The following is a 57,671-nucleotide window of genomic DNA, read 5'->3' as shown; positions in this document are numbered from 1 at the left end:
AAAAGATATTACTACTGCCGAAATCCGCTTTGCCCATATCTCACAGCCCCGTCGTGCCAAAGCAGGTAAAAATGTTACCCAGATGCACTATGCAAAACAGGGCATTATTACGCCAGAAATGGAATATATTGCCATTCGTGAAAATCAGCGCCAGTGTCACGGCGTTGACACCCGACAGCATAGTGGCCAGAACTTCGGTGCACAGAATTTACGTGAAATCACTCCAGAATTTGTACGTCAGGAGGTAGCAGTAGGCCGGGCCATTATTCCTGCCAATATTAATCATCCAGAAATTGAACCGATGATCATCGGTCGTAACTTTCTGGTCAAAATTAATGCCAATATCGGAAATTCGGCTCTGGGCTCATCAATTGATGAAGAAGTTTCTAAAATGACATGGGCAACCCGCTGGGGCGCCGATACCATTATGGATCTGTCGACTGGTAAAAACATACATGAAACCCGAGAATGGATTATCCGTAACTCACCGGTACCGATTGGAACTGTTCCAATTTATCAGGCGCTGGAAAAAGTAAATGGAGTAGCCGAAGACCTGACTTGGGAAATTTTTAAAGATACCTTGATTGAACAGGCTGAACAGGGTGTAGATTACTTTACTATTCATGCTGGCGTATTACTGCGATATGTTCCACTGACTGCTCAGCGTCTGACCGGTATTGTATCGCGTGGTGGCTCGATTATGGCACAGTGGTGCCTGGCCCATCATCAGGAAAATTTTCTGTATACCCATTTCGATGAAATCTGTGAAATCATGAAAGCCTATGATGTTTCTTTCAGTCTGGGAGATGGCTTGCGTCCGGGGTGTATTCAGGATGCCAATGATGAAGCGCAGTTTAATGAACTACGAACTCTAGGCGAGCTGACTCAACGTGCCTGGGAGCATGATGTGCAGGTCATGATTGAAGGCCCGGGTCATGTACCTATGCATATGATCAAGGAAAACATGGATTTGCAGCTTGAAGTATGTAAGGAGGCGCCATTTTATACATTAGGGCCGCTGACTACCGATATTGCTCCGGGATATGACCATATTACCTCGGCTATTGGAGCTGCCATGATTGGCTGGTACGGTACTGCCATGTTGTGTTATGTCACGCCAAAAGAACACTTGGGGCTTCCAAATAAAAAAGATGTAAAAGACGGGATTATCACTTACAAGATTGCAGCGCATGCAGCAGATCTGGCTAAAGGCCATCCCGGAGCCCAAGTGCGTGATAACGCTCTGTCCAAAGCCCGCTTTGAATTTCGCTGGGATGACCAGTTTAATCTGAGTCTGGACCCTGATACAGCCCGCAGTATGCATGACGAAACCCTACCCAAAGAGGCACATAAATCAGCTCATTTCTGCTCAATGTGTGGTCCAAAATTCTGCTCAATGAAAATTACCCAGAATGTCCGGGATTATGCCCAGAATCAGGCAAAGAACCAGGAACTCGAAATAGCACAGCAGGTAGAAGAAGGCTTTGAAACGATGAAGGCGGCTTACCATGAGGCAGGCCAGAAGCTTTATCATAAAGTCTAAATTTCTAAAAAAACATTTGAGTACGTCTTAATCTCAGTTAGGATGAAGTAAACATTTCTTCATCCTGATTGAACGTATGACCATCATTGAACAGGCCAGCTATTCTGCAACCGATGTTAAGATTGAAGCACGTGAAAGTGTGTACCAAGGTTTTATACAGGTCGAGAAAGTCGCCTTGCGTCATCGCCTGTTTGGCGAGAATACCTACACTCCCGTATTACAGCGCGAGCTGATTCATCGTCCAGAGGCGGCAGGTGTCCTGATTTATAATGATGAACAGCAGAAATTTGCTTTGATTGAGCAGTTCCGTATTGGTGCTGTCGATGACCATGAATCACCATGGCAGCTTGAAGTAATTGCGGGTGTTCTTGATGCAGGTGAATCTGCTGAACAGTGTCTGTACCGTGAGAGTCTTGAGGAATCGGGTTGCGAGATTCATACCCTGCAACATCTTTTTAGCTTTTACCCTTCTGCAGGGGCCTGCTCCGAGTTATTTCATCTATATACAGCCCAAGCAAAGCTCGATCTAAACGGAGGAATCTTTGGTATGCCCGATGAAGGCGAAAATATTCGTCTTCATATTTTGGACTATCAGGACATTGACCAGCTATTTCAGCAGAATCGGTTATGCAACGCCCCAGTCATCATGGCGTTGCAATGGCTTAGGCAGCATGTAGTCACAATAATAAAGAACTAAAGGATAACGATGATAGTCTCTCATTCAATGGAGCATCGAGATACTTGGGTGATCATACAAATCACCGATACGCATCTGATGGGGCAAGCTGAAAAAGAATTTGTACAGATGAACCCCGAACAGAGCTTTCATGCAGTCATACAGCAGATTCTTCTCCAGCACCCCCACATTGATGCGATTATTCATACAGGAGACTTGGCCCAGGAACCCGAGCAGACCACATACCAGCGTTATCTCAGCTATATGCAGGGTTTAGGAATACCCTTTTTTCAGGTTCCAGGCAATCATGATGATCTTGATTATTTTCCGTTTCAGCAGAGTTATCATGAACCGGGTATTGTCGAGCTTGGAAACTGGTGCTTGTTTTTATTAAATAGTGCAGTGGATGGCCGAGTAGATGGCTACATTAGCCAGACACAGCTTAAGGCACTTGAACAGCAGCTTCAGCAACATGCGCATCAGCATGTCTTAATTGCCTGCCATCATCACCCTTTCGAGATGCGATCCCGATGGATCGACCAGCATAAACTCAAGAATACCCCGGAATTGACAGAAATATTGGCTCAGCATAGTAATATACAGGCTGTAATTTGTGGTCATGTACATCAGGACTCCATCCATATCTGGAATAATATCCAGTTTTTATCGACCCCATCTACCTCTGTTCAGTTTAAGCCACTCAGTGACCAGTTTGCGCTAGATGAGCAGGCTCCAGGCTACCGGATACTCAAGCTGCACAGCAATGGCCAGTTAGATACGCAAGTACATCGCTTAAAAGATTTTCATCACAGAATTGAGACAGAAATTTCAGGCTATTAACTTTTCATTTCTTAAATTTTGGGCTAATTTAAGACCCTTAAATTTAGTATTAAGCCGATAGTCTGAGAGAGTGTGACTATCATCTTAATTAAAATATCTATATGATGACCGCCCCTGATGGGAAAATTCACCCTAGGGGGATGGATATAATACTTGCATATCACCATATTTTTTGCGTATAGATATACGTATATGATGAGGAATGCCCTATATGGCGAATGACAACCAGAATCAAGTCTTAGACGAACATACAGAAGCTGCAGATAGTGAAAAAACTGCTGCAAAACGTACCCGTAAGCCGAAAGCTAAAACTTCAGAGGCAGGTACGACAGCAAGCTTGTTTGGTATAGCGCCTTATCAGCCTAAAAAAAATGAAGAATACATGTCTGAAGGGCAGCTTGAGCATTTCCGCCAGATTCTAGAAGCGTGGAAAGCTGAATTGATGTCGGAAGTAGACCGTACTCTAAACACCATGCAAGATGAGAATACTGCCCTGCCTGATGTCAATGACCGCGCTACCCAAGAAGAAGAATTTGCAATCGAGTTACGGACCCGTGACCGCGAACGTAAACTGATCCGCAAGATTGAACAGTCTTTACAGACCATTAAAGATGAAGACTATGGTTTCTGTGAAACCTGCGGGATTGAGATCGGTTTACGCCGCTTAGAAGCGCGTCCGACTGCTACGTTATGTATTGATTGCAAAACACTGGCGGAAATCAAAGAGAAGCAGAATAACGGCTAATTCTGTGAGCAGTGATTCCTTTCTGATCCCTCCTTTACAAAGGGAAATATCAGTTCAAGAGCATTACGTGGGTCGGTTTGCGCCATCGCCAACCGGCCCTTTACATTTCGGTTCACTTATTACAGCAGTGGCCAGTTACTGTGATGCCAAAGCCCGACAGGGTAAATGGCTGGTCCGGATTGAAGATACAGATATCCCGAGAATCTTTCCTGATAGTGAACAGCATATTCTTTGTGCCGTTGAGGCCTTTGGTTTCGAAGTAGATTCACATATCATTTTCCAGAAAGACCGTCTTGATATTTATGAGTCGGTTTTGGCACAGTTGCGAAAGCAGGGCCTGGTTTATGCCTGCCAGTGTACCCGTAAAATATTAGGCTCCAATCATATCTATGCAGGTACCTGCCGCCATCTCAATCTTCCATTTGAGCAGCAGGCCATCCGTATTAAGGTAAGTGACGAAGAACTGTGCTTTACAGATCGACTGCAAGGGAAGCATTGTTCTAACTTGGCTTATGATTTGGGTGATTTTGTGCTCAAACGTCGTGATGGCATTATTAACTATCAACTGGCTGTAGTAGTGGATGACTACTTACAGGGCGTCACTCACGTGGTACGCGGTGCTGATTTGCTCGACAATACGGTCCGGCAAATATGGCTGGGTTCAGTGCTGAGTTATCCTGTACTGCATTATATGCACCTTCCGCTTGCAATGAATAGTCAAGGACAAAAGCTCTCCAAACAGAATCTGGCATTAGCACTTGATTTAAGCCAGCCCTCTGTCTTACTACAAAAAGCTTTAAATGCTCTAAATCAGCCTGCTGTTGATTTGGATACGCCATCTTTAATGCTCAAACAGGCAATTAGCCAGTGGAGTGTTGAGGCCATACCTCACAGCTTGATGCTAAATGGTCACTATCTGTAACATGAAAAGATTGCTTGAATCTGAAAAGTAAGCTGCAATGGAGCAGAACAGATCAGTGGAGCAGCAAGATGTTTTTTATTTTCGGTATCGGACCCAAAACAAAAACAGTTGAAAATGGACAGTTTGTGTGTCCAGTTTGCCGGACACGCAGCGCTTATGAACTGAAGCAGCAACGTCAGTATTTTTCCTTATTTTTTATACCTCTCCTGCCCCTGTCAAAGGCTAAAGGAGAACTTGTAAAATGCCTGCATTGTGGCCATGAAATGCCGGGCATGGTACTGGAGCATGCCCGGATTTAGAAAATTTAAAAGCTGGATTCTTCACGGTTTGGATTGAGGACCTGAGTAGAGGCATCAATTTTTAAAATCAGGCTGATCATTACAGCACACATCATGAGTGAGGTTCCTCCATAACTAATGAAAGGCAGCGTTAGTCCTTTGGTTGGCATAAGGCCCATGTTCATGCCGGCATTAACCAGAATCTGCAGCAGAAAAATAATACTGATACCATAAGCCAGATAGCCTGCACGCAGGTATTGATGTTGCAGTGCACGATGGCCAATTTTGATACAGCAGGCAAGCATGGTAAAAGAAAGGCCAATGACTACAAAAATACCAAAAAAGCCCAGTTCTTCACCCAAGACGGCCAGCATGAAGTCAGTATGCGCTTCTGGTAGATAAGACAGTTTTTGTACACTATGCCCAAGTCCGGTTCCAAACCACTCCCCCCGGCCAAATGCCATCAATGCATTAGACAACTGATAACCGGCACCGAGCGGATCTGCCCAAGGGTCGGCGAAAGAAATCAGTCGCTGGAATCGATAAGGCTCAAACAAGATCAGGAATACGATTGCTGCAACTACGGCGCCTAAAAAGATCAGGAAGGTTCGTGGCGGTGCACCGGCCAAGAAGAAAATACCCAGCATCATCATGACAATAACCACCGTGGCGCCGAGGTCTGGCTCTGCCACAATCAGGCCTACAGTAATAGCCATGATTGCACCTAAACGCACCAGACCTTTCCAGTGATTTCGCACTTCTTCAGCACGGCGTACCACATAGTCTGCGGTAAAAATTGCCATCATTACCTTTGCAATTTCGGTGGGTTGCAAAGTAAAACCGCCCAGCCTGATCCAGCGGGTAGAACCATTTACCTCAGTCCCGATGACCAGCACGGCGGCTAGTAATACAATGGTAATAAGCCATAATGGGAATGTATTTTTAAACCAGACATTCAGGGCAATTTTATAAGTCAGAAATGCTGCAATCGCTGCAACTACAATTGAAAGAGCGTGACGTATAATATAATGAAACGGATTTTCATGCAGATACTCGGCATAGGGCATCGAGGCGGATGCAACCATCACCGACCCGAGACATAGCAATGCCACAACACAGAAAATCAGAACATTACGCGCTGTAATTTCAGCCGGTATTCGTGGTGCACAACGCTCATACCACTGCTGGACCTTGTTAATGGTTGTCTGAGCAAACCCAGCCATAGACCTTTCCTTATCTTTTTTCTTTTAGACCAATGCTTTTACACAAGCAACAAACTGATGACCTCGATCATCATAACCTTTAAACATATCAAAGCTGGCACATGCAGGAGACAGCAGGACCACATCCTCTGCATCTGCCTTGGCATGGCATAGCTGTACCGCCTCTTGTAAAGTTGCAGCTTTCAGAATTTCAGTACTGCCTTCAATTGACTGTTCAATCTTCAGTGCATCTTCACCAATCAGTACCACTGTTTTGACATATTGCTGAACTGCTGCGCGAAGAGCCTTAAAATCCTGCCCTTTGCCCTGTCCGCCTAAAATGACCACAACCTTACCTTTACGAGGTGCTATGGCTGCGCCTAAGCCCTCAATTGCCGCTAGAGTTGCACCGATATTGGTTCCCTTAGAATCATTGTAATAGCGTACGTTATTCACCGTATCGACATATTCACAGCGATGAGCCAAGCCTTTAAAGCTTTTTAATGTTTCTAGCATAGAATCTAAAGGTAAACCGATAGCTTCACCTAAAGCCAGACAGGCTAGTGCATTTGCAATATTATGCGTACCCTGGATATACATTTCTGTGCTTTTCAGCAGGCGCTCGCGGCCACGAGCTAGCCAGAGTGTACCGTCTGTATCACGCAGTACACCATACTGGTTCATATCTGGTGCATTCAGCCCAAAACTTTGTACTGGCACAGCATCAGGAACTAAAGGGCGGCTCAAGGCATCATCACGGTTAAAGACGACTTTTTTAACGCCCTGAAAAATCCGGTGTTTGGCTGCATGATAACCCAGCATATCACCATGCCGGTCCAGATGATCTTCACTCATGTTAAGCACGACTGCCACCTCGGCATTTAACAGTGAAGTGGTTTCTAACTGAAAACTTGATAGTTCCAGAATAATCAGTTCTGGCTGATCTTTAAGTAAATCAAGCGCCGGACGACCCAAATTCCCGCCCACTGCAACTTTTTTCCCAGCCTCTTTTGCCATTAAACCAATCAGTGTGGTCACGGTACTTTTAGCATTCGATCCGGTAATCGCTACAATTGGCATCTCGGTGGCGCGGCGCAACAACTGGATGTCACCTACTACTGGAATTCCTTTTGCTATAGCTTGCTGAATTTCAGGAAGCTGTGGCGCGAGACCGGGGCTTAAAATGATTTCTTCAGCCTGTAGCAGTAACTCGGTATCTAGTTGTCCGAAACTGGTCTGGATACCTGCAGGAATCTGGTCATGCCCTGGTGGATGGGTCCGTGAGTCTGTCACAGCCACCTGATAACCACGCTCATGAAGAAAATTCACGGCAGATACGCCCGAGATGCCCAAACCGGCCACGACTTTTAATCCGCCACGCTGTATTAACATTTTTGCCCCGCATCTATGTGTATTTAGAAACTGACGAAATGGTAGCACTTTGAGATTTTGAAAGCTTTTTCTGTTTTGCTTTTAACCTCATTTTTTTTGTGTCAGCGCGTAAAAAAGCCGTCATCTTGGACGGCTTTTTATAGTTGCAGTTATTGTTATTCAAGGATTAGTGCCATTTTACAGGCTTTACCTCATCATTTTTTATCTGTTTCATATCTGGTTTGGCCTCACAACCACAGCTCCCACCACAGCCACTACTGGTCGACTTTGGTTTTAACCATTTTGCCAGTGTATACCACTGTTTCTGCTCACAGAAACGAGAAAGGCTGAGGAAGACCGAATTGGCAGTTTTTGGGAAGACCTTTTTGAAGACAACCACTGCGCTCCAGATCACTACCAGCGCGACTATAATCATTTCAACCATCTCAACCTCCTCTCTTCACTTAAGCAAAATAATGTGAAGCAATTTGATAGGTCAGGAATGACATAAAATATGCCAGACCAAACAGATATGTGGTCATAAAGGCCACTGTTTTCCATGAACCGGTTTCACGGCGTACTGTTGCCAGTGTTGCCAGGCAGTGGGGGGCATAAATAAACCATACCAGAAGAGACAGACCGGTGGCCAGTGACCAGCCACTACCATCTGCACTGATCAGCTGTGAAAGTCCCTGTGATACCGCATCTTCATCAGTTGCAGACAGGGCATAAACGGTTCCAAGAGCTGCAACCACTACTTCACGCGCAGCCATGGCCGGAATCAGGGCAATACAAATCTGCCAGTTAAAGCCAAGTGGGGCAAAGATTGGCTGCATCAAGTGGCCAAGCATCCCGGCAAAACTATAGTCAATATCTGGCATAGTCGCGCCTGCTGGTGGCTGCGGAAATGTACAGAGAAACCAGAGCAGAACCGACAGTGCAAAGATAATGCCGCCCACGCGTTTCAAGAAAATCTTGCCACGGTCCAGCAAGCCAATCCAGATATTTTTAATATCCGGAAAGCGGTAACTTGGTAACTCCATTAGCAAGGTATGCTGAGATTTATCTTTATAGAAGAACTTCATAATGGTCGCCACCAAGAGCGCACTAACAATACCAGCCATATATAAAGCAAACAGGACTAAGCCCTGCAAATTCATAAAGCCCCAGACTGTCTGCTCCGGAATAAAGGCAGCAATTAATAATGCATAAACTGGCAGTCGCGCCGAGCAGGTCATCAGTGGCGCCACCAGAATAGTGGTTAAACGGTCACGTGGATCACTAATACTGCGGGTTGCCATAATACCTGGAACTGCACAGGCAAAGCTGGACAGTAAAGGAATAAATGCCCGGCCACTCAGTCCTGCCTTGAACATCAGTTTATCTAGCAAAAATGCTGCTCTAGGTAAATATCCAGACTCTTCCAGTACTAAAATAAAGAAAAACAGAATCAGAATCTGTGGCAAGAACACCACAACCCCGCCTGCGCCGGCAATAATACCGTCAACCACCAAACTGTTGAGAAGTGGCTGGGAAATATAAGGACTGATAGTTTCACCCAGCCAGCCAAAGAAAGTTTCGATCCCGTCCATAAAGGGCGCAGCCCAGGCAAAAACCGCCTGAAAAATCACAAACATCATCAAGGCAAGACTCAGCAGCCCCAAAACTGGATGCAAGAATATCTTGTCAAAAAAGTCGGTACGTTTATCTTCCTCATCAATATAGTTCACCACATCTTTTAAAATATGGGTGATCTTTTGATGAGTACTGCCTGATAAGCCACTGAGTTCGGTATGTGGCACATCAAACTTGCGCTGATCCAGTGAATTGATCAGGCTTTCAACCCCGGCATTACGTACAGCCACAGTTTCAACCACATTTACACCCAGGCGTTCAGAGAGCTTTTGTGTGTTGATCTGCATGCCGCGACGACGTGCTTCATCCATCATGTTCAGAACCAGCAGAATCGGACGGCCAAGCTCGATCATTTCCATGACCAGCCCTAAATGCAGTTTCAGATTGGTTGCATCCACCACACACAGAAATACATCCTGCTGGCCTTCTTCGGTAATTTTGCCTTGCACTACATCGCGGGTAATGGCCTCATCCGGACTGGTAGCATTTAAACTGTAGGTCCCAGGTAGATCCAGTACACGCACCTGCTGGCCCGAAGGCAGCTCGAAAAACCCGGTTTTCCGTTCAACCGTTACCCCGGCATAATTGGCTACTTTCTGGCGGGTACCGGTCAAATGATTAAATAAAGAAGTTTTTCCGCAGTTAGGATTTCCCACAAGGGCAACACGTAAGGGCTCACTCATGCAGGTGTTCCTTCTTTACTGATTTCAATTTTCTCTGCTTCGGCTCTACGCAGGGCAAAACGGGTAAAACCAATCTGGATCAGGATTGGATCACCACCGAATAGCCCTTTAGTAATGACCTGAACCTGAGTTCCCGGAACAAAGCCCAAGGTTTCCAATCGGCTTGCTACAAGGTCAGACTGCTCTGAAGTGCCATCCAAAGTCCGGTTGACCTTGGTAATGATGGCAGTTTGCTTAACTTTTAGCTCTGATAAACGCACCGCATCTAATCCTAATATTTTTTGCCCGGCCAGTATAACAAACAAATGAGAATAATTAACAAATAGGGATCGATTTCAATTCTATTTTTCTGCACAAATCGACAATCACCCTGTTTTAAACTACAGTTTGACAAGTAATGAAGAGATGGATTGGAACAGATTAAATGCTCAATAAAAAACCACGTATCCCCTCTCCGGTGCAGATTCCGGAACATTTAAGTTTTTTACAGGGTTTTCGTGATTTTTTAATTGCACAGACCGTTAGTCCGCATACCCGGAATGCTTATCTATCCGATCTGATCCAGTGTAGTGAATATTGTCCCTCTACTCCGCTACCGCTCTGGAACAGTGAAGATATTGCTGATGTTCTGTTTGAACTCACTAAACAGGGCAAAAGTCCCCGTTCAATTGCACGGACACTGTCAGCCTTACGTTCATTTTTCAAATTTATGCGTGAACAGCAATTACGAAGCGATAATCCGGTTGCCACACACAAAACGCCTAAGCTTGGCCGTGCGCTTCCTCAAGATCTGTCTGAACTCGATGTTGAACACCTACTGCATGCTCCTGACATCCATACTGCACTAGGACTGCGGGACCGGGCTATGCTGGAAGTTCTATATGCCTGCGGACTGCGGGTCACCGAACTGTTAAATTTAAGGCTGGAGCTGATTAATCTGAAACAGGGCTATCTACGTATTACCGGTAAAGGCAACAAAGAACGTTTAGTTCCTTTGGGACAGGTTGCCATTGAATGGGTCGAGAAATATCTCAATGAAGCACGGCCACAACTCTATAAAAGTGCCACAGACTATCTGTTTTTAACTCAGCATGGCGGGATTATGAGCCGGCAAAATTTCTGGTATGCCATCAAGCGTTATGCTCTTCAGGCCGGTATACAGGCAGAGCTCTCCCCACATACATTAAGACATGCTTTTGCCACACATTTACTTAATCATGGTGCTGATCTTCGTGTAGTGCAGATGTTGCTGGGCCATAGTGATTTATCCACTACCCAGATTTATACTCATGTAGCTCAGATCCGTATGCAGCAATTGCATGCAGCTCATCATCCTAGGGCTTGAGAATAAGCTGGTAAAACAGCACATGAAGATTGAACTCACGCCCCATATTTTTGTTATGCTAAACATCTTCAAATAACACAATGTTTAAAATAAGGGTTGTCTATGTTATTTACCCGTTCGAAAATTTTTATGGCGTGTGCCATGAGTACTACTCTCCTGCTAGGCGCCTGTTCTAATGACAAGAATAACCAAGGCAATACCAATACCTTAACTGCAACTGCTCCTGCAACAGGTGAAGCATCCAACCTATCCGAGCGTAATGCCCAGCAACGTCTGATCAAGACACTGCAACAGCATTTCAAGAAGGCCAACATTAATGCCAAAGTGGTTGATGTCAAGGCAACAGAAGTGCCAAACCTGTACTGGGTTTCACTCGAGGGAATGCCGTCCGTTTATGCCACCAGTGATGGTAAATATCTGATTCAAGGTGATGTGATCCGTTTAGGGGACAAGGAATTGCATAGTGTGAGTGAAAACCTGCAATCAGTTGAGAATAAACGCTATCTACAGGAACTGAAAACTGAAGATCTGATCGTTTACCCCGCTAAAAATAAAACCCAGCACATAATTTACGTATTTACCGATGTTAGCTGTCCATACTGCCAGAAACTGCATGCGCATATGGATGAAATCACCGCCAAGGGCATCGAAGTACGTTATATTGCCTGGCCACGTGGAGATCAGCTTTTCCCTGCGATGGAAAGTATCTGGTGCAGTAAAGACCGCGCTGCTGCATTTGAGCAGGCTATTCAGGGAGTACAGCTTCCTGCTGCAACCTGTAAAACTCCAGTTCGTGCACAGTATGAATTGGGCCACCGTATGGGAGTTAATGGAACACCAGCGATTTATAACAGTGAGGGTGAATACTTAGGAGGTTACCTTGCACCAGACGAACTGTTAAAACGCTTAAATAATTAATTTTTATATAAAACCTAAATATTTTTTATAGGTGAAGATAATCAATCTTCACCCTAGAGTCTGGCGGTTTTTTTAGCTATGATCTAGGCCTATTCAAGTTTTTAATGATGTATGGAGTGTGACGTGAAACCAGTTCGTCTGGCGATACTCGGTCTTGGGACCGTGGGTGGTGGAGCCCTTAAACTATTAGAACAAAACGCTGCTGAAATTAAACGTCGCACCGGTCGAGAAATTCAAATTACCCACGTCGGTACCCGCCGTCCACGTCCTGACCTGGATTTACCGGCTACAGTCAAGCAAAGCGCTGATCTGCTTGAAATTGTACGTCAGCCTGATGTTGATGTAGTGGTAGAGCTTATGGGCGGCATTCATCCGGCCTATGAAGTCATCATGGAAGCCATTAAACATGGCAAACAGGTGGTTACCGCCAATAAGGCGCTACTGGCCGAACATGGTAATGAACTGTTCAAGGCAGCCGATGATCATGCAGTACAGATCGCTTATGAAGCTGCCGTTGCAGGCGGTATTCCGATTATTAAGGTAATTCGTGAAGGTTTGGCTGCTAACCGAATTGACTGGCTGGCTGGCATCATCAACGGTACAGGCAACTTTATCCTGACCGAGATGCGTGAAAAAGGCCGTGCTTTTACTGACGTACTGAAAGAAGCACAGGATCTGGGCTATGCAGAAGCTGACCCGACCTTTGATGTCGAAGGGATCGATGCTGCACACAAGCTGACGTTACTGGCCTCAATTGCATTTGGTATCCCACTGCAGTTTGATAAGGTGTATACCGAAGGTATCAGCAAGATTACTGCTCAAGATGTCAAATATGCTGAAGAACTAGGTTTCCGTATCAAACATCTGGGTATTGCCCGCCGTACCAGTGCCGGTATCGAGTTACGGGTACATCCAACCCTGATTCCTCAGGAACAGCTTATTGCAAATGTAAATGGTGTGAAAAACGCTGTACTGGTTCAGGCCAATGCTGTTGGCCCTACCCTGTACTATGGTGCCGGTGCCGGTGCCGGACCAACAGCCTCTGCAGTAGTAGCTGATGTAGTTGATATCGTGCGGGACATTTCCTATACCGAAGATGGTGCAGGTACTATTCCGCAGCTGGCTTTTGAGGCATTGACTGACCTGCCAATCCTGAGCCGCGAAGAAATGACTACCGGCTATTATATCCGTGTTGATGCTGAAGACCAGACTGGTGTTCTGGCCGATATCACCACCATATTAAGTCGTGACGGTATTAGTATCGATGCCATCATGCAGCAACCGCGCCTTAAAGATATTATTCCAATCGTCATCATGACTGATCCGATTGTAGAATCAAAAATGGATGAAGCTCTTGCAAAAATTCAGGCTTTATCTGCCGTTCGTGGCGAAATCGTGCGAATTCGTTTAGAATCGCTTGATAGTTAATCAGGTGGAGAGGGTTTAACCCTCTCACCAGCTCTACCTCATATTTGGAACATCATCATGTCTAATGCCAACCGTTATACCGGTCTTGTAGACCGTTATCGTGACCGTTTGCCCGTTTCAGCAACGACTCGTGCTATTTCTCTGGGCGAAGGTAATACGCCGCTGATCAAGCTTGAGAATATTCCACGTATTATTGGCAAAGATGTTGAAATTTATGTGAAGTATGAAGGTCTTAACCCGACTGGTTCATTTAAAGACCGTGGCATGACCATGGCAGTAACCAAAGCGATTGAGGAAGGCTCTAAAGCGATTATCTGTGCATCTACAGGCAATACTTCGGCAGCTGCGGCTGCTTATGCAGCACGTGCCGGTATCAAAGCTTTTGTTTTGATTCCTGAAGGCAAAATTGCGATGGGTAAAATGGCTCAGGCCATGATGTATGGTGCAATCACTATGCAAATCCGTGGTAATTTTGATGATGGTATGCGTCTGGTGAAAGAAGTTGCCGATCAGGCACCAGTAACTATTGTTAACTCAATTAATCCATTCCGCTTACAGGGCCAGAAAACCATTGCTTATGAAATTGTAGAAGCTCTTGGCCGTGCACCGGATTATCACTGCCTGCCTGTAGGCAATGCCGGAAATATTACTGCACACTGGATGGGCTATACTGAAGCTGTTGCCAATCAGCCTGCTGACCAGTTCGAGCAAGTGATTTATGATGCCGTAACAGATACCTTTACTGGACCTAAGCCTGAAGGCCTACCTGTTATGGTGGGTTATCAGGCTTCAGGTGCTGCTCCTTTCCTGCGTGGTGCTCCCGTAGCTGCGCCAGAGACTGTGGCTACAGCCATCCGCATTGGTAATCCACAAAGCTGGAACCATGCTAAAGCAGTTGTACGTGATTCTGAAGGCTGGTTTGATGAACTGCAAGATAGCGAAATTCTAGACGCACAGCGTATGTTATCGATGTATGAAGGTGTATTTGTAGAACCTGCTTCAGCCGCTTCAATTGGCGGTGCGATCCGTGATATTAAGGCGGGTAAAATTGCTGAAGGTTCAGTTATTGTCTGCACAGTAACAGGAAACGGTTTGAAAGATCCAGATACAGCAATCAAGCAATGTGCTGATGCGGTCATGCTGACGATTGACGCCACAATGAATGATGTTAAGACCTCTATTCTCTCCAATATGGAAAAATAATCTGGTCTGAATATAAAAAGCCCTGTTTCTACAGGGCTTTTTATATGCTTAAGAGCTAAATTCTATCATCAGCTCTTGAGGTTTGGGTTAAATATTCTTAGGAAGCTGATTAAGCCAGCTAAATAAACGGGTTGCATCATTATTACGAGACTGGGTATCTGACGCACCTAATAGCACCACAATAGCCGGACGCTGATTTACAGTTGCATGCATAACTACACAACGGCCTGCTTCATTAATAAATCCGGTTTTAGACAGGTTAATATTCCAGCCCCCGTTACGTACCAGTGCATTGGTATTATTCGATTTAAGCACACGGTAGCCTAGATTAAAATCATAGGTGGGTGTTGTTGAAAACTGGCGGATCAGGCCGTACTGAGAAGCAGCACTTACCAGAATACCCAAGTCACGGGCAGATGCGACATTACGTGCATCCAGACCCGTAGATTCATAAAACTTGGCACTATGCATGCCAAGCTCGCGTGCCTTGGCATTCATTGCTGCTACAAATGCCGGTTTTCCGCCTGGATAAGTCCGTGCCAGAGCCGCCGCTGCCGGGTTTTCAGACTTCATTAAAGCAAAAAGCAGAACTTCTGCACGGTTCATTTTGTCACCGGCACGCAGAGTAGAACTGGCTTTTTTAGGACCAATAAAATCAATAGGTTGCAAAGTAATTTCTTCTGACATATTTAGACGTGCATCAGAAGTCACTACGGCAGTCATCAATTTAGTGATTGATGCAATCGGTAATGCTGTGTTGGTGTTTTTACTGAACAACACCTCACCTGTTTGTGCATCCATGACCAGTGCTGCACGGGCATTCACTGAAGGTTGGTTCACATACGAGGTTGAGTTAATAATCTGAACCGTTTTAGGTTTCAGAGTGGCTGCTGGACTATTTTGCTGACGAATAGTGGTAGTAACGCTGGTAGAACCTTGTGGGGATGGTTCATCAGCATTCATAAACTGGCTGACATCTTCTGATGACCAGTTAAGTGATGCAGAGTTACTGCCTCCCGGAGAGGAGTTCACAATGAGTTCTGCAAAGCTCGTTGAACTCAGGCCAAGCAGGACAGACATGCTTAGCACATGCATTAAAGACTTTTTAGAATTTTTCACGGCGGTATACTCGTCTTGGAGAGGCAAAACGCGATTTGCTAATTACCTCAAATATGCCTTACATTTGTACAAAACCCGTAGCTTTTTATCGCTTAGGTAATTGTGCATATCTATTCGTTCAATTTTAGAGATAGGATTGCTAATTTTGTCGTTTCATTGCAAGCTAATTTTGCTTTATGTAACAAAAATCATGATTTTTTAGTTTAAGGAGAGCCAAGTTGATCACTATTTTAGTCGTCGATGACCATGAATTGGTACGTACTGGCATTTGTCGTATGTTAGAAGATCATGCAGATGTACAGGTGATCGGGCAAGCAGAGTCTGGAGAAGAAGCCATTGCCTTGGTCCGGCAGCTTCATCCTAATGTAGTTTTACTTGATGTGAACATGCCAGGTATTGGCGGAGTAGAAACGACCCGTCGTCTTTTACAGACTGCCCCTGAAACCAAGGTTCTGGCGGTCAGTGGTTTAGCTGAGGAACCTTACCCGTCTTTGTTACTTAAAGCTGGCGCCAAAGGTTATATCACTAAAGGCGCACCTATTACAGAAATGGTACGTGCTATTAATAAGGTCATGCAAGGAGGCAAGTATTTTAGTGCTGATATTGCCGAACAGTTGGCCAGTTCTTATCTTTCTGATACACAGCAGTCTCCTTTTGATGCCTTGTCTGAACGGGAAATGCAGGTTGCCATGATGGTAGTGAACTGTATCAGTGCTCAGGAAATTGCAGACAAGCTCTTTGTCAGTGTTAAAACAGTCAATACTTACCGTTATCGTATATTTGAAAAACTTGATATTGATAGTGACGTGAAACTAACCCATCTGGCGATCCGTTATGGCTTGATTAAACCTTAAGTATAGGCGTAAAGATGGCCCCTCTACGCCCCGCCTCACTGCTTCAGACCATCTACCGTCTGGGAGAGTGGTACAGTGCTTATCGTCTTGTTTTAGCACTTAGTCTTAATATTATTTTTGCACTAACCCTTGAGACTGTTGCTCAAGACTACCAGCATCCTGACCTGTACTTTTATAGTATTGTCGGTTATGCCCTGATCAGCTGTATCCAGCTGATTTTTTATAAAATTCTACCTTTCGAAATTTCGAAGCAGCTTATTTTACTGTTTATAGTAGATGTATGCTGTTTTAGCCTGCTAAATTTTGCACTGGGTGGACCCAATCTGCACTTAAGTCTACTTTTTGTGGTGACGGTCTTTGCCGCAACAATTTTACTCAGGCCCCAGCTTGCTTTAATTATCACACTGGTTGCTGTAATTAGTGTGATTTATCAGCAGGTAGTAGGAAGCTTTTTTAACAGCTCCCATCTCAACAGTATCAGTAATAGTGCTTTATTAGCTTTTTTATTTTTTGTGATGTATGGCATTGGACAGATTGCTGTACAGCGGTTTCGCCTTTTGGAAAACCTGAACTTTTATCAGTCCATTGAGCTTAACCAGCTACAGAATATTAACCGGGCTATTTTGGAGCAAATTGAGGTAGGCTATTTAGTTTTAGATGAGCAGCAGCAGGTGATTTTAAATAATCCGGCAGCCTGTTCATTACTAGGTATTCCACCGATTTTTACTGATGAAAAGTATTTTCTACGTAAACTCCAGCCAGACCTCTATACGCTTATCCGGTTTAGTGACTTAAAAGATGGTGAAAGGTTCCTGTTTGAATCGCAGCTTTCACCTTACAGTGTAGATATACAGGTTCAGAAACTTCTTGTGCCTCATCAAGCTTTAACCTTGTTGATATTGCAGGATGCCCAGAAAATCAAGCAGCAGGTACAACAATTAAAACTGATGGCACTGGGACAGCTTTCGGCCAGTATTGCCCATGAAATTCGTAATCCTTTGGCAGCTATTGTTCAGGCTAATGAATTATTAGCTGACAGCCAGCCAGAACAGTTGCAGATGCTCACGGGCATGATTGACCGGCAGTCACAACGTATTGACAAGATTATCCATGATACCTTGAATATGGCACGTAACAGTCCGACTGAGCCTGCTAAAATCAGGTTATCAGGTTTTCTTGCCCAAGTTTTAAATGAAGACCTGATCGATATAAAACAGGCTGTACAGCTACAGATTGAGCAGGATATCTGGATTTATTTTGATGAACTCCAGCTACGTCAAGTGCTTATTAATCTGATCCGTAATGCATTAAGGCATAATTCAGCAGAGCAATCTTTTATTATTATACGGGTACATGGCACAGAAGAACGCGGCTGGATTGATGTCATTGATTTTGGTCAAGGCGTAGCAGAGCGCGATATTTCACAATTATTTAAACCCTTTTTTAGTACCGAAATCAATGGAACTGGTTTAGGATTATATTTATCTCACAGTTTTTGTGAGGCTAATCATGCAAAACTTACTTATGTCAAGCAACAACAAGGCGCATGTTTTCGAATCGAATGCTCCATTATTTATTAGAATTAACCAGGTTTTTCGAACATCATGACAAATCAGCAGGCACTTATATTATTGGTCGATGATGAGGAGGACCTTTGTACTTTAATGCAAATGTCTTTGGCCAAAATCAATATCAGAACCCACATTGCACATGGACTGGAGCAGGCAAAAAAACTTTTTCAGCAACATGCTTATGATGCCTGCCTGACTGATCTGAATTTGCCAGATGGCAATGGGCTGGAATTAGTCCAGTATGTTTCACAACTTTATCCTTGTACACCGATCGCCGTTTTGACCGCCTATGGCAATATGGAAATTGCTATTTCAGCACTCAAGGCTGGAGCTTTTGATTTTGTCAGTAAACCTGTCAATCAGGCCCATCTAAAGCAACTGGTTCAAAAAGCACTCAATACACCTCAATCGGCTCAGCAACTGGTTCAGGATGCTTTGGAAAATCGGATGTTGATTGGCACTTCTTTGCCAATCCAGCAGCTCAAAATTGCCTTGAAAAAAATTGCCCGCTCACAGGCACCTGTTTTTATTACTGGTGAATCCGGTACAGGCAAGGAAGTAGTGGCTAATCTGGTACATCGCTTAAGTAACCGCAGTGATGGTCCATTTATTGCTATTAACTGTGGCGCTATTCCAGGTGATCTCATGGAAAGTGAGCTGTTTGGACACAAAAAAGGAAGTTTTACCGGCGCAAGTCAGGACAAACAGGGACTAATTTATTCTGCCCATGGTGGTAGCTTGTTTCTGGATGAAATTGCTGAACTGCCTCTGGCCATGCAGGTTAAATTACTCCGTGCCGTACAGGAAAAGAAAATCCGTCCGATTGGTAGTGATCAGGAAATTGATGTCGATTTTCGTGTAATTAGTGCCAGTCATCAGGACCTGGAAATACTGGTACAGCAAGGTAAGTTCCGGCAGGATCTCTTCTTTCGGATTCATGTCATGGATATTGTTCTGCCTCCCCTACGTGAACGTGAAGATGACATTCTTCTGCTGGCTAAACATTTTATTCAGGAAGTATGTAAGGAATGGGATATTCCCAATAAAATTCTGACCGAGCGCGGCCAGCAATTTCTGATGCAGCAATATTTTCCGGGGAATGTGCGTGAACTGCGTAATATTATCGAACGTGCAATCACATTAAGTGATAATGAATATATTGATTTACCCCAACTACAAAGTGCACCTCTGCGCAATGTCCAAAATTTTGTAGCGGGCCAAGTTAATCATGAACCGCTAACGGACCAAGTCATTCCATTGAGCCCTCACAGGAAAATTCCTGCTGAAGGCCTGGAGCAATATCTGGAAAATATTGAAAAAGAAGTTCTGCTCACTGCACTGAACCAGACACACTGGAACCGGACTTTGGCTGCTAAAAAACTTGGAATGAGTTTTCGCTCTTTACGTTATCGACTCAAAAAATTTGGGCTGGATACCGATGATGAGTAGTCAGGGATATTTTTTTAATAGTAATTCTGCCACATTGTCCAGATAAGTTTCTTCTTTAATACTTGGGCTCATCGGAAATAGCTGATCCGGTTGAATACCACGGCCTTCAATCATGTTGCCGTCTGGAGTGTAATAATGTGACACCGTCATCTGTAGTGCTGCACCATTAGGTAAGGGAAATAACTTCTGGACTACACCTTTACCATAGCTCTTTTCACCAATAACCCAAGCTCGTTTCTGAGCTTTTAAAGCTCCTGTAAACACCTCAGCCGCAGAAGCAGAACGGTTATTGATGAGAATACCCATTTTCAGGTTCTGGAACTCATTGCCCGGTAAAGCCTGAAACTGCTGACTGCCTTCTGAACGACTTTTGGTTGAAACAATAATGCCCTGATTCAGGAATAGATCTGCAGTCTCAACCGCAGCCGAGAGCAATCCACCCGGGTTATTGCGCAGATCAATCAGGACTGTTTTCAAACGTGGCGACTGGTTCTCTTCAATAAGTGATTTAATCTGGTTAGCAGTATCCTGCTGGAATACATGTACCTTGAGTACCAAAACCTGCTGGTTATGAATCAATATCGGCTCAATATCGGCTTCAATCTTCTTGTTACGGACCAAACTGATCGGTGTAGCGTTATTGCCCAGCTGCATTTCTAGCGTTGAACCGACAGTACCATATAACAGGTTATTGACCTGGCTGTGGTTCAGACTCTTAAGTTCCTGGTTATCAATACGCGAGACAGATACACCGTTACGTAATCCCAGTTTGGAAGAGTCCGAGCCATCTTTTAAATCACGGATCCGCCACTGGCGATCATGCGCATCATAATTTAAGTTAAAATCAACTGAAGCAATATCTCCTTCAGTATATTGAATCAGTTCACGGTAATCCTCTGCTGAAAGATAGCGTGAGTAACGGTCCAGCCCACTGACCAATCCTCTAATTGCCTGTTGAAACAGTTCATCATCAGTCTTATCGGAAACATAGTTATCTTTTACAATTCCGTAAATCTCGACAAACTGCTGAATGGACTCAACCGGAATCTCAGCAAAATCTTCTTGTGTCACTGGTGAATTTAACTCAGGCACAAATCCATCATTAGCCGTATTTGCAGCCAGAATAGTACTACTACTCCAACACCCTAATAGGCCGGCAATGACTGCCCTGTATTTCCAGTGCTGGAGCATATGAATCACCTATCGTTGTTTAAGAGGTACTTAACTGAACCAGATTACGTCCCTGCATTTCTGCCGGTACAGGTAATTTCATAAGATTCAGCAAAGTAGGTGCAACATCGGCAAGTACTCCCCCTTCAATAATCTCTGCAGAGGTCGGTCCGACATAGATGAAAGGAACCAGTTCAGTGGTATGCTGGGTATGGACCTGACCACTTTGGTAATCTTGCATCTGTTCAACATTACCATGATCGGCTGTTACCAGCATGTGTCCATGCTTGGCCATTACTGCTTCATAGACCCGGCCAAGACAAGTATCTACTGCTTCAACCGCTTTTACTGCGGCATCAAATATACCGGTATGGCCGACCATGTCACCATTTGCATAGTTTACTACTAGCAGATCATATTCACCTGAATGGATAGCCTTAACCAATTCATCCGTGACTTCATAAGCACTCATTTCAGGCTTAAGGTCATAAGTTGCCACATTTGGAGAAGGTATCAGGATACGCTTTTCACCCGGATATTCTTCTTCACGGCCGCCACTAAAAAAGAAAGTCACATGAGCATATTTTTCAGTTTCGGCAATACGGAGCTGGGTTTTGCCCAGATTGGACAGATACTCGCCCAGAGAGTTAACCAGAGCATCCGGCATATAGGCAACCGGTGCATCAATAGTGGCCTGATAACGGGTCAGCATCACAAATTTGGATAATGCTGGCACAACCTTCCGTTCAAACCCCTGAAAATTCTTTTCCACGAAAGCACGGGTCAGTTCGCGTGCGCGGTCTGCACGGAAGTTCATAAAGACCACTGCATCGCCATCCTGAATTTTTACAGGCTCACCAATACGAGTAGCTTTTACAAACTCATCTGTCTCATTTGCTGCATAGGCCTGCTCTAGCCCTTCGGTTGCAGTCATTGCTACGCGCAGTGCTTCACTTTCAGTTAACAGCCGATAGGCCTGCTCTACACGATCCCAGCGGTTATCACGGTCCATAGCATAATAGCGGCCAATCAGGCTAGCAATACGCCCCTGACCCGGGTATTGGGCAAATAAGGCATCCAGCTTCTGCAAAGATGGTTCGGCACTTTTTGGTGGCGTGTCGCGGCCATCTAGAAACGCATGCAGATAGACCTGTGCACCACGTTTAAGCGCCAGTTCACACATGGCCATAATATGGTCCTGATGTGAATGCACTCCGCCTTCGGATAGCAGCCCCATAATGTGTACTGCACCGTTAGCTGTCTTCGCTTTCTCTACGGCATCAACCAGCACTTCATGTTCAAAGAATGCTCCGGTACGGATTTCCTTGGTAATACGAGTAAAGTCCTGATATAGCACTCGACCAGCACCCAAATTCATATGGCCCACTTCTGAATTACCCATTTGTCCATCTGGAAGCCCCACGTCCTCTCCAGATCCAGAAATCAGGCCATGCGGATGCTTCTGCTTCATAGCGGTCAGATTGGGTGTTTTTGCCGCAAGAAAGGCATTGTCCTTAGCCGCTTCACGATGACCTATGCCATCCATAATGACCAGTACGTGTGGAATTTTGCCTGTTGTCGCATCCGTCATGTTTTTACACTCTTTTCTGTTTGCAAATTCATCAGGCTATCTTAACCAATTTTGGCTCAAGACTCTATGTAGTCGAGATGAGTTTAGACGATCCCGTCTATCAGTTCCTTCAATTGGTCTAGCGTGCCCGATATAACAAATAACTACCACCGATAAACATCAGTAGAATCGGGAAAAAGACAAACCAGACTGGAGAAGGTGAATAGACCAGACTGGCATAGCCAAGAAAATCTTGCAGATAGTAAAAGCCGAGACCGATAAACAGCGCAATAACCAGCCGGAAGCCCATCGATTGCTGACGTAAAGGACCGAAAATAAATGAGCAGGCAATCAGTACCAAGGTAATCAGGGCAAATGGTGAAGCCAGCTTCTGCCAGAAGGCCAATTGATAGGTTTTGGGTACTTGACTGTATTCTTCCATATAACGCATAAAGCTTATTAGTTGACTTGGAGATAAATCTTCTGGGTCTAGTGTTACCATATGGACATATTTAGGTTTTAACGCCAGTGCGAGAGGCTGCTGTTCAGCAATATGCTGTACTGCATTACCGGCTTCCAGAATGTCTACCTGTACAGAATTCTGTAAACGCCATTGGCCATCTTGTTCAAACTGGCCAGAGTCAGCATTCAGTAAAGCCTGCAAACGGTAATCCTGATCGAAGTCGACCACCTGTACATTACGCAGATTTCCTTGCGAGTTAGCATAATCAATATAAATAAAACGCTGGCCTTCCCGGCTCCAGTAGCCCTTGACTTCACCCAGCTGTGCGACTGAACGGTGACTTTTTACACTTTCGGCACGCTCATTAGTTACAGGAATAACCCATTCACTCAAGGCAAAAGATAAAATCACCAGTAATAAGGCTGAACGCATTACCCAGCCAACAATCCGCCAGAGGCTGATACCGGCGGCACGCATGATAATTAATTCACTGTTTGAAGCTAGCGTCCCTAAACCTAAAACTGCACCGATCAATGCCGAAATCGGTAGAATTTCATAAATATAACGTGGTGCGCTCCATAACACATACAATAGTGCCTGCCAGGCATTATAGCCTTCTTTCAGATTTCCAAGCTCCCCCAGATAAGTAAACAGGACCTGCAAAATAGACAGCACGACGGTTGCCCCCAGCATGGCGAGCGCTGTGGTTTTGGTAACATGTTTTGCAACAATTCTACGTGCCAGCATTAGGATCTTACTCGCTTGATCTGTTTCTTAAGTTTAGGGGCCAGTTTCTGCTTTCTGGAAAAGAGAGCGCCAGCAACAGCATATACCAGCAAAACCGCCGGATAGGCCCATATTCCGATTTCATCCTTACTGGCCCGGGTTTTAATGGCCATCAGCGCTACAATCAGACTGGCAAAAATAAGCAAAGCCGGAAATAACTTCATGTAGCGTCCTTGGCGTGGGCTGACCTCAGAAAGCGCCATCGCCAGAATCAATGCGACCATAATGGCAAACGGTACAAATATCCGCCACCCCAGTTCACTTGCCACCACCGGGTCAGCCCGCTGCTCCCAGAGTTTACTGGTGGTAAGTGCAGCAACATCATCACTTTCAAAATTTGCAGTCTTGTCATTTTCCAAACGTAACCGGTAACTTTCAAACTCTGCCTGTGAATAGCGCGGTTGACCCGGATAAATCTCGTAACGGCGACCCTGCACCAGATCAACAACATTGGCGCTGTCATCCATCATTTCTACCCGGGTAGCTTCCTTGGCCAGAATCATGACATCAGGTTTACCCGGCTTTTCTGCCCGTTGATAAAAAAATATCTCTTTTAGGTTTTTATGATCTTCTGAAAGTGAACCGGCATAAATCGTATAAGGACCTGAAGAAATAAATTCTTTAGGCCTGACCAGATCAAAACCGGTACGCACAGCCTGACTGGTGGTCAGCTGCTCAAACTGGCGGATTCCCCATGGCGACATCCACAGCATCAATATGCTCTGTACCAGCATATAAACCAGTGTCAGGGGAATTAGAAGACGTGCTAGCCGGTTACGGCTAATACCACTTCCGTTCAGCACTGCCATTTCATGGTCAACATAAAGACGGCCAAAAACCAGCATTAAACCGATAAAAAACCCCAGTGGAAGAATCAGGGTCAAGAATTCCGGTAAACGGTAGCCAATAATACTCAGCAGAATACTGGCATCAAGCCGTCCTTGCGCTGCGACGCCGAAATACTTGATCAGACGCCCGCCCATCATGATCAGGGTCAATAAGGCAATGACCACCAGTGAAGTCGAAACTACTTGCTTGACGAGATAACGCCGGATAATCAAAGTTAATCTTCCAAAAAGGCCAATCGGAACTAGCGCTAGTTTACCCGAATGTTAAAAATATAAAACCTGTCACGGACTTGCTCATTGAAACGCTATCAAAGGAAATGTTTCAATGGTTTAATAAATCAAGCTATTGAATAGGCATGAAAGACATATGAAACTGACAATTAATACCTCTTCCTCTACTCTGACTTCCAGCCAGCACCTAATCATTCTGACTGATGCTGAAAACCTTGAACAGCCTGCCATAGCCTACCAGTTCAATGAACTAAAGGCTTTAATAGACGCGACACAGTTCAAGGGTAGTTTGAATGAATGCCTGCCATTAATCGCTCAGACTTCAGCTCATCAGAATGCTGTACTGCTGGGGCTCGATAAGGTAAGTGAGTTCAAAACAGCCAAGTTAGCAAAAATCGCACAAACTGTTATTAAATCTACACAAAAAAAATTCAAGCACATCAGTATTGATATTTCAGCACTACCTGATGAATTTCACTACCTGTTTGCTCTTGGACTGACTCAGGCGGCTTATCAGTTTGATGAATTTAAATCAAAGAAAAATGAGTTCCAGCTGGAACATATTGAACTGGTTGCACCTCAGAGCAGCCTGAGCCAGCAACAGCTAACGCTTTTACATGCCGTACAGTCGGGACAAAATTTTGCACGGGATTTAGGTAACCGTCCAGGCAATATCTGCTTTCCTGAATATCTGGCTGAACAGGCACAGGCACTGGCGGCTCAATATCCTGATCTGTTAAAAGTTACTGTACTTAATGAACAGCAGATGGCTGATCTGGGCATGAATGCTTTTCTGGCTGTAAGTAAAGGTTCAGACCGTCCGGGCCGTGTCATCACATTGGAATATAAAGTGAAAACCGAAGAGGCACCAGTAGTACTGGTGGGTAAAGGTGTTACCTTTGATACGGGCGGTATTTCACTTAAACCTGGTTTAGGCATGGATGAAATGAAATTTGATATGTGTGGTGCCGCTTCGGTATTAGGGACCATACGTGCTCTGTGTGAAGCAAAACTGCCAATTCATGTTATTGGAGCAGTTGCGGCTGCTGAGAATATGCCTTCCGGACACGCTACCCGTCCGGGTGATATCGTTACCACCATGAGTGGCCAGACTGTCGAAATCCTGAATACTGATGCTGAAGGCCGTCTTGTACTCTGCGATACCCTCACTTATGTAAAACGCTTTAATCCTGCACTGGTGATTGATATTGCTACTTTAACCGGAGCATGTGTTGTAGCGCTGGGTAAAGTACTTTCTGGCCTGTTTACACCAGATGATGAACTGGCAGCCGAAATTACCCGTGCCGGAGAGCAGAGCCATGACCGTGTATGGCGTATGCCGGTTCTGGACGATTACCAGGAACAGCTTGACTCACCATTTGCAGATATGGGCAATATTGGCGGGCCACAGGCCGGTTCAGTGACTGCAGCCTGCTTTTTGCAGCGCTTTACCACAGATTACCGCTGGGCACATCTTGATGTTGCCGGTACTGCGTGGTTATCTGGAGCAGCAAAAGGCGCAACTGGCCGCCCTGTTCCAATGCTGATGCAATTTTTAGCAAACCGTGCAGCGGCTAATGGCTAAGGTCAGTTTTTATCTGTTTGAAAAAAGTCAGGAACGGCAAGTAGAAAGTGCTTGCCGTTTATGCCGTAAGATCTTGCGGCAGCCTGCCAGAATCTGGCTATATTGCCCCGATCCAAGTATGCAGCAGCAGCTGGATGAAGCATTATGGAATTTCGATACAGCCAGTTTTATTGGTCATGGCATTGACCAGGTTAATGCACCGGTGTGTATTTCTGCCGAGCTGCCTGCTGAATTAGACTGGCTGGTGTTTAATTTTTCTGACAAAGCGCTTGGTCCAGTTGAAAAATTTGGACATATAATTGAAATTATTGAAAACAATGAAACTGCCAAGCAAACTGGTCGGGAAAAATATAAAACTTACCGGCAACTGGGTATTCAACCCCGCACATTTAAACTGTAAATCAGCTTTGTACCATATACATGAAATGATCTAGAGGAGAATCAGGTGGCCCTTAATATTGGTCAAGACTTTAAAAAGCGCTGGCTGGATACTCCGGAACTTGTCCGGCAAGTATATGAAGATGACCTCAAGCGAATCTGTGAATTACTGCGACCAGAAACTTCTATCCAAAACTGGCAGGCAAGAGAGCAGAGAGCTCAGCTTGAATCACAGCAGAGAATCGAAACTGCTTACGCTGAACTCAAAGCAGAACTGCTGGAACAGGCCCGTATTCGCAAACAATGGGCTCTAGAAAAATCTCTGGCGAAAAAACGCGCCGACCAGGCCGCTTATAATGCCGGGCTATATGAAGATGAAGCTCGTCAGTTTCATCAACAGACTGAGCAGCTGTATATTTTGAACCAGATGCTGAGTCAGGAAACATTGGAGTACAGTTCACGTTATCATAAAAATCCTGAGCTTCCAGCCATTGATTACGCCCAGAAATATTTTCTGAAAGTTCAGGATGATCAAATTCTCACTGAACTTGAAAGTGTACGCCTGCGTTTAGAGCTTGAAGCAGATACCCAGATCGAACAGGCGGTGAGTGCCTTTCGTGCCAGGTTACAGGCAGCAGCTCATGAAGAGATCGAATACATCCTGAAAAATACAAAGTTTAAGACATCTATCCAAGATTAGATGCTTAAAACCGGTAAGGCTGGTGAGCTCTCATAAAACTGACATAGCAACAAGGTAATGCAATAGATATATACTGCCGAAATCGTGCTCATTACAGCAGTAGGACCAGTTATCAGATGCTCAGGAAGAGTTATGGATACACTCAACCAGCCCGCTCTCTGCTCATATTTCACAACTTTCTATGGGTGAACAGTGGACTATCTCCACACAGGATTTATTGATCAGCCGTGCAGATTTTTCTCTATATCTGTATTTTTATCTCATGCCTCTGAAACAGGCTGATTTAGACTGAAAGAAACTGCCATTTTAAAAAGCCCAGCAGTATATCCTGCACTTACTATGATCAAATTTTAATATAAAAAACCGGTCATAATGGCCGGTTTTTTATATTAAAAGCAAATTATGAGGCTTATTTCAAGAAACCATTTTCTGCCAGAAATGCCATACTGATAGAAGACTCAGGTTTCTGTTCAGCAGCTTTATCACCTAGCAACAAACGTTCAATGTAGCGTGCCAACACATCTACTTCCAGATTAACTTTGCTGCCTGTTTTCCAGGTACTGATATTGGTGCGCTCGGCAGTATGCGGTATCAGATTCAGGCTTAAGATATTACCACGCAGATGATTAATGGTCAGGCTGATACCGTCTACAGTGATCGAGCCTTTTTCGGCAAGATACTTGGCAATTTCTTTTGGAGCAGTCACTTCATAGTAAACAGAACGCGCATCTTCACGGACCAAGGTGATTTCACCAACCGCATCAACATGGCCACTGACAATATGGCCACCGAAACGCGTAGTCGGTAGCATAGCCTTTTCAACATTGACCGGTTGTCCGACTTTCCATTGCCCTAATGTAGTACGGTTTAAACTTTCTCGTGAAACATCCGCTGCATACCAGTTCTCGCCCCATTCAATCACGGTCAGACAGATACCATTGGTCGCGATCGAGTCTCCCAAATTTACATCAGACATATCAAGGTCAGTCTGAATCCGTAACCGTACATCTCCGCCTACGCTCTGCAGGCTCTGTACTTTTCCAAGACTTTCAATAATGCCTGTAAACATAGATCTCTTCTCTTAAATAATTTACCACAGGGCTAATTGTGTACTGACGCCGGAGGTATCTACACCACCAAGTTCAGCAAAATGATAAAGCTGGCTGAGCAGCTGACGTAAAGGCGGACCGGATTTGGCATGAGTATCGGTAATGACAATAAACTCAAGTACACGTGCCCGCTCTGACTGACGCTGCTTGCTGACCCGATAACGTGGTACATCCTGCGTGAGCAGTGTCACTTTGCCACGCTCCAGATTAGCCTTCAGCAAATCCTTGGCTTCTATATTACCATCAGTTGAATAACTGGTCAGAATATAGCGTGCATTAATCGTTGACAGCAGCTTTTCATAAGCTTTTTTAGCGTGTTTGGATGAATTGTAGGGACTTGGACGTTCTTTGCGCCAAGCACGGTCAATCCCACTTTTATAGCCTTTGGTATCTGGGCTCGGCAAGTCCACCTGGTCCCATAAAGTTAATGCATTTAATACATGATAGTTACTGCTATAAGCATGCTGGTTATAAGGCGGGTCCAGATAGGCGACATCGACCTCGAAGCTACTCATCTGATTAGCCAGATGCTGGGCATCTACACACCACATTTCAGCAGCTGGCTTTTTCGGCTCACCTACTTCGCAGAAACGGCCAGGTGTTAGCCACAATAATGATTCAATTCGTTCCAGGGCTGTTTGGGTCTTTCCTCCCCAGCCCTGATGAAAACTTTTAAATACACCACTGGTATTACTGACAAAACTGGCAGAATAAAGCAATGGCGCAAGCAAGGCACTCATCTCAACATCATCAATTGCACCTTGTGCCTGCCAGGTTGCAATCTGCTGGCGAATAGCGTCAATACGCATACCGTTGCGACGCTTAAAGAACAGTCTGTCACGAGTCGGATCATAAACTTCGTCATTACGCGGACACAGATTATGGGTCACCCAGCCTTTAACTTCAGGTAAACGGTTTAAATAATCGATTGCTTTTTGATAGCCGCCCAGCTCTTTAAAAGCAGGAGCCTCTACACAGGACAAGATTGCATGATTCAGTGCATGACTATAAGGTTCCCAGTCATTGGCAATCACACGATAACCATTTTGTCGGGCCAGACGTGAAACCACTCCGCTGCCAGCGAAGAAATCAGCAAAAATCGGGGCACGTTTATTACCCTGATTCAGGGTACCAGTAATTTCAAGTGCTTCTAAAATCAGGTGGAGTAGTCGGCGCTTGTTACCCAGATAAGGAACCAGCTGATGAAAAAGATATTCATCTGTCGTGCGGGCGGCATGACGACGCTTGTGATAAACCGAAGACTCTGAATTCATACTGTCTCTTGAGTAGGGATTAACCTTAAGCGGAGATCATCACCTACAATTGTAGCATCTTCCAGCTTAAAACGAAGTTGCTCAGCCATACTGATAAATTCAGCATTAAACATCGCACGGGCAGATTGCCCCAAAAAAGTGGGTGCAACATAGCTGATCATCTCATCAACCAGTTTTTCCTGCAAGAAGGCCGAAGAAAGCGTTGCTCCCGCTTCAACCAGCACATCAAAAATCTGATACTGGTTACATAAGGTCTGTAATAGCCCTTTTAAAGGCTGTAACGGTAATTGTATCACGCCTAAGTCGGCAAGTTCCTGCCGGAAGGGTCCCATTACCATAAGCTGTTCCGGACTAGCCACTATTCTGGCCGTTAACGGTAACTGCCCCTGACGGTCCAGTACCAGCCGTTTGGGCTGCACAACGGTCTGCAAATCAGTCCCGGATAAACAACGTACATTTAGCTGGCAGTCATCAGTCAGCACGGTCTGTATACCGGTAATCACTACCCCTGAAATTGCACGCCAATGTTGCACATCATGCCGGGCAGCTTTACCTGTGATCCATTTTGACTCACCTGAAGCCATTGCTGTACGACCATCGAGACTGGAAGCTACTTTAAGACGTACATAAGGCATGCCTACAGCCATGGCTTTCAAAAAGCCGCAGTTAAGCTGTGCCGCTTCATTTTCACAGATACCACTCTCCACCTCGATACCAGCTTGTTTTAAAATGGCTATACCCTTACCTGCAACCAGTGGGTTCGGATCAGGGCAGGCAATTACTACTTTTTTTAATTGATGTTTGACCAATGCTTCTGCACATGGAGGAGTACGGCCATAATGTGCACAGGGTTCCAGCGTAACATATGCAGTTGCGTCTTGAGCCTGCTCACCCGCCTGACGCAACGCAAATACCTCGGCATGAGGCTGTCCCGCGCGTGGATGATAGCCTTCACCAATAATTTGGCCATCCTTGACAATTACACAGCCAACATTCGGATTGGGCTTGGTTGAATACTGACCGAGACGCGCAAGCTCAATGGCACGCCGCATATAAAAATAGTCTTGGTCAAGTCCACTATTCACTACCTTTCTCCGCTTCTGTTAACGTTGCTGCATCTGTTCAATTTGGCGCCGAAATGCCTCAACATCCTGAAAATCCTGATATACCGATGCAAACCTTACATAGGCTACATGGTCCAGTGCAAACAGAGACTGCATGACGATTTCACCGATAGTCTGCGATTTAACATCACGTTCACCCAAGCGACGGATTTGAAGCTGAATATCGCTCAGTACCGTTTCAATCTGCTCTTGAGTCACCGGGCGTTTTTGCAGGGCATGCATCAGGGAACGACGAAGCTTGGCCTCATCAAACGGTTCATTTTTTCCATTGGATTTAATGACACGCGGCATGACGACTTCATAACTTTCGAACGTCGTAAAGCGCTCACCGCAATTGATGCACTCTCTTCGCCGGCGGATCTGGCAGCCCTCGGCAGCAAGACGCGAATCAATGACTTTACTGTCTGCGGCATTACAAAATGGACAATGCATAGACTTGAATAGAAATGATCAACTTAACCTAGTGTAGCAAAAATTCTGCATGTTGCTGCACTTTCGCCAGTTCTGCCATAAAAAAACAGCCCCGTAGGGCTGCCTGTCATTATGTTTCCGCTTATTCGATGCGTTCCCCATGCTGGCTTAAATCCAGACCCATACGTTCATCGTCAGAAGAGACACGCAGGCCAATCACCAGATCAATAATTTTTAGAATCACGAAGGTCAAGATGCCGCTATAAGCAATAGTCGCCAGCACACCCTCTACTTGTACCCACAACTGTTTCATCATGTCGGTAGGAACTGCATCACCCATAATCAGTTCACTGGCAAATACACCGGTTAAAATTGCCCCGACAATACCGCCTACTCCATGCAGGCCAAAGGCATCCAGCGAGTCATCGGCTTTGAGTAACCGTTTAAGAGCTGTAGTGCCCCAGAAACATGATACTCCACCAATCAGCCCCATAATTAATGCGCCACTTACTGTCACAAAACCTGCGGCCGGAGTAATGACCACCAGACCAGCTACCGCTCCTGAAACAGCACCCAGTACTGAGGCCTTGCCACGTACAAATTTTTCTGCCACCAGCCAGGCGATTGTAGCTGCGGCTGCTGCCACCTGAGTCACGATCATAGCGTAGCTTGCTGCTCCATTTGCCCCCAGTGCAGAGCCGGCATTGAAACCAAACCAGCCTACCCACAACAGGCTGGCGCCCAGAATAGTGAGAGTCAGATTATGTGGCGCCATAGATTCACGGCCTAATCCCATCCGTTTACCCAGCATATAGGCAGCTACCAGACCTGCTACACCAGCATTGATATGAACTACAGTACCACCAGCAAAGTCCAGCGCACCATCATTGGCTAACCAGCCACCACCCCATACCCAATGGGTAATCGGGGCATAGACCAGCACCACCCAGAATGCGACAAAAGTAATAAATGCGCCAAACTTCATCCGCTCAGCAATCGAACCACTGATGATAGCTACCGTAATAATGGCAAATGTCATCTGGAATACAATAAACAGAATTTCCGGGATGGTGCCTTGCACAGCAGACGGCCCGATTCCCATAAGCATGAGCTTGTCCAGTCCACCAACAAAGGCATTACCTTCGCTGAATGCCAGACTATAACCAATCACAATCCAGACTATACTTACTACGGCAGTAGCTACAAAGCTGTGTGCCATTGTACTTAAAACATTTTTCTTGCGGACCATACCGCCATAGAACAGAGCCAAGCCTGGAATTGTCATTAGCAGGACGAGTGCAGTAGAGATAAGCACCCAAGCGGTATCACCTGAATCGGCCTGCGCCTCTTCTTCGGCAGGCGCTATATTAGCCGGCTGTTCGGCCGAAGTTATTATTGTAGAGTCAGATGAAGTTGAAACCACAGTTTCAGTAACGGCGGAATCAGCTGGTGTTGGTTCGGCCCAAGCCGCTGATCCACCTAAAAGTGCACCCGACAGACTGAGCGCAAGCAGCATTTTTTTCATTTGTGTCCCCCAACCTTTATTTCTGAGTTATTAGTTACTCAGCAAACTTTATGCCAACTTAGACAGCATCCGGTCCTGTTTCGCCAGTACGAATACGGATGACCTGTTCCAGATTGGTCACAAAAATTTTCCCGTCGCCAATTTTTCCTGTGCTGGCAACACGGGTAATAGATTCAATCACTGAATCCACCAGATCATCACTGATCGCAATTTCGATTTTTACTTTTGGCAGGAAATCAACAACATATTCTGCACCACGGTATAGTTCAGTGTGGCCTTTTTGACGTCCAAAGCCTTTGACTTCAGTTACAGTAATACCTTGAACACCGATGTCAGACAGGGCTTCACGCACGTCATCCAATTTAAATGGTTTTACAATTGCAGTTACGAGCTTCATTTCAGTTTCCTTCGGCTTGTTTCACCAGTAAGGTTTTATGTTCAATTTTCATGCCAATAATCTCTAAAGGTTGGGGAAAATAGAATTTTTTGGCATGAGACGTACGCTTGATTATACTTGATCAGCTTGACTAAACTTTAAAAAATAAACATTTTTATATGTAATTTTAACTTGTTCAATATATAAAATTTTATATGTACTCAACAGGCTAGGGTATACCCCTCAGCAGTGTTAAAGTATGCCCATATTTATAATTTTCTGGATTCCCTATGATTGAAACCCTATTACAGGCCATTCTTGAGCAGATAGACCAACCTAAAAAAGATATTGAGAAAAATCTAAGGGCTTTATTAAATGAAGCTGTAGAAAAAATGGATCTGGTTTCTAAACAGGAAATGGAACGGCAGCGTGTTGCCCTACAAAATGCCAATTTGCGTCTCGAACAGCTTACGCAACAGGTCAATATGCTGGAAGAGACTTTAAAGAACAAAAAATAAGCACCTTAACAGTGCACTTGAAGACCATAATCAACAAAAATAAGATCATAACGGAACAATAAAATGTCTTTTGCCAAAATTTATACCCGGGGGGTGCTGGGGCTACATGCGCCTTCTATTGAAGTTGAAGTTCATGTGAGTCAGGGGCTTCCTTCCCTGACTATTGTAGGGCTTCCTGAAGCCGCAGTACGTGAAAGTAAAGATCGGGTTCGCTCGGCGATCATTAATAGCGGCTTTCAGTTTCCCACCAAACGCCTTACTATTAACCTGGCTCCTGCCGATTTGCCCAAAGATGGTTCACGTCTAGATCTACCGATTGCCTTGGGAATCTTGGTTGCTTCAGGCCAGCTCCCTGAACAAAGTACAGAACAGATTGAATTTATTGGTGAACTGGCTCTAGATGGCTGCTTGCGTCCGGTAAGCGGCACACTGGCAATTGCCATGGCATGTCAAAAAGTACGGCATCAGCTGATACTGGCAGAAGCAAATGCAATGGAAGCAGCGCAGCTCCCTGACTTTCAGGTCTACGGAGCACAGCACCTAAAACAGGTTTGCCAGCATCTACTACAGCAACAGCCATTATTACCGGTTAAAAGGAAACTATCTGAAGCTGCTCAAGATTATAAACTGGATTTGGCAGATATTAAGGGACAACTGCGCCCACGGCGTGCTCTGGAAATTGCAGCAGCAGGCAGTCACTCTCTACTTTTTAAGGGCCCTCCTGGAACTGGAAAGACCCTGCTGGCTTCAAGGTTACCCAGCATTTTACCTCCGCCCAATGCCCAGGAAAATCTTGAAGTTGCCAGTATCTATTCAATTGCCAATGTTCAGCATCCCTTTGGACAACGGCCTTTTCGGGCTCCACACCATACTGCATCTGCTATTGCGCTGGTCGGCGGCGGCTCGCAACCTAAGCCTGGTGAAATCACTCTGGCACATTTAGGTGTTTTATTTCTAGATGAGCTTCCTGAATTTGACCGCAAAGTACTGGAAGTTTTACGTCAGCCACTCGAGTCTAAGGAAATTGTTATTTCTCGGGCTTCTCGGCAAATGACTTTTCCGGCCAACTTCCAGTTGGTAGCAGCTATGAATCCTTGTCCATGTGGTTATGCATTTAATCAGGATAACCGTTGCCAGTGTTCAGCGGATGCAATTAAGCGCTATCAGAACCGTATTTCCGGTCCATTGCTGGACCGGATTGACCTGCATATTGATGTGCCACCCTTGCAGGCGCATGAACTCCAGCAAACTACACCTGCTGAGAATTCAGACACAGTCAGGAAACGTGTCATTTTAGCTTATGAACAGCAGCTCCAACGCCAGAGTTGCCTTAACCAGCTGCTTTCCCCTAAACAGCTCGAACTGCATGCACAGCTGGACCAAAGCTCACTACGTATAATTGAAATGGCACAGCAACGACTCAATCTCTCTGCCCGGGCTTATCATCGGGTTTTACGTGTAGCCAGAACAATTGCTGATCTGGCACTTTCCAAAGAAATCCAGACAAGTCATTTAAGTGAAGCGCTTTCTTACCGCAGTCAGTCCTGAACTAAAAAAGCCAAGACAGATTCAGATCAGCTTGGCTTTTATTTCTGACAATGCTTAAAAACTGTATTTTAAGCCAAGTACCACTTTATTCTTTTGTTTATCATCCATACGGTCATATCCACCAATAATATAATCCAGACTCATATTGGCTCCGGTATCTCCTAAAGGGTGACTTAAACCGACAGTAAAATGTCTGAAATTGAAATCTTCTGTCGTCGTAATAAATTCGTCATCATCACCATAGTAATAAGCGCCCAGAGCAAAATTTGCAGTAAAAGCTTGTGGTAAAGCCCGACTGTAAGTGGCTAGCAGATAGGTATCACCCTGATTACCCCAAGTGGTATTCTGGGTCAGCGTCTGGGCAGTAATACCAAAATCTTTATAATTTAAGCCAAGCAGTGTTTCAAAGCCGTCAGAGTCAACATCTGAGTTATAGTAATAATAGTAAGTACCGCCTATCGTGAAGCCGGTATCTTCATTGATTGAACCTTTATAACCCAGATAAAAATCGTGCTCAAAAGAGTCACCACCCTCATAGCTTTCGGTCAGTGGATCGTAATCAGCCAAAGAATAGTCCAGACTGGAACCCCAATACCCCGCATAAAACCCAGATGGATGGCTATAATCCAGCCCACCTTGTATAGTTGCACCCGAGTTCTCAGGAACATTCGTCAGACCACGCAGGTTATAGCTGGAAAATACTCCGATATTTCCGGTAACCTCTCCCGGAAAAGGAAAAGGCCGGGTTTCTTCTGCGAGACTTAAGCCAGAAACTCCACTAATAACTGTAAAAAGAGCAGCTTTAAGAATATTTTTTGACATCTTGTATCCCCTTTAGAGAGTGACGTGTATTGTTTGGTTTGTTTTTAAAATTCACGTCTAAGACTTAGCAATAGTTATGCCAATTTATTGTTTTTATAATGATCAAATAATAATAAATTAAAGTTTGCTATTGCACTGGGACCTACTTAAAAAATCAAATAAATGTCTAAATAACAAAATTTACTTCAGTGGGCCTTATTATTTTTGATAATGTAAACAGAATGCTGCGACTTTGATTGTGAATTTTAATTCAGATAAAGCGATACACTTTTTATTCAAGACCATAATTCAAGTTAGTAATAATGATTATTATTATATAAAAATACTTTTATTTAATTCTTTTCTTAAAATAATATTCTGATATTGAAAGTAAATTTTAAAATAAAACATCTTATAATGAGTTTTTTAAAAGATTACTTAAAGAAGTATAAATGTAAATATTGCATAACTTTAGTGTAATAAAGATAATAAAAACGTTATTTTTTTATAAATTTTATATAAAATCTAACCTGATTTTGTGTTTTTTCTAAACAAAATAGTAATTTATCTTATTTATGAGGCTCCAATGCTAAAAGTCCAAAAACTTACTTTAGCAGTTCTAATTCATGCTATTGGCCTAACCTCAGTCTACGCTAGCGAACAAAGTGAAGCGAAAGGATTTGTCGAAGATGCTGAAGGATCAGTTTTATTCCGCAACGGTTATCTTTACCGTGATAAAAAAAATGGTGTTCATGACACAAGTTCATGGGCACAAACAGCCATTTTTAATTTAGAGTCTGGTTTTACTAAAGGTATCGTTGGCTTCGGGGTAGGAGCTGTCGGTGATTTATCATTTAAAATCGGGGATAATAAAAACTCTGCTAACAATATGATTCCTCGTGACAGTAATGGGGAACCTTATGACCACTGGGCTCGTGGTGGCGCAAGTGTGAAAGCTCGTATGTCTAACACGACCGTCCGCTATGGTACTCAAGTTCTGGATTTGCCAGTACTGGCAAGTAACACTGCACGCTTGGTCCCTGAATACTTTACAGGTGTACTGGCAAACAGCCGTGAAATTGAAAATCTGGAACTGATTGCCGGTAAATTTACTAAAGACCAGATGTCGGATCAGGTTTCTACAGATGAAAACAACCTTGATCGTGCAGTAGTTTGGGGCGCCAAGTACAAGTTTAATGACCAGCTCAATGCTTCATATTATGGTTTAGACTCTAAGGATAAATTAGAGCGTCACTATGTAAATGCTAATTACAAGTTGCCTTTAACTAATGACAGTTCTATTACTTATGACTTCAGCGGTTATCACACTGAATGGGATAGAGATGCAGTAACTAGTTATACGACAGCAAATAATCCGGCAGACCGTTCAAATAATATTTGGGCAATTTCTGGAACTTATAACCAGAACGCGCATACGGTAATGCTCGCCTATCAGCAAAATACAGGCAATACTGGTTATGACTATGCTTATAATGCTGATGGTTTCCAAAGTATCTATTTGCCAAACTCATACCTTTCTGACTTCATTGGAAACCATGAAAAGTCAGCTCAAGTTCAATACAATCTTAACTTCAATGACTACGGTATACCGGGATTAAACTGGACGACTGCATTTGTTTACGGCTGGGATATCAAAACTCCAACTACGGATGATGCTCAAGAACGTGAATTCTTCAATCAGGTAAAATATACCGTTCAATCTGGTTTTGCTAAAGATGCAAGCCTTCGTATCCGTAACTCGTACTATCGAGCAAGTGATGCATACCAAGGTATGTACATTGGTGATACTAATGAATGGCGTATATTCTTAGATGTTCCTGTGAAATTATTTTAATTTTTAGAACTATTTAAGTGAAAAAAACCTGCACATTATGCAGGTTTTTTTATTGCGTCCTTAATTATCAGAATAAGAACGCCGGGCCTAAGACAAATTATTTATTTGCTTCAGCATAGGCAGCAATTGAGCTCAACACTTCTTGTTTAGCTACATCTGCACCTTCCCAACCACTTAACTTAACCCATTTACCTGGTTCAAGATCTTTATAGTGCTGGAAGAAATGTTCAATTTGACTGATCAATAAAGGTGGCAGATCGGTATATTCTTGAACGTCTTTATAAATTGGTGTTAACTTTTCGTGTGGTACAGCAACAAGTTTGGCATCTACACCGCCGTCATCTTCCATGTTCAATTTACCGACTGGACGGCAACGAATAACTGAACCTGGCTCAACCGGATATGGCGTAACAACCAATACATCTAGTGGGTCACCATCCAACGATAAAGTATTTGGCACGTAACCATAGTTCGCTGGATAGAACATGGCGGTACCCATAAAACGGTCTACAAATAGTGCATCAGAGTCTTTATCAATTTCATATTTGATCGGTGCTGCATTTGCAGGAATTTCAATAATTACATAGATGTCATTTGGTGCATCTTTACCCGCTGGGATATTGCTGTAGCTCATAGCCGTACTCTTTAACAGTGAAGTCTTCAGATCCTGTCACTATTACGGACAGGATCAAACCGATGAAATTATAACGCCAGCTCACTAAAAATGAAGATTTATCTGAGCAATGCTTTAATCAACTAATCTTGATGGTAATAATCAGCAGAAATATTGGACAAAGTAGTGAAAGGCACCAGATGATCGAGCGTAACATGGCCAGATTGGCCAGGTAACAAATACCATAGATGACCCGTAACACCAGATAGGCCAAACCTAAGGTCATAATAATGCCCTGTGGTACGACCATGTACTCTGCCATTAACACTGCCGCAATAAAAAGCGGTAAACTCTCAAAACTGTTCTGCTGTGCCGCATTGGCCCTGGCAGCAACACCTTTGGTCTGGGCAAGAAATTCACGTGGATTCTGGTTATCTCTGGCTTTAAATCCACCAGCCATCTTGGCAATGCCTGTAAATACATAGGGCAAAAGACAAGCTGCTAAAATGATATAAATGATCCCGCTTATGCCATGCATGAATATTGTTCTCATCAATTCCCAGTGAAAGATATATCATAGCATGGTGTTTTAGCGACAAATTTTGTTAAATATAGTGTTTTTATAAATCTGATGAGTGAACACGGCATGTTAGCACCTGATGAAAAAGATATGTTTGAAGTGCTGGAGAAACAGCAGCAGCATCAGCGTCAAGTTGACCGCGTTTTTAAGATCGTACTGCCTATTACTGCATTTTTACTGAGTATTATCTGCGCCAATATGAACTGGGCATCCTGGTTGGGCACTTTTATTATTCTGACTATAGCCTTTTATGCAGTTGGTATTAAACGTTTACCACTCTGGCACTGGCTGGTCATTGTACTCATCTACTGTCTGATTGATAACTTTCTGACCTATAAAACTCTTCATATTTCAGGTTTAAGTCGTCAGTTTGGTACGATGTTTATTTTTCTCGGTATAGTGGGTATTGGACGGCCTTATTTTGACCGGTGGTTAATGAAAAAATAATTTTGGAGCAATAAAAAAGCGCCCGAAGGCGCTTTTATTTTAAGCAGTTTTTCGTAAATCTTTACGCAGGATTTTACCAACATTTGATTTTGGCAATTCTTCCATAAACTCCACATAACGCGGGCGTTTATAACCGGTCAGATTTTCTTTAGCAAATGCCAGAACTTCTTCAGTTGTTAAGGAAGGATCTTTTTTAACCACAAACAGTTTAGGCACTTCACCTGATTTCTCGTCTGCCACACCAATAGCAGCCACTTCCAGTACTTTAGGATGTTTAGCAATCACTTCTTCAATTTCAGATGGATAAACATTAAAGCCAGAAACCAGAATCATATCCTTTTTACGGTCTACAATTTTTACATAGCCCCGGTCATTCATGATGCCGATATCACCGGTACGGAAAAAGCCGTCTTTAGTCATGACTTTTTCAGTTTCTTCCGGACGATTCCAGTAGCCTTTCATTACCTGTGGACCACGGATCGAGATTTCTCCCTGCTCACCCAAAGCAACTTCGTTACCATCATCATCCAGAATAGCCACTTCTGTTAATGGCAGTGGGATACCAATCGTGCCGCTAAATTCTGTAGAGGCTGGTGGATTAGCAGTTGCCACTGGTGAGGTTTCAGACAGGCCATAACCTTCAATGATAGTAGTTCCGGTAACCCGTTTCCAGGCTTCAGCCGTAGATGGCAGTACAGCCATACCGCCCCCCATAGCCATTTTCATTTTGCTATGGTCAAGCTGCTTGAACTCTTCGTTATGCACCAGTGCATTGAACAGTGTATTAACCGCCGGGAAGAATGATGGCTGATATTTACGCAGCTCTTTAATAACGCCTGGTAGATCACGCGGGTTAGGAATCAGAACGTTTGCTTGGCCTTTATACATGCCATACAGGGCACAAACCATAAATGCAAAGATATGATAAAGCGGTAGCGCACAGAAAATACGGTCATTTTTGTCCCCATCTGTTGCACCAAATTTGCTCTGAAAAATACCGTCACATTGCAACATGTTGGCAACCAGATTCCGATGTGTCAGTTCGGCGCCTTTGGATACCCCTGTAGTTCCGCCCGTATACTGAAGAACTGCAGTATCACTTAAGGTCAGATTGGGGCGCTTATAATTGCTTGGATTAGCTTTTGCCAGTGCTGCATTAAACTTGATATGCCCCGGAATATTCCATTCTGGAATCTGCTTGCGTACTTTGCGCAGGACAAAGTTTACCAGTGTGCCTTTCAAGGTACCCAGCATGTCGCCTACCGAAGCAACCACCACATGCTTGACTGGTGTTTTACCAATAATTGCCTGATAGACAGAAGCAAAGTTTTCTACAATAACCAATACTTCAGAACCTGAATCATTCAGCTGATGTTCAAGTTCACGCGCTGTATAAAGCGGGTTGACGTTGACTAATATGAGGCCGGCACGGAATACACCGAGTGCAACAACAGGATATTGCAGGACATTTGGCATCATAACCGCAACACGTGTGCCTTTTGCTAACCCCAAGCTTTGCAAATAGGCAGCAAACTTGCGGCTTGCTTCCTCAAGTTCATTAAAGGACATGGCTTTATCCATAAAGATAAAGGCGTCACGTGTACCAAACTTTTGGAAATTACGTTCGAAAATATCGACCAGCGAGGTATCTTCTGGGGGTAATTCTACAGTTTCCGGTATCCCTGTCTTTTGGTATTCAGCGAACCAAATCTTTTCCATAATGCCATTTTCTCCAATCAATATCCTTAGTCAAATATTTTTCAATGACGAGCCTATTTTTTAACTTGTTTATGCTCGATCATCGCATCCATCTTCACGAATACATTCACATATATAACGTATTTATGAACATGGATGCTAGTATTATCTTTGAATCAGGAGTCTATTTACTTTTTGATATCCTCTTGGCAGAAGTTGCCCTTTAGACGCTCTTTTTCCTAAGTATTTATCTAAATCGCCCGGTTTTATATTAAGAATTTTCTGACCTGCAATTACCTGAATTATTTCATTTAAATTCAAAGTTGTCATAGATAATAGCTGCTCGTCCTGCTCAAGTTGTATCAACTTGTTTCCTTTACCCTTGTTGAGACTTGGCAATTCTGACACGGGTAAGACCAGCAAGCGGCCTGTATCAGTTAATAAGGCCAGATGAGAGCAATCTGGATTTACTAGTAACGGTAAAGCTTTGCCACCTTCAGGAATACTGAGAAATGCCTTACCGGCTTTGGCATTAGTATCCAGCTGTTTTGCCTGGGTTTTAAAGCCATAACCCTTAGAACTAATCGCGATAATTTCCTGATCATCTTCTTCAACCAGTATCTGAATAAAGGAAACACCATTCGCTGGAGAAAGTTTAGAACTGAGCGGTTCTCCCAGACCTCTTGCAGAAGGCAGGCTGTTGATAGCCAGTGCATAACTCCGGCCGGTTTCATCCAGAATATAAACACGCTGGTTACTTTTACCAGAAGCATGACTTAAATACTGATCTCCAGCACGATAGTTAAGTTTTTCTGCATCGACATCTGCACCTTTAGCAGAGCGAATCCAGCCTGCTTCTGATAGAATTACAGTGACTGGTTCTGCCGGAATCAGGTCCTGTTCACGCATCTGAACCGCACCTTCACGCTCCACAATAGGAGAACGGCGCTCATCCCCAAATTTTTTGGCGTCTTCTTTTAATTCACCAATAATCAGATTCTTTAAAGACTCAGGATTAGCCAGCTGTTCACGAATAAGAGCAGCACGTGCCGAAAGCTCATCCTGTTCCTGACGGATTTCCATTTCCTGAAGCTTGGCCAAGTGCCGCAGTTTTAATTCAAGAATTGCCTCAGCCTGGGTTTCATCAATTTTAAAGGTCTGAATCAGTACGGCCTTGGGATGATCTTCTTCACGAATAATGTGGATTACAGTATCAATATCCAGATAGGCAATTAAAAGTCCGGCCAATATATGCAGACGTTTTTCAATCTTGTTGAGATGATACTGCAGTCGGCGGGTAACTGTCTCTTTACGGATTTCAATCCATTCCAGCAGGATTTTCCGGATAGATTTAACCTGTGGACGCCCATCGGCACCAATCATGTTCAGATTGACGCGGTAACTACTTTCCAAATCCGTAGTAGCAAACAGATGGCTCATCACGGTGTCGGCATCTACCCGGTTAGAGCGCAGGACAATGACCAGGCGGGTCGGATTGACATGATCAGACTCATCCCGAAGATCACTAACTAATGGCAGCTTTTTGGCCTGCATCTGGTCAGCAATCTGGGTAATAATTTTGGAGCCTGAAACCTGATAAGGCAGCTCGGTAATAATAATTTCATTTTTTTCGACCGTATACACTGCACGCATACGATAACTGCCACGCCCGGTAGACTGGATTTTTAGCAGTTCATCTTTTGAGGTGATAATTTCAGCTTTAGTCGGCAGGTCAGGCCCTGGAATATACTCGGCCAGTTTGGCCTCGCTGGTATTCGGATTACGGATTAATGCAATAGTTCCCTTAATGACTTCACGCAGGTTATGCGGCGGAATATCTGTTGCCATACCAACCGCGATGCCTGTAGTACCATTCATAAGAATATTAGGTACGCGGGCAGGCAAGGTTACCGGTTCTTTAAGCGAGCCATCAAAGTTATCCTGCCATTCTACTGTGCCCTGCCCAAGTTCAGATAATAATACTTCACTATACTGGGACAGCTTCGCTTCGGTATAACGCATGGCTGCAAATGATTTTGGATCATCCGGTGAACCCCAGTTACCTTGGCCTTCAATAAACGGATAACGGTAGCTGAACGGTTGTGCCATCAATACCATAGCTTCATAACAGGCCGAGTCACCATGCGGATGATATTTACCCAGCACATCACCCACTGTACGCGCGGATTTTTTTGGCTTGCCACTGTGTTTCAGACCAAGTTCACTCATAGCATAAACGATACGGCGTTGAACAGGTTTAAGGCCATCACTAATATGCGGCAAGGCACGATCCATGATTACATACATGGCATAGTTCAGGTAAGCCTGTTCGGTAAATTCTGCTACTGAGCGGTTTTCTGTCGCATGATGCGCAAGGCTTGTCATAACAACCTATAATCCTAAATCAATCGTTTTTATCTGGGTTCTTATGCTATGCCGCACCTGCCAGATACACAAGAGTATGCCGGAATACAGTGCGACAATTTATGTCTTATGATGTGAAACTAAACGTTTTAGAATTTTTAGGCAACCGGAAAACCATGAGATAGCCCAACTTTACAGGCCAATTGACTCCAGTGTTTTACCCTTGGTTTCTTCACCCAGAATAATGATCACCAGCGCTACAGTAACCAGGACCAATGTAAACATCAGGAACACATGGCTAAAGCCATGGTCTGCTACCATCATTTGTGTCACTACCAGTGGCGCCAGTATGCCGCCCATGCGGCCAACGGCTGAAGCCCAGCCTGAACCAAAAGCCCGGATATTGGCCGGATACTGTTCCGGGGTATATGTATAGAGTACGCCCCATGCGCCGAGGTTGAAGAAAGACATCAGACAGCCCCAGAACATGATCATACTGACACTAGAAGCCTGACCGAAGAAATAGGCCGAGACTGCACAAAACCCAATAAAACCCGCCAGAGTGATTTTACGGCCTAATTTCTCGACCAGCCAGGCTGCCACAATATAACCTGGAAGCTGGGCCAAAATCATAATCAGGACATATTCAAAGGACTGGACAATACTATAACCCTGTTTAACCAGCAGGCTAGGTAACCAGGTAAAAATTCCATAATAAGAGTAGACGATCCCAAACCAGATTAGCCATAACATCAGACTGCGACGCGCAAACTGCCCTGACCAGAGCTGTTTGAACGAAACACTTTTCTGGCTAGCAACCGGTTGAACCTCTAGTGTTTCTATTACCTCTACACCACACTGGCGTTCCAGTTGCTGTACTAATATATGCGCCTCATTAATCCGGCCACGGTTAATCAGATAAGGGATAGATTCCGGTACTTTTTTAAGAATAATAAAAATATATAAAGCAGGCAGTCCACCAATTAAGAAAGCCACGTGCCAGCCAAAGCTGGGAATAATAAAATAGGATATCAGAGCTGCTACCAACCAACCTAAACCCCAGAAGCTTTCCAGCAGTACAATAAAACGGCCACGCACATGTGCCGGTACATATTCACTGACCAGTGTTACTGCAACCGGTAACTGCCCTCCCAGCCCCAAGCCCACAATAAAACGAAAAATCAGCAACCAGGTAAGATTCGGTGCTACAGCACAAAGTGCGGTAGCCACGCTATAAACTCCCAGCGTAGTCGCGAATACTGTACGCCGTCCGAAACGGTCAGCCAGCCCTCCTGAAAAAACAGCACCAATAGCCATTCCTACAAAGCCGATACTGACAATCCAGCCACTCTGTACCGGTGTCAGTGCCCAGTCCTTGACCAGAGTCGCCATGATAAAAGCAATAATTCCGGTATCCATGGCGTCAAACATCCAGCCCAGACCCACTACCCATAACAGGGTATAATGAAATCTGCCAATTGGCAGGCGCTGTACTCGTGAGACTAAATCCATGCTACAGTACTCTGGTAATTCAAGTTTTGATTGATGGTCAGGACAAATCTTTAGAAGAGGCTGAACTATCGTCTTCATCTTTATAAATAAATTTTGGCATTTCCAGACCAAAATAAATAGCAATCAACCGCAAGGTAAAGCCAAATACCAGAGTTGCAATCACTGTCAGTTCAAGCGATAAACCCAGATTCAGACAGCTCCAGTAGCAGATCACTGCAACAAAAGAGATACTGGCATACAGTTCACGGCGGAATACTAGAGGCACGTCATTACATAGAATATCTCGCAAAATACCACCAGAGACTCCGGTAAGCACTCCTGCAACTGCCGAAACTACGAAACCATGTCCCATTTGCAGGGCAATCTGACAGCCAATAATAGTAAAACCAATAAGGCCCAAGGCATCCAGAACCAGAAAGATATTCCGTAAATGACGCATCCATTTAGCAATCAAAATGGTAAAAAAAGCCGCTGCACAGGTCAGCACCAAATATTCAGGATGTTTCACCCAGGTGAGAGGATAATGACCCAGCAGCACATCCCGGACCGAACCTCCTCCTAATGCAGTCACGCAGGCAATTAGCACTACACCAAACCAGTCCATGCTGCGTCGCCCGGCAGATAAAGCGCCAGTCATGGCTTCGGCTGTAATTGCAATAATATAAATTATAGTGAGAAGCATTGCCCTGTGTTCCGTCCAGGCTAAAAATAGCGCTATTTTAAGTTAAAGTTGCCAGAAAAGGGGCACAGCATTGCTTAAATTTTTTACCTGAACCACAAATACATGGCTGTTTCATGGTAACCGGCATATCAACCGTCGGGTCCAGAAAAAACCATTGCCCAGCCTGCTGCACAAAATACGATATTTCATGATGAAGTTGTGGCTGCTTGCCATCATGATAATGAGCTCTAAATTCGACTTGAGCATGATGTTTGGTCAGCTTTTCTTTAAAGTTGATTACTTCAAGTCCTAACCAGCGATTTGTCTCACTCCACTGCTGTATAGCAGCCCCTTCCAGATAAGGCTGTTGACCAAAAGCTGTAGTTTTTACGATATAGCCAATCTGCTGCAAAGCAAAAGCACTGTAGCGCGAACGCATGAGCTGTTCAGCATGTACCGCTCGGGTTTTGCCACTATGCAGAGGTTCACAGCAATCTTTATATAAGCCTTTACCGCATGGACATGATGCGCCTGACATAAGCTGAATCCAAAAAAATAGCCCTTATGAAGGGGCTATTGTAGCGAATTTTCTAATACAGCTTCTAACGATATTCTTCATCAGATGCCGGCTGGTCACTGGTCATAATATGGATTTTCTCAATTTTATGACCGTCCATGGTGACCACTTCAAAAATATGCCCATCTGCCTGTAGCTTTTCACCATTTACAGGTAAGTGGCCCAAGTGATACAGCATATAACCCGATAACGTTGAATACTGCTCACTTTCGTCAACCAAATTACGGCCCAGCAATAAGGAAACATGTCGAATATCGGTTGAGCCTTCCAGCATCAGTGAACCATCCTCGAGGCTCTCTGCAGCCGCTTCCAACTCATCTTCATCCGGAAATTCACCGGCGATGGCTTCAAGTACATCAATCGGTGTAGCGATACCTTCAATAGAACCATATTCATTTAAAACAATTGCCATCTGTAAGGGTGCCTGACGTAACTGTTCCATTACCATCAGAACCTGAGCATTTTCATGCACAATCACCGGTTCACGCAGATGTTTTTCGAAATTTAGAGTCCCGGTTTCAATGTATTCATTCAGGACTTTATGGGTCAATGCAATACCGGCAATATTATCAAGTTCTCCATGCGCCACAATCAGGCGGGAATGTGTCATGCTTAAGAGACGCTCTTTAATGACTTCAGCATCTTCATCCAGATCAATCCATTCAAGTTCTGGACGTGGAGTCATTACAGATTTGACCGGCCTTTCGGCCAGTCCAAGTACGCCCTGCACCATTACACTGTGGTATACACCATTTTTTTCATCAAAGACTTCATCGGCAAAGGCGCGTGTTGCCAGCACATCTTCCGGCTCGTTTGATGGTGACTCATTACTATTGCTGGTATTTTTACCGCCGAGCATCCGCATCACTGCTGAGGCAGTGCGATAACGTAAATCGGTGGTGGTTACCAGCTTTTCCTGGTTACGACGCATGGTCTGGTTGACCATTTCTACCAGCACCGAGAAGCCAATTGCAGCATACAGATAGCCTTTTGGAATATGGAAGCCAAAGCCTTCAACCACCAGCGAAAAGCCGATCATCATCAGGAAGCCTAAACACAGGATCACTACGGTCGGGTGGCGGTTGACAAACTCCATGAGTGGTTTAGATGCCCACAACATGATTCCCACAGCAATAATGACTGCAATCATCATGACCGAAAGCTCTTTCACCATGCCTACTGCCGTGATCACGCTGTCAAGCGAGAATACCGCATCAAGCACAACAATCTGGACAATAACCATCCAGAAGGCCGCATGAACCGGATTTTCTTCTTTATGTGCATGATTACTTTCAATCCGCTCATGCAGTTCCATTGTCCCCTTAAAGAGCAAGAATACCCCACCGAACAGCAGAATCAAGTCACGGCCGGAAAACGGATGATCAAAAATATGGAAGAGAGGATCAGTTAAGGTGACCACCCAGGCAATAGAAGCAAGCAGGATCAGCCGCATCCCCAGAGCCAGGATCAGACCTAAAATACGTGCGGTATTTCGCTGATGTGGCGGCAGTTTTTCAGCCAGAATGGCAATAAATACCAGGTTATCAATACCCAGTACAATTTCCAGAACGACCAGAGTAACCAGGCCTACCCAAGCAGAAGGATCAGACATCCATTCAAAAATCATTGAACATGCTCCTGCTGGCGATTTACACTTTCTCTTGGAGAACTGTTACTGAAGTCCCGGATTCGGGTCACTATTTTTTCTTTATAAAAGTCAGGATATTCGGAGCGACTACAACCACTGCCCATGTTGATCAATATGTTGTTTAACAGATTTTCAGTATAGGCAAGATTTTTTAGAAATTCATCTTTTTTTGTTTTTCAATCTTGTGCTCTTCACCAACTTGATACAAACCCTATCTAAAACCATTATAGCCTTCTACTGAAGATGTCATATTTTTTACTTAAGCTAGAGCTAGAGCGAGAAAAAAGAACATGCTAAGGTAAAAATATAATGATGAATAGTGTACTAGAAATGAGAAATGCCCCAGTTAATCCTGAACCAAGAACAACTCAGCATTTGGTAGCTTTATATTGTGGTTCGCGTCCGGGCAATAACCCGATTTACCGTGAAAAAGCAATTGAACTTTCCCAAGGACTGGCACAACATGGGTTTGGCATCGTTTATGGCGGTGCCAGTATCGGCCTGATGGGTCAAGTGGCTGACAGCGTATTGGAAGCTGGCGGTGAAGTCGTAGGGGTAATTCCGGAATTTATGCTGGATTATGAAATTGCCCATAACCAGCTAACAGAGCTGCATATTGTTGCAAGCATGCATGAACGTAAAGCACTCATGGCAGAACGAGCCAGTGCTTTTGTTGCCCTGCCGGGTGGTTTGGGTACCTTTGAAGAGATTCTGGAAATTGCCACCTGGGGGCAGTTAAATCAGCACCAGAAGCCGATGATTTTATATAATGTAAATGGTTTTTATAATGCACTGATCAACCAGCTGGATCATGCAGTACAAGAAGGTTTTCTGCCTGCTCAGCATCGCGCCAAAATTGTAGTGTGTGAACACAGTAAAGCCATCTTTAATGCAATGAAGAACCTGAACAGTCCAAGCCGCTTTGCAATTTAGTTAACTAACTGTAAAAAACGGGCTTAGGCCCGTTTTTTTAATATTATGTCCCCGAAATGAGCTGATAGAGCCAAGGTAAGGTGGTTGCCAAAAGTACGCTTACAGCCAGTCCGAAGAGCAACTTCATAGCATCTTTACTGACATTGCGTGAAGTCCGGTGCCGGTTTACTTCAACCAGGTGCATTGACATGGCAAACTCACGCCCGGCCAGGAGACCCAGAAAGACCCAGGTGGTACTCATCGGAATATTGCTCCATTCCTTGAACACCAGCAGAATAAAGGCATAGATAAAATCAATAATGGTGGCTGAGCGAATATCTGCTACACCTGTTTTGGTATCAATAATATTCTGGATTTTCCCGCCGCACTGGTAAAAAATGACGCCAAGCAAAATAATAAAGACCGAAATGGCAAATATCATAAAACCAAGAGGAACCACACGGGGAACATAGACGAAAATATTGGCCAGATCCTGAATCAGCCATTGGCTCCATAAAAATGCAGTCGAGACCCATTGCAGACCAATCCAGAATTTGGGAGTAGGATGATGCCGGGTCTGGCTAAAATAAATAGAGATTCTTTTAATAACAAAACGATAAACCAAAATTGCCACAATAAAAGCCACTGCATAACCCATCATCGATTTGGTCAGCATTGAACCCAGACTGCTTGGTGAGAAAATAGTAAGAACCAGAAAAGTAGTACTGACCGGAATACCGTAGCGCGTGAGCAGAATCAGTAATATGGGAGGAACTATATATAACCAGGTAATTCCTTCTTCAGGAAAAGGAATGGTTTCCAGACGTCCATAAGAAGCGTCGCCGATACCCGAAGTCCACCAGCCATACATCAGCACTACCGCCAGAATACTGCTGGTATATAGCCATAGTACCCACCAGGGACGGTGGGCATTGGATGAAATAAACGTACCTAAGGTTTGTGGCACATCATTTCCGACAATTGAATAAGCTGCTAGACAGAAGCCTACAATCATAAAAATTTCGATTGTCATAGAGGTCAGGATTCTCTTGAAGAATAAGTATCACGACTGCCCCAAGCGGTCGGCTGTGACAAGATTATGACATTTTTATTGCAGATTCATGACATTCTGATGACGAGAATTTTTTGAAAGGTCTGCCTTTAAAGAATAAATAAAATATTTTAATGTGGGGCTTATTTGCAAATCAATCATTACTGAGAAAGTACAGAGCACTACAGGACTTTTATTCTAGATTCGATAAACTATCAAAAAATATCATTATTTATAATATTATGGCTGTTACCGCTGAGCATCAACCTGTACAAGCTGAATACCGTCTTTTAGTTTTTCTGGTATCGATCGGCTTCTTCATGCAAGGTCTGGACACCACCATTGTCAATACGGCAATTGCAGCAATGGCCGAGCAGCTGAATGAAGACCCGCTCAAGATGCATAGTGTAGTGGTGGCCTATGTGCTGGCCTCGGCAGCCTGTATTCCACTAAGTGGCTGGTTGGCTGACCGTTTTGGTGTACGCAATACCTATCTTTCAGCCATTGTAATTTTTACCCTAGCTTCACTGGGCTGTGGTCTAGCTGAAAACTTGAACCAGCTGTTGTTTTTCCGGGTAATTCAGGGCGCTGGTGCTGCTTTACTTTTGCCCATCGGCCGGCTATCTATGCTGAAAATTATTCCGCGCACACAATTCCTCTCAGCCATGAGCCTGATGAGCTTGGCAGGGCTGCTTGGGCCATTGATGGGCCCTACTCTCGGTGGCTGGTTTGTTGAAGTATTTTCATGGCACTGGATTTTTCTGATTAATGTTCCGATTGGTCTGCTCGGCTGTATCATGACCTTTAAAGCCATGCCGAATGTCACCGAAGCCAATGTCAGTTCATTTGACTTTAGTGGTTTTATTCTGCTTGTGCTGAGTATGGTCGGTATATCACTGTCTATTGAAGTGATTTCTAATGAAAACTACTCCAATACCTTAGGCTGGACATTATTTGCTGTAGGAGCCATCGCTATGGCGGCATATGCTACGCATGCACACTGGCATCAGAATGCCCTGTTCCGTAGCAGCTTGTTCCGAAAAAATCCTGTATTTTCAATTGGAATATTAGGTAACTTTTTTGCACGGCTCGGTGGAAATTCAATTCCCTTTGTATTGCCCTTAATGTTACAGGTTGCATTTGATATCAGTCCGCTACAGACCGGTCTGATGATGATTCCACTGGTTTTGGGTTCCCTGATTTCTAAACCACTGATCAGGCCGCTGATTTCAAGATTTGGTTATCGCCGTTTTCTTATTACCAATACCTGTCTGGTCGGTTTAACTATTGCCAGTTTTGCCCTGACTACTGCCGATACACCCATCTGGCTAAGAACTTTACATTTTCTGGTAATGGGTCTGCTTAACTCCCTGCAGTTTGTATCAATGAATACTCTGACCCTAAAAGATTTGCCCCAGCAGGATGCCAGTAAAGGTAATAGCTTTCTTTCCATGATTCAGATGGTCTCCATGAGTATCGGGGTAGCGCTGGCTGGTACACTGATTAATATTTTTAGCAATTACTATGGTCCAGTTGATGTTAGCAAGGCCTTTCATTCTGCCTTGATCTGCCTGGGTCTGATCAATATCTTGGCAATGCTGATCTTTTGGCGGGTTCCAGATGAAAAGCAGATACAGCCGGAGTCCTGAATTTGACTCGAACTTTTAGTAGAAGCAGTTTATGCTTAAGCCTTCTGCCTATTATCTGCTAAGTTATGCCTCAGACTATTTCGCCAAAAATTGCCTGGTCATGGATGCTGGCCGTTGTTGGAAGCCTGCTGCTACTGGGTTTAATACTGCTGAGTGTGTTTAGCAACCAGCCACAGGCGGGAGAAGAATTCCCTGTTCAGGGTTTTGATGTTTCACATCATCAGGGTGATATTGACTGGAGGCAAATTTCTCCCAAGCGCTATCAGTTTGTCTATTTAAAGGCGACAGAAGGCGGAGATTTCCAGGACCATGAATTCCAGCACAACTGGCTGGCTGCACGCGAACAAGGCTTACGCGTAGGCGCCTATCATTTTTACCGCCTATGCCGTAATGGCGCAGTACAGGCCGATAATTTTATAAAGACTGTACCGCATAAAGCAGATGCGCTTGCTCCGGTAATTGATCTTGAATACGACAGTAACTGTATTAATACCTATACCAAGGAGCAGTTACTTAAAGAAATCCAGCTGATGCATGACCGCCTGAAAACACATTATGGCAAGCCGCCCATATTTTATGTATCCAAAAATTTTTATCATTTGGTACTAACCGACAGTTTTCCACATACCCCACTCTGGATTCGTGATTACGACGGAATGCCCGAGCTGAAGGATAAACGTGCCTGGAGCTTTTGGCAGTACAGCCGGCAGGGGAAAATTAAGGGAATTCCCAAACCGGTAGATTTGAATGCCTACCGGGGCAGTCCCGCAGAATGGCAGCGTTATCTGAAAAATATCGGTCTGAGTCCTGAACTCTGATGCGCAAGATTATTCATATCGATATGGATGCATTCTATGCGTCAGTTGAGCTGCGGGAGCGGCCGGAACTAGTACATTTGCCTGTGGTCATTGCCTCCCACCACCCCCGTGCTGTAGTGGCGGCCGCTTCTTATCCAGCCCGCAGTTTTGGTCTGCGTTCAGCCATGTCGATGACTCAAGCAAGAAAATTATGTCCTGATGTGTATGTGATTGAGCCGGACTTTGCTAAATATCGGGCTATTTCAGCCCAGATACATCACATTTTTCAGCAATACACTGCGGTAATTGAACCGGTTTCACTAGATGAAGCTTATCTGGATGTCACTGAAAATCTGAAAAACCTGCCTAGTGCTACGGCTGTAGCAATGCAGATTCGTGAAGATATTTTTAAAACACTTCATCTGACTGCTTCAGCTGGCGTCGCTCCTAACAAATTTCTGGCTAAAATTGCTTCCGACTGGCACAAGCCTAATGGCATTTGTGTAATTAAACCTCATCAGGTTCAGGCTTTTATTCAAGACCTGCCCCTAAAGAAAATCCCGGGCGTTGGTAAAGTCATGCAGCAAAAACTGCAGCAGTTAAAGCTAGATACCTTGGGAGACTTACAGCAGGTTGAAGAAAGTGTTCTTAGTCAGCATTTTGGTAAATATGGCCGGCAGCTTTATCTCTATGGCCAAGGGATTGACCATCGTCCGGTAGAGGCCAATCGACAGCGCCAACAGATTTCCAAGGAAATTACCTTTGATCGAGACTTAAGTTTGCAGGAATGTAATTCTTACTGGCCAATACTGGTTGAAAAAGTCTGGCAATCCCTCATCAATAAGAATCTGGTTGCCTGCGGGATCAGTTTAAAACTTCGACTTAAAAACTTTCAGACCCTGCAACACAGTAAAAGCTTCCGCCTGCCACTACGCTCTGTACTAGAGTTTGCCCAAGCCGTAGAGCTGCTGCTACAAGAAATGCATATTGGTGAAAATTCACTGTTCCGTCTGGTTGGTGTAGGCGTATACCAGCTGCAACAAGCACAACAGGAAAACCAATTGAGTTTATGGTGAGGTCTATTTCTGGTTATTCTTTCACCAACCGAAGAAAAATCCAGCAACTTGTGCTCGCTTTTTCTACAGATTAAGGTACTCTAGACAGTGCAGTACATTTATCCATGTACTTTGAGATGCTAGAAATCACCTTTACTTTTAGCATGCTGTCCTGTGATTGGCGTGACGATCAAATCCGAATGTTACAGGGCAACTCGACAGTCAGGGTATAACACGTAAAACTGCACAATATTTTCTTATAACTCCTCTCATTCATTTTTTGTTTTTAATAATTCGATTTTACTTTACTTTTCATTCCCGATTTTACTGAAAAATAGCTGCATGTTATGGTAACTCATCATTCATGAATTAAATGTCGAGTAAAACATGCCTGTACAACGTCTGCATACCACACCACGCTTTAGCGAAGTGACTATTAGTGGCCAGCTGGTACATCTGGCCGGTCAGCTGGCTGAAGATACCCGTCTAGATATACAGGGACAGACACGCCAAACACTAGAGCTGATTGACAAGCTACTGGCTGAGGCAGGTACAGACAAATCCCATATTATGTCAGTACTTATATTTCTCAAAGATATTGAGCAGGATTATGCTGCCATGAATGAAGTATGGGATGCTTGGGTACCAGAGGGTGCCGCTCCACCACGAACCTGTGTTGAAGCTAAACTTTATGCTCCAGATGTATTGGTTGAAATGACTGTTACGGCAGTTTTACCCTAACCTCATGATCAGCACTACAGGCACCTGACGTCTGTCGGGTGTCTTAATAGATTTTTATAGAATTTATTAAAAATAACAGCTTAATTTTACTAATACTGTTTTACACAGTCTCGGTAGTGCATAATATTTTCAAACCGGGGAGACTGGGAGGAAACTACTCCTGTTAGCGGTAGCTTTCCCAAAAAATCAGAACGAAGCTGCTCATCCTCAGGTACACCTTTATAACGCACCACCTTATAACCTGCCGTTTCAAGTAAACTACACTGATAATGCTGATATTTTAATTTTTTTAAACTCAATGCATCATCAATCTCAATAATTGCAAAAATCTGACTTTCTCGATCTAAAATCACAAAGTCAGCAATCATATGCTGATATTTTATACGGGTATGATTATATTTAGTGGTGAGTAATGTATCGAAAGAAACTTGAGCCAGAATATAGTAGTCTGGTAATACCTGTTGCAGACGATTAAAAGTCAACTGTTGGGCAGGACTGAAGATTGCACGGCGTTTGAGCGCACTATCATATTTGTCACGGGGCTTGAGTCTGTTAAAGAGCATGACTGCTATAACACACAGTGCAATAAGGCCTGCTATAATCAGGTAAAACATAATAATATTAATCCTTTAATCTATTTTTATAATCAGCTCGGTTTATAACCGTTTTATTCTAGTTAAAAATTTAAAACTTACCGGCCCAACTTAAATGATTTTGGCGGTAAGAGCAAGTCAGTTGGTCATATTCCTGTCTATCTGTTTTATCTTAAATAGATATAAACAGTAAGCAATCTATTTATACAGTTTTTTCTTTACCGAATGTTATCCATATCGGAATTATCGAGTATAAAAATAAAGGCACCGAAGTGCCTTGATCAATTAATAGGGAGTTTTGAATTTACCTTTACGCTTATTCTTGGTCAATTCAAAAGGGCGCTTCTCACCTGTTTCACGTGGCGGTAAACCTGTATGCTGGGTCAGCATCTGCCCTTTTTTCGGCCGCTGGTTCTGCCCCTGATTTTGTCCTTGTCTTCTCACACCGGTAACACGTTTTTGTGAATCTCCAGCTACTGTCGAGTTCTTTTTGCGCGCCGATTTATATTCGCCCTCAGTCCCTTGCGGCTGATAGGTTGGAATCAGATGCTGTTTGGAATTACCAATCAGATCCTGACGTCCCATTTCTTTTAAAGCTTCACGAAGCATTGGCCAGTTATTTGGATCATGATAACGCAAGAACGCCTTATGTAAGCGGCGACGCTTTTCACCTTTTACAATATCAACATCTTCAGTATAACGTGCCACTTTTGCCAGTGGATTCTTACTGGTGTGATACATGGTTGTAGCCGTCGCCATAGGTGACGGATAGAAGGTCTGGACCTGATCGGCACGGAAACCGTTCTTTTTCAGCCAGACCGCCAGGTTCATCATGTCATAGTCAGTTGTACCCGGATGCGCAGCAATAAAGTAAGGTATCAGGTACTGTTCTTTACCTGCCTCTTTACTAAAGCGGTCAAACATCTGTTTAAAGCGGTCATAAGTACCAATACCAGGTTTCATCATCTTCGATAATGGACCTTTCTCAGTATGCTCTGGTGCGATTTTCAGATAGCCGCCCACATGGTGCTGTACCAGCTCTTTCACATATTCGGGATTGAGTACGGCAAGGTCATAGCGCAGTCCCGAACCGATAAGAATTTTTTTAATTCCTTTAATCGCCCGTGCTTTGCGGTAAAGCTGAGTCAATGGAGCATGGTCAGTATGCAGATTCTGACAAACGCCCGGATAGACACATGAAGGTTTACGGCAGTTTTTCTCAATTTCAGGGTCTTTACAGTGCAAACGGTACATATTTGCAGTAGGGCCACCTAAATCTGAAATAATACCTGTGAAGCCCGGCGCGGTATCCCGAATCTTTTCAACCTCACGCAGAATTGATTCTTCGGAACGGTTTTGAATAATCCGTCCTTCATGCTCTGTAATTGAGCAGAACGTACAACCTCCAAAACAGCCACGCATGATGTTTACCGAAAACTTGATCATATCAAAAGCCGGGAAGCGTGCATCGGCATAGGATGGATGTGGCAGACGTGCATATGGCAGGTCAAATACATAATCCATTTCTTCAGTAGTCAATGGAATCGGCGGCGGATTTAGCCATACGTCACGCTCACCATGCCGCTGCACTAGTGCACGCGCATTGCCAGGATTAGTTTCCAAGTGCAGAATCCGATTAGCATGGGCATACAGCACCTGATCATTTGCAACTTGTTCAAATGAAGGCAAGCGAATTACTGCCAGCTCACGTGGAGGTAACTTGTGTTTAATGGCTTTGGATACTGGCTGCAATTGCACAATTTGTGTATCCGGTTCAAGCTGGTCCCCTTCACGCACGATCGGATTATGAACAATTTCTTTCTGGAAATTCTGATATTGGGTTAGTGAATTCCCCTTATCTTTTTCAATTTCACAGCCATCAATATCTTCAGTCATTACATACGGGTTAATGATAGGATCAACACGACCCACCGTATCTACGTCATTCGAGGCAATTTCGATAAACTGGGCCTTGGAGGCACGATTATGTTTATTAATAATAAATGCTGTACCACGAACATCAGTAATCTCGTGAATCTTTTCGCCTTTGGCCAGACGATGCATTACTTCGATAATTGAACGCTCACCATTGCCGTACATGAGCAGGTCAGCTTTCGAATCCATTAAGATAGAGCGACGGACTTTATCTGACCAGTAATCATAATGTGCAATGCGGCGTAGTGACCCCTCAATTCCGCCTAACAGGACAGGAACATCTGGAAAAGCTTCACGGCAGCGCTGGCAATAAACAGTTGCTGCACGGTCTGGACGTTTGTTAGGTACATTGTCTGGAGAATAGGCGTCATCTGAACGGATTTTACGGTCAGCCGTATAGCGGTTGATCATGGAATCCATATTACCTGCTGTTACACCCCAGGCAATATTCGGTTTACCCAACGCGCGGAAGGCATCGACATTGGTCCAGTCTGGCTGCGCAATAATACCAACCCGAAAACCTTGTGCCTCTAATACGCGTCCGATAATTCCGGACACAAATGAAGGATGATCAATATAGGCATCGCCACAGACTAAAATAAAGTCGCAGCTATCCCAGCCGAGTTGATCCATTTCCTCGCGTGACATCGGCAAAAATGGCGCAGGTTCAAAACATGACGCCCAATATTTGTCGTAATCAAACAACGCTTTTGGCGCAGTCTGAGCGGTATAAGCAGTAGACATGGCTAGCAATTCTCGGCTGGCAGATGGAAGATCAAAAAAA

At 44.2% G+C, this 57,671-nt stretch carries 53 protein-coding genes (1 of these 53 running past the window's edge); 25 read left to right on the top strand and 28 right to left on the bottom strand.

Annotated features, from left to right (window positions below; all coding sequences use genetic code 11):
• The 6 genes from thiC to B3R63_RS01045 all read left to right on the top strand — a co-directional run.
• Positions 1-1,543, top strand: partial view of a phosphomethylpyrimidine synthase ThiC gene (thiC, locus tag B3R63_RS01070; RefSeq protein WP_286728042.1) — the 3' portion only. 350 nt of this gene lie to the left of the window's left edge; only the last 1,543 of its 1,893 coding nucleotides appear in the window; the start codon falls outside the window, past its left edge; it ends in the stop codon at positions 1,541-1,543.
• A 76-nt stretch (positions 1,544-1,619) separates the two neighbouring features.
• Positions 1,620-2,240, top strand: a complete 621-nt coding sequence (locus tag B3R63_RS01065; RefSeq protein WP_119878251.1) for an NUDIX domain-containing protein — start codon at positions 1,620-1,622, stop codon at positions 2,238-2,240.
• 9 nt (positions 2,241-2,249) lie between these two features.
• Positions 2,250-3,059 (top strand): 3',5'-cyclic-AMP phosphodiesterase, encoded by an 810-nt coding sequence (gene cpdA / locus B3R63_RS01060; RefSeq protein ID WP_286728040.1) that lies wholly within the window; start codon positions 2,250-2,252, stop codon positions 3,057-3,059.
• A 211-nt stretch (positions 3,060-3,270) separates the two neighbouring features.
• The gene (dksA, locus tag B3R63_RS01055; RefSeq protein ID WP_005022984.1) at positions 3,271-3,804 is read left to right on the top strand and encodes an RNA polymerase-binding protein DksA; all 534 of its coding nucleotides are present in this window, start codon (positions 3,271-3,273) and stop codon (positions 3,802-3,804) included.
• A 4-nt stretch (positions 3,805-3,808) separates the two neighbouring features.
• Entirely contained in the window at positions 3,809-4,726 is a 918-nt protein-coding gene (gene gluQRS / locus B3R63_RS01050; RefSeq protein ID WP_414630828.1) for a tRNA glutamyl-Q(34) synthetase GluQRS, read from the top strand.
• A 68-nt stretch (positions 4,727-4,794) separates the two neighbouring features.
• Positions 4,795-5,025: a zinc-ribbon domain-containing protein gene (locus B3R63_RS01045; protein WP_005022982.1), complete on the top strand. Its 231-nt coding sequence runs from the start codon at positions 4,795-4,797 to the stop codon at positions 5,023-5,025.
• 5 nt (positions 5,026-5,030) lie between these two features.
• Here B3R63_RS01045 and ftsW read toward each other — a convergent pair whose 3' ends face one another.
• The 5 genes from ftsW to B3R63_RS01020 all read right to left on the bottom strand — a co-directional run bounded on the left by ftsW (position 5,031) and on the right by B3R63_RS01020 (position 10,155).
• A complete protein-coding gene (ftsW, locus tag B3R63_RS01040) occupies positions 5,031-6,227 on the bottom strand; it encodes a putative lipid II flippase FtsW (RefSeq protein WP_005017125.1) in 1,197 nt (398 codons plus the stop codon).
• 24 nt (positions 6,228-6,251) lie between these two features.
• Positions 6,252-7,598, bottom strand: coding sequence for a UDP-N-acetylmuramoyl-L-alanine--D-glutamate ligase (gene murD / locus B3R63_RS01035; RefSeq protein WP_286728037.1), 1,347 nt, complete (start codon positions 7,596-7,598; stop codon positions 6,252-6,254).
• A gap of 166 nt (positions 7,599-7,764) precedes the next feature.
• Positions 7,765-8,022 (bottom strand): DUF6587 family protein, encoded by a 258-nt coding sequence (locus B3R63_RS01030; RefSeq protein ID WP_034671022.1) that lies wholly within the window; start codon positions 8,020-8,022, stop codon positions 7,765-7,767.
• 19 nt (positions 8,023-8,041) lie between these two features.
• Entirely contained in the window at positions 8,042-9,895 is a 1,854-nt protein-coding gene (gene feoB, locus B3R63_RS01025) for a ferrous iron transport protein B (RefSeq protein WP_005017131.1), read from the bottom strand.
• Positions 9,892-10,155, bottom strand: coding sequence for a FeoA family protein (locus B3R63_RS01020; RefSeq protein ID WP_005017133.1), 264 nt, complete (start codon positions 10,153-10,155; stop codon positions 9,892-9,894). The genes feoB and B3R63_RS01020 overlap by 4 nt, the downstream gene beginning before the upstream one ends.
• A gap of 164 nt (positions 10,156-10,319) precedes the next feature.
• Between B3R63_RS01020 and xerD the strand changes: the two genes are divergently transcribed.
• From xerD to thrC, 4 genes are all read left to right on the top strand, one after another.
• Positions 10,320-11,240, top strand: a complete 921-nt coding sequence (xerD, locus tag B3R63_RS01015) for a site-specific tyrosine recombinase XerD (RefSeq protein ID WP_286728035.1) — start codon at positions 10,320-10,322, stop codon at positions 11,238-11,240.
• Between the two features lie 102 nt (positions 11,241-11,342).
• Positions 11,343-12,158: a DsbC family protein gene (locus tag B3R63_RS01010; protein ID WP_005017141.1), complete on the top strand. Its 816-nt coding sequence runs from the start codon at positions 11,343-11,345 to the stop codon at positions 12,156-12,158.
• A 123-nt stretch (positions 12,159-12,281) separates the two neighbouring features.
• On the top strand, positions 12,282-13,586 hold the full coding sequence (locus B3R63_RS01005) for a homoserine dehydrogenase (protein WP_286728034.1): 1,305 nt from the start codon (positions 12,282-12,284) through the stop codon (positions 13,584-13,586).
• A gap of 57 nt (positions 13,587-13,643) precedes the next feature.
• Positions 13,644-14,789: a threonine synthase gene (thrC, locus tag B3R63_RS01000; RefSeq protein WP_034683667.1), complete on the top strand. Its 1,146-nt coding sequence runs from the start codon at positions 13,644-13,646 to the stop codon at positions 14,787-14,789.
• A gap of 87 nt (positions 14,790-14,876) precedes the next feature.
• Here thrC and pbpG read toward each other — a convergent pair whose 3' ends face one another.
• Entirely contained in the window at positions 14,877-15,908 is a 1,032-nt protein-coding gene (gene pbpG / locus B3R63_RS00995) for a D-alanyl-D-alanine endopeptidase PBP7/8 (protein WP_005017149.1), read from the bottom strand.
• 218 nt (positions 15,909-16,126) lie between these two features.
• Between pbpG and B3R63_RS00990 the strand changes: the two genes are divergently transcribed.
• From B3R63_RS00990 to B3R63_RS00980, 3 genes are read left to right on the top strand one after another with little or no spacing between them, the layout of a single operon-like run.
• Positions 16,127-16,762, top strand: coding sequence for a response regulator transcription factor GacA (locus tag B3R63_RS00990; protein ID WP_005017150.1), 636 nt, complete (start codon positions 16,127-16,129; stop codon positions 16,760-16,762).
• A 14-nt stretch (positions 16,763-16,776) separates the two neighbouring features.
• Positions 16,777-18,342, top strand: coding sequence for a sensor histidine kinase (locus B3R63_RS00985; RefSeq protein ID WP_101160618.1), 1,566 nt, complete (start codon positions 16,777-16,779; stop codon positions 18,340-18,342).
• 24 nt (positions 18,343-18,366) lie between these two features.
• Entirely contained in the window at positions 18,367-19,782 is a 1,416-nt protein-coding gene (locus B3R63_RS00980) for a sigma-54-dependent transcriptional regulator (RefSeq protein ID WP_286728031.1), read from the top strand.
• Here B3R63_RS00980 and B3R63_RS00975 read toward each other — a convergent pair whose 3' ends face one another.
• From B3R63_RS00975 to lptF, 4 genes are all read right to left on the bottom strand, one after another.
• Positions 19,783-20,973: a S41 family peptidase gene (locus tag B3R63_RS00975; protein WP_286728030.1), complete on the bottom strand. Its 1,191-nt coding sequence runs from the start codon at positions 20,971-20,973 to the stop codon at positions 19,783-19,785.
• Between the two features lie 19 nt (positions 20,974-20,992).
• Positions 20,993-22,543, bottom strand: a complete 1,551-nt coding sequence (gene gpmI / locus B3R63_RS00970; protein WP_286728027.1) for a 2,3-bisphosphoglycerate-independent phosphoglycerate mutase — start codon at positions 22,541-22,543, stop codon at positions 20,993-20,995.
• A 118-nt stretch (positions 22,544-22,661) separates the two neighbouring features.
• Positions 22,662-23,732 carry an LPS export ABC transporter permease LptG gene (lptG, locus tag B3R63_RS00965; protein WP_005017161.1) on the bottom strand — a complete coding sequence of 357 codons (1,071 nt, stop codon included), beginning with the start codon at positions 23,730-23,732 and terminating at the stop codon, positions 22,662-22,664.
• A complete protein-coding gene (gene lptF, locus B3R63_RS00960) occupies positions 23,732-24,832 on the bottom strand; it encodes an LPS export ABC transporter permease LptF (protein WP_005022954.1) in 1,101 nt (366 codons plus the stop codon). The genes lptG and lptF overlap by 1 nt, the downstream gene beginning before the upstream one ends.
• A gap of 154 nt (positions 24,833-24,986) precedes the next feature.
• Between lptF and B3R63_RS00955 the strand changes: the two genes are divergently transcribed.
• Genes B3R63_RS00955 through blhA form a run of 3 tightly spaced genes read left to right on the top strand, consistent with a single transcriptional unit; the run spans position 24,987 to position 27,513 of the window.
• Positions 24,987-26,435 (top strand): leucyl aminopeptidase, encoded by a 1,449-nt coding sequence (locus tag B3R63_RS00955; RefSeq protein ID WP_034683680.1) that lies wholly within the window; start codon positions 24,987-24,989, stop codon positions 26,433-26,435.
• A complete protein-coding gene (locus B3R63_RS00950; RefSeq protein WP_286728024.1) occupies positions 26,428-26,835 on the top strand; it encodes a DNA polymerase III subunit chi in 408 nt (135 codons plus the stop codon). The genes B3R63_RS00955 and B3R63_RS00950 overlap by 8 nt, the downstream gene beginning before the upstream one ends.
• A gap of 45 nt (positions 26,836-26,880) precedes the next feature.
• Positions 26,881-27,513, top strand: a complete 633-nt coding sequence (gene blhA, locus B3R63_RS00945) for a cell division protein BlhA (protein WP_286728022.1) — start codon at positions 26,881-26,883, stop codon at positions 27,511-27,513.
• A 409-nt stretch (positions 27,514-27,922) separates the two neighbouring features.
• Here the strand turns inward: blhA and B3R63_RS00940 are convergent, their stop codons facing one another.
• The 6 genes from B3R63_RS00940 to glnK form a co-directional block, all read right to left on the bottom strand.
• Positions 27,923-28,582, bottom strand: a complete 660-nt coding sequence (locus B3R63_RS00940) for a riboflavin synthase (RefSeq protein ID WP_005017171.1) — start codon at positions 28,580-28,582, stop codon at positions 27,923-27,925.
• Positions 28,583-28,603: 21 nt separating this feature from the next.
• Positions 28,604-29,896 carry a DNA adenine methylase gene (locus B3R63_RS00935; RefSeq protein ID WP_286728019.1) on the bottom strand — a complete coding sequence of 431 codons (1,293 nt, stop codon included), beginning with the start codon at positions 29,894-29,896 and terminating at the stop codon, positions 28,604-28,606.
• Positions 29,893-30,981, bottom strand: coding sequence for a bifunctional diaminohydroxyphosphoribosylaminopyrimidine deaminase/5-amino-6-(5-phosphoribosylamino)uracil reductase RibD (gene ribD, locus B3R63_RS00930; RefSeq protein WP_349677285.1), 1,089 nt, complete (start codon positions 30,979-30,981; stop codon positions 29,893-29,895). Before ribD ends, B3R63_RS00935 begins: the two co-directional genes overlap by 4 nt.
• 18 nt (positions 30,982-30,999) lie before the next feature.
• Complete coding sequence (nrdR, locus tag B3R63_RS00925) at positions 31,000-31,452, bottom strand: transcriptional regulator NrdR (RefSeq protein ID WP_005017176.1); 453 nt, start codon at positions 31,450-31,452, stop codon at positions 31,000-31,002.
• A 121-nt stretch (positions 31,453-31,573) separates the two neighbouring features.
• Positions 31,574-32,956 (bottom strand): ammonium transporter, encoded by a 1,383-nt coding sequence (locus B3R63_RS00920; RefSeq protein ID WP_111280127.1) that lies wholly within the window; start codon positions 32,954-32,956, stop codon positions 31,574-31,576.
• 58 nt (positions 32,957-33,014) lie between these two features.
• On the bottom strand, positions 33,015-33,353 hold the full coding sequence (glnK, locus tag B3R63_RS00915; protein ID WP_005017180.1) for a P-II family nitrogen regulator: 339 nt from the start codon (positions 33,351-33,353) through the stop codon (positions 33,015-33,017).
• A gap of 269 nt (positions 33,354-33,622) precedes the next feature.
• Between glnK and B3R63_RS00910 the strand changes: the two genes are divergently transcribed.
• Together B3R63_RS00910 and B3R63_RS00905 are read left to right on the top strand one after the other, a co-directional pair.
• Entirely contained in the window at positions 33,623-33,850 is a 228-nt protein-coding gene (locus B3R63_RS00910) for an accessory factor UbiK family protein (protein WP_005017183.1), read from the top strand.
• A 63-nt stretch (positions 33,851-33,913) separates the two neighbouring features.
• On the top strand, positions 33,914-35,398 hold the full coding sequence (locus B3R63_RS00905) for a YifB family Mg chelatase-like AAA ATPase (RefSeq protein WP_286728016.1): 1,485 nt from the start codon (positions 33,914-33,916) through the stop codon (positions 35,396-35,398).
• Positions 35,399-35,452: 54 nt separating this feature from the next.
• On the opposite strand, the gene B3R63_RS00900 is transcribed toward B3R63_RS00905, so the two are convergent.
• On the bottom strand, positions 35,453-36,220 hold the full coding sequence (locus B3R63_RS00900) for a TorF family putative porin (protein WP_005405856.1): 768 nt from the start codon (positions 36,218-36,220) through the stop codon (positions 35,453-35,455).
• Between the two features lie 565 nt (positions 36,221-36,785).
• Here B3R63_RS00900 and B3R63_RS00895 point away from each other — a divergent pair.
• Positions 36,786-38,054 carry an OprD family outer membrane porin gene (locus B3R63_RS00895; RefSeq protein ID WP_286728015.1) on the top strand — a complete coding sequence of 423 codons (1,269 nt, stop codon included), beginning with the start codon at positions 36,786-36,788 and terminating at the stop codon, positions 38,052-38,054.
• A gap of 97 nt (positions 38,055-38,151) precedes the next feature.
• On the opposite strand, the gene ppa is transcribed toward B3R63_RS00895, so the two are convergent.
• Positions 38,152-38,688 carry an inorganic diphosphatase gene (gene ppa, locus B3R63_RS00890; RefSeq protein ID WP_005017195.1) on the bottom strand — a complete coding sequence of 179 codons (537 nt, stop codon included), beginning with the start codon at positions 38,686-38,688 and terminating at the stop codon, positions 38,152-38,154.
• Positions 38,689-38,806: 118 nt separating this feature from the next.
• Positions 38,807-39,205, bottom strand: a complete 399-nt coding sequence (locus tag B3R63_RS00885; protein ID WP_005022923.1) for an MAPEG family protein — start codon at positions 39,203-39,205, stop codon at positions 38,807-38,809.
• Positions 39,206-39,313: 108 nt separating this feature from the next.
• Between B3R63_RS00885 and B3R63_RS00880 the strand changes: the two genes are divergently transcribed.
• Complete coding sequence (locus B3R63_RS00880; protein WP_286728014.1) at positions 39,314-39,694, top strand: hypothetical protein; 381 nt, start codon at positions 39,314-39,316, stop codon at positions 39,692-39,694.
• Positions 39,695-39,733: 39 nt separating this feature from the next.
• On the opposite strand, the gene B3R63_RS00875 is transcribed toward B3R63_RS00880, so the two are convergent.
• The 6 genes from B3R63_RS00875 to B3R63_RS00850 form a co-directional block, all read right to left on the bottom strand.
• Positions 39,734-41,413, bottom strand: a complete 1,680-nt coding sequence (locus tag B3R63_RS00875) for a long-chain-fatty-acid--CoA ligase (protein WP_005017202.1) — start codon at positions 41,411-41,413, stop codon at positions 39,734-39,736.
• Between the two features lie 144 nt (positions 41,414-41,557).
• Positions 41,558-43,777, bottom strand: coding sequence for a DNA topoisomerase IV subunit A (parC, locus tag B3R63_RS00870; protein WP_005022918.1), 2,220 nt, complete (start codon positions 43,775-43,777; stop codon positions 41,558-41,560).
• A gap of 171 nt (positions 43,778-43,948) precedes the next feature.
• The gene (locus B3R63_RS00865; RefSeq protein WP_119878236.1) at positions 43,949-45,268 is read right to left on the bottom strand and encodes an MFS transporter; all 1,320 of its coding nucleotides are present in this window, start codon (positions 45,266-45,268) and stop codon (positions 43,949-43,951) included.
• A gap of 37 nt (positions 45,269-45,305) precedes the next feature.
• Complete coding sequence (locus tag B3R63_RS00860) at positions 45,306-45,950, bottom strand: trimeric intracellular cation channel family protein (RefSeq protein WP_005017209.1); 645 nt, start codon at positions 45,948-45,950, stop codon at positions 45,306-45,308.
• Positions 45,951-45,987: 37 nt separating this feature from the next.
• On the bottom strand, positions 45,988-46,467 hold the full coding sequence (locus B3R63_RS00855; RefSeq protein WP_286728012.1) for a YchJ family protein: 480 nt from the start codon (positions 46,465-46,467) through the stop codon (positions 45,988-45,990).
• A gap of 64 nt (positions 46,468-46,531) precedes the next feature.
• Entirely contained in the window at positions 46,532-48,133 is a 1,602-nt protein-coding gene (locus B3R63_RS00850; protein ID WP_005405845.1) for a TerC family protein, read from the bottom strand.
• A gap of 330 nt (positions 48,134-48,463) precedes the next feature.
• Here B3R63_RS00850 and B3R63_RS00845 point away from each other — a divergent pair, with 330 nt between their 5' ends.
• Positions 48,464-49,087: a TIGR00730 family Rossman fold protein gene (locus tag B3R63_RS00845; RefSeq protein ID WP_005017221.1), complete on the top strand. Its 624-nt coding sequence runs from the start codon at positions 48,464-48,466 to the stop codon at positions 49,085-49,087.
• A gap of 43 nt (positions 49,088-49,130) precedes the next feature.
• Here the strand turns inward: B3R63_RS00845 and B3R63_RS00840 are convergent, their stop codons facing one another.
• Entirely contained in the window at positions 49,131-50,099 is a 969-nt protein-coding gene (locus B3R63_RS00840; RefSeq protein WP_286728010.1) for a hypothetical protein, read from the bottom strand.
• Positions 50,100-50,359: 260 nt separating this feature from the next.
• Between B3R63_RS00840 and mdtD the strand changes: the two genes are divergently transcribed.
• The 4 genes from mdtD to B3R63_RS00820 all read left to right on the top strand — a co-directional run bounded on the left by mdtD (position 50,360) and on the right by B3R63_RS00820 (position 54,359).
• On the top strand, positions 50,360-51,766 hold the full coding sequence (gene mdtD / locus B3R63_RS00835; protein WP_286728008.1) for a multidrug transporter subunit MdtD: 1,407 nt from the start codon (positions 50,360-50,362) through the stop codon (positions 51,764-51,766).
• Positions 51,767-51,831: 65 nt separating this feature from the next.
• Positions 51,832-52,584, top strand: coding sequence for a GH25 family lysozyme (locus tag B3R63_RS00830; protein ID WP_286728007.1), 753 nt, complete (start codon positions 51,832-51,834; stop codon positions 52,582-52,584).
• The gene (gene dinB / locus B3R63_RS00825) at positions 52,584-53,639 is read left to right on the top strand and encodes a DNA polymerase IV (RefSeq protein WP_286728005.1); all 1,056 of its coding nucleotides are present in this window, start codon (positions 52,584-52,586) and stop codon (positions 53,637-53,639) included. Before B3R63_RS00830 ends, dinB begins: the two co-directional genes overlap by 1 nt.
• Positions 53,640-54,005: 366 nt before the next feature.
• Positions 54,006-54,359 (top strand): RidA family protein, encoded by a 354-nt coding sequence (locus B3R63_RS00820; RefSeq protein WP_005022898.1) that lies wholly within the window; start codon positions 54,006-54,008, stop codon positions 54,357-54,359.
• Positions 54,360-54,448: 89 nt separating this feature from the next.
• Here B3R63_RS00820 and B3R63_RS00815 read toward each other — a convergent pair whose 3' ends face one another.
• Together B3R63_RS00815 and B3R63_RS00810 are read right to left on the bottom strand one after the other, a co-directional pair.
• Positions 54,449-54,973 carry a DUF2726 domain-containing protein gene (locus tag B3R63_RS00815; protein WP_286728003.1) on the bottom strand — a complete coding sequence of 175 codons (525 nt, stop codon included), beginning with the start codon at positions 54,971-54,973 and terminating at the stop codon, positions 54,449-54,451.
• A gap of 264 nt (positions 54,974-55,237) precedes the next feature.
• Positions 55,238-57,631, bottom strand: a complete 2,394-nt coding sequence (locus B3R63_RS00810) for a YgiQ family radical SAM protein (protein ID WP_286728056.1) — start codon at positions 57,629-57,631, stop codon at positions 55,238-55,240.
• Positions 57,632-57,671 lie beyond the last annotated feature (40 nt).

It is taken from the genome of Acinetobacter sp. UBA1297, from assembly GCF_002307755.1.
GTDB classification, from domain to species: domain Bacteria; phylum Pseudomonadota; class Gammaproteobacteria; order Pseudomonadales; family Moraxellaceae; genus Acinetobacter; species Acinetobacter radioresistens.
Note: the sequence above shows the minus strand (reverse complement) of the source record. Positions and strands in the feature narration are given on the sequence as shown.

Coding starts and splice junctions, on each gene's coding strand:
- B3R63_RS00910 (WP_005017183.1), top strand. CDS start 33,623: ATGATTGAAACCCTATTACAGGCCATTCTTGAGCAGATAGACCAACCT.
- thrC (WP_034683667.1), top strand. CDS start 13,644: ATGTCTAATGCCAACCGTTATACCGGTCTTGTAGACCGTTATCGTGAC.
- B3R63_RS00845 (WP_005017221.1), top strand. CDS start 48,464: ATGATGAATAGTGTACTAGAAATGAGAAATGCCCCAGTTAATCCTGAA.
- B3R63_RS00830 (WP_286728007.1), top strand. CDS start 51,832: ATGCCTCAGACTATTTCGCCAAAAATTGCCTGGTCATGGATGCTGGCC.
- B3R63_RS00975 (WP_286728030.1), bottom strand. CDS start 20,973: ATGCTCCAGCACTGGAAATACAGGGCAGTCATTGCCGGCCTATTAGGG.
- B3R63_RS01065 (WP_119878251.1), top strand. CDS start 1,620: ATGACCATCATTGAACAGGCCAGCTATTCTGCAACCGATGTTAAGATT.
- B3R63_RS01045 (WP_005022982.1), top strand. CDS start 4,795: ATGTTTTTTATTTTCGGTATCGGACCCAAAACAAAAACAGTTGAAAAT.
- B3R63_RS00980 (WP_286728031.1), top strand. CDS start 18,367: ATGACAAATCAGCAGGCACTTATATTATTGGTCGATGATGAGGAGGAC.
- B3R63_RS00920 (WP_111280127.1), bottom strand. CDS start 32,956: ATGAAAAAAATGCTGCTTGCGCTCAGTCTGTCGGGTGCACTTTTAGGT.
- dinB (WP_286728005.1), top strand. CDS start 52,584: ATGCGCAAGATTATTCATATCGATATGGATGCATTCTATGCGTCAGTT.
- B3R63_RS00885 (WP_005022923.1), bottom strand. CDS start 39,205: ATGCATGGCATAAGCGGGATCATTTATATCATTTTAGCAGCTTGTCTT.
- cpdA (WP_286728040.1), top strand. CDS start 2,250: ATGATAGTCTCTCATTCAATGGAGCATCGAGATACTTGGGTGATCATA.
- xerD (WP_286728035.1), top strand. CDS start 10,320: ATGCTCAATAAAAAACCACGTATCCCCTCTCCGGTGCAGATTCCGGAA.
- B3R63_RS00850 (WP_005405845.1), bottom strand. CDS start 48,133: ATGATTTTTGAATGGATGTCTGATCCTTCTGCTTGGGTAGGCCTGGTT.
- B3R63_RS00985 (WP_101160618.1), top strand. CDS start 16,777: ATGGCCCCTCTACGCCCCGCCTCACTGCTTCAGACCATCTACCGTCTG.
- B3R63_RS00955 (WP_034683680.1), top strand. CDS start 24,987: ATGAAACTGACAATTAATACCTCTTCCTCTACTCTGACTTCCAGCCAG.
- nrdR (WP_005017176.1), bottom strand. CDS start 31,452: ATGCATTGTCCATTTTGTAATGCCGCAGACAGTAAAGTCATTGATTCG.
- ftsW (WP_005017125.1), bottom strand. CDS start 6,227: ATGGCTGGGTTTGCTCAGACAACCATTAACAAGGTCCAGCAGTGGTAT.
- B3R63_RS00935 (WP_286728019.1), bottom strand. CDS start 29,896: ATGAATTCAGAGTCTTCGGTTTATCACAAGCGTCGTCATGCCGCCCGC.
- dksA (WP_005022984.1), top strand. CDS start 3,271: ATGGCGAATGACAACCAGAATCAAGTCTTAGACGAACATACAGAAGCT.
- B3R63_RS00875 (WP_005017202.1), bottom strand. CDS start 41,413: ATGGAAAAGATTTGGTTCGCTGAATACCAAAAGACAGGGATACCGGAA.
- B3R63_RS00840 (WP_286728010.1), bottom strand. CDS start 50,099: ATGACAATCGAAATTTTTATGATTGTAGGCTTCTGTCTAGCAGCTTAT.
- B3R63_RS00940 (WP_005017171.1), bottom strand. CDS start 28,582: ATGTTTACAGGCATTATTGAAAGTCTTGGAAAAGTACAGAGCCTGCAG.
- feoB (WP_005017131.1), bottom strand. CDS start 9,895: ATGAGTGAGCCCTTACGTGTTGCCCTTGTGGGAAATCCTAACTGCGGA.
- B3R63_RS00950 (WP_286728024.1), top strand. CDS start 26,428: ATGGCTAAGGTCAGTTTTTATCTGTTTGAAAAAAGTCAGGAACGGCAA.
- B3R63_RS00865 (WP_119878236.1), bottom strand. CDS start 45,268: ATGGATTTAGTCTCACGAGTACAGCGCCTGCCAATTGGCAGATTTCAT.
- glnK (WP_005017180.1), bottom strand. CDS start 33,353: ATGAAGCTCGTAACTGCAATTGTAAAACCATTTAAATTGGATGACGTG.
- B3R63_RS01030 (WP_034671022.1), bottom strand. CDS start 8,022: ATGGTTGAAATGATTATAGTCGCGCTGGTAGTGATCTGGAGCGCAGTG.
- mdtD (WP_286728008.1), top strand. CDS start 50,360: ATGGCTGTTACCGCTGAGCATCAACCTGTACAAGCTGAATACCGTCTT.
- lptG (WP_005017161.1), bottom strand. CDS start 23,732: ATGCTGGCACGTAGAATTGTTGCAAAACATGTTACCAAAACCACAGCG.
- B3R63_RS00895 (WP_286728015.1), top strand. CDS start 36,786: ATGCTAAAAGTCCAAAAACTTACTTTAGCAGTTCTAATTCATGCTATT.
- B3R63_RS01010 (WP_005017141.1), top strand. CDS start 11,343: ATGTTATTTACCCGTTCGAAAATTTTTATGGCGTGTGCCATGAGTACT.
- B3R63_RS00815 (WP_286728003.1), bottom strand. CDS start 54,973: ATGTTTTACCTGATTATAGCAGGCCTTATTGCACTGTGTGTTATAGCA.
- B3R63_RS00860 (WP_005017209.1), bottom strand. CDS start 45,950: ATGCTTCTCACTATAATTTATATTATTGCAATTACAGCCGAAGCCATG.
- B3R63_RS00855 (WP_286728012.1), bottom strand. CDS start 46,467: ATGTCAGGCGCATCATGTCCATGCGGTAAAGGCTTATATAAAGATTGC.
- gpmI (WP_286728027.1), bottom strand. CDS start 22,543: ATGACGGATGCGACAACAGGCAAAATTCCACACGTACTGGTCATTATG.
- B3R63_RS00820 (WP_005022898.1), top strand. CDS start 54,006: ATGCCTGTACAACGTCTGCATACCACACCACGCTTTAGCGAAGTGACT.
- ppa (WP_005017195.1), bottom strand. CDS start 38,688: ATGAGCTACAGCAATATCCCAGCGGGTAAAGATGCACCAAATGACATC.
- B3R63_RS00810 (WP_286728056.1), bottom strand. CDS start 57,631: ATGTCTACTGCTTATACCGCTCAGACTGCGCCAAAAGCGTTGTTTGAT.
- murD (WP_286728037.1), bottom strand. CDS start 7,598: ATGTTAATACAGCGTGGCGGATTAAAAGTCGTGGCCGGTTTGGGCATC.
- B3R63_RS00880 (WP_286728014.1), top strand. CDS start 39,314: ATGTTAGCACCTGATGAAAAAGATATGTTTGAAGTGCTGGAGAAACAG.
- B3R63_RS00900 (WP_005405856.1), bottom strand. CDS start 36,220: ATGTCAAAAAATATTCTTAAAGCTGCTCTTTTTACAGTTATTAGTGGA.
- parC (WP_005022918.1), bottom strand. CDS start 43,777: ATGACAAGCCTTGCGCATCATGCGACAGAAAACCGCTCAGTAGCAGAA.
- B3R63_RS00905 (WP_286728016.1), top strand. CDS start 33,914: ATGTCTTTTGCCAAAATTTATACCCGGGGGGTGCTGGGGCTACATGCG.